The sequence below is a fragment of the Aquibaculum arenosum genome, assembly GCF_029222965.1.
GTDB lineage: Bacteria > Pseudomonadota > Alphaproteobacteria > Kiloniellales > DSM-21159 > Aquibaculum > Aquibaculum arenosum.
In genome coordinates this window covers 1-47089 of record NZ_JARHUD010000014.1, presented here as the reverse complement: position 1 = coordinate 47089, position 47089 = coordinate 1, and the positions used below count along the sequence as shown (strand labels likewise).

Below are 47089 nucleotides of genomic sequence, written 5' to 3'. Positions count from 1 at the left end.
CCTCGGCCGTCGACGTGCCCTCGGACGGCACCTCGAGCGTTTCGCCCCGGTAGGGGGCGGCATCGATGGTCGCGACCACCTCCCCCACCGCGATGCGTTCGATCTGTGCAGCGGCCGAGAAAATCAGGCAGACGGCAAAGCCAAGCGCGCTCAGCCCGACAAGACGAAGCTTCATGACAGGTTATTCCTTGTTTTGTTCTTTTCCTCCACGCGCACGAGGGGTCAGGAGAGCCAGGCGTCGATCGGCCGCCGATTACTCCATGCCGCTCACACGACGAGGCATGAGCTATACACGCTCCACCCCAGCCCGCCCCGTTCGATTAGAGGGGGCGGTGCAAAAGCTGCCAAAAGAAATCAAGTCTGGGCTGGGTCAGGCGCCGGAACAGCATCATCGGCCGGCCGGGGAACGGCAGGAAGCGCCGGGGATCAACGAACGAACATCTACCTGTATTCACAACCATACATGGCGGAAGGGGTGGGATTCGAACCCACGGATGCTCGCGCATCGCCGGTTTTCAAGACCGGTGCAATCGACCACTCTGCCACCCTTCCGTCCGCGGTCGCATGCCGATGGCGCTACCTCCTATCGAGCGGTGCGCTGCCCGTCAACGGGGCGTGGCTTGTCATGGCGGGCGTGGGGAGTTTAGCTGCGCGGCGCGAGCGCCCCTAGCAGGCGCTCCATGGAACAACTGCCAAGGAGTTGAGTATGCAATCGGTTGGCAAAGGCAAGACGCAGGGTTTGAGCAGCCTGAAGGAAGGCTCGACGGATTCCGAAGCCGTGGCGAGCTACTACGATGATTGGGCCGGCAACTACGATGAAACCCTGAACCAGTGGCAGTATCAGGCGCCGGATGATGCCATGGACCTGCTGATGCCCCATCTGCCAGCGAATGCGCGCCTGCTCGACGTCGGCTGCGGCACCGGACTTTTTGGTGAGACGCTGAGCCGCCGAGGAAACTTCCGCGCCGACGGCATCGACATTTCCGCCGAATCCCTCAAACGCGCCGGAACCCGCGGCGTCTATGAGCAACTGCTGCAGCATGACCTGCAACAGGTGCCGCTGCCGGTCGAGGACAAGGCCTATGACGCGGCTGCTTCCATCGGCGTTCTCACCTACATCGAGGACGCCGAGGCCCTGCTGCGCGACCTCTGTCGCTGCGTGCGCAAGGACGGCGTGATCACCTTCACCCAGCGCAGTGATCGCTGGGCCGCGCTCGACTTCGCCGCGACGGTCAAGCGCCTGGAGACTGAAGGCCTCTGGTCGGTCCTCTCGATCAGTGAGCCGCGACCCTACTTGCCGGGCAACGAGGAGTTCGGCTCGGCCATTGCGGTCATCCACACCCTCTGCCGCGTGCGCTAAAGGTCAGCTGGGGAGGAGGTCGCTGGCCTCCTGCCAAACCCGTCTCAGCAGCTTCTCGGCCGGCTCCGCGCGGGCCAGGCCCATGGCCTGCCCGGCCAGAGCATAGAGGCGCTCCGGGTCGCGCTCGGCCACGGCCGCCTTGCGCATGGGCTCGGTGAGGAAGCGCTGGACGGGATAGGCCGCCGGGGCGGGCGCGCCCGGCGCGGACACCGCATCGGTGAAACGGTTACGCAAGGCTCGCGCCGGGCGACCGGAGAAAGCGGCCGTCACCACCGTATCCTCCGGGCGCGCCTGCGCCAGGGCCTCGGCCCAGGGCGCCGCAATATCGGCCTCGGGCGTGCGGAGCAAGGCGGTGCCGAGAATGACCGCCGAAGCACCCAGCACCAGGGTTGCCGCCACACCCCGACCGTCGCCAATGCCGCCGGCAGCGATCACCGGCACTTTGAGAGCATCAGCCAGTACCGGAATCAGGGCGAGGCTGCCCACAGAGGCTCGCCCCGCCGCCTCGGGGGTGAAGGCACCCCGGTGCCCACCGGCCTCGGCCCCCTGGGCGATCACCGCATCGGCGCCGGCCGCTTCGGCCTCCAGCGCCTCGCCCAGACTGGTGGCGGTGGCGATCCACTTGATGCCCGCTTCCTTGAGCCGCGCCACCTGGTCCGGTCGAAAAAGCCCCATGATGCTGGAGGCAGCATGGGGCTGGGCGACCAGCAGAGCCTCGAACTGCGCATCGAAATCCTGCAGCAGCGGCCCTTCAGGAACCTCAGGCCGCGGCCCGAACCCGGCCATAAAGTCGGCCTGGGATGTCTCGACGGCTGCATCGCGCGGTTGGGGCTCGTCGGGGATCCAGAGATTGATCTGAAAGCTGCCGCCGGACATCTGGCGGAAACGCGCCACCCAGTCGGCAATGCCATCGGGATCGAGTGCCAGGGCGCCGCAGGCGCCCATGCCGCCCGTCTGCGCCACGGCCGCGGCCAGGCCCGGAGGTGAGGAGCCGGCCATGGGCGCCATGAGGAGAGGGACCTCCAGGCCGAATGCTGCACAGAAGGCTTGCGTGCGCTGCTTCACGCTCATGCCGCTTCTCCTTTCACGCCGGACAGTCGCAGACGGAAGGAAGCTGAGCACAGCAGGCCCTGAGACGGAAGGGCGCTTCTTGCTAAAGAACCAACCCCTGACCGTCGGCGCGCGGGTCGCCGATGGCCTCCACGCTCCCGTCGGCATCGCGGCTGATGCACTGGACGATGCCCAGCTTGCTGTCGCGACCGGGCAGCAGTTCGAGACTGCAGCCCAGTTCTGCGGCGACTTGCTCCGCCACCTCGGCCAGCTCCGCATCCGCGGTCACCTGCGTGCCCTCGGCGTGCAGCCGCGGCTCGGTCAGTGCCTCTGCGAGCGGCAGGCCACGCACGAAGCGATGGTAGAGCACCTGCATCAGGCTGGTTGGAATGCGCGTGCTGCCCGACCCGCCGATGGCGACCGCCGCCTGACCGGCCGCGTCGAACAGCAGGGTCGGCATCATGCTGCTGACCGGCTTCCTGCCGCCCGAGAGCGAGTTGGGGGTGCCCGGCCAGGGATTGAAGAGCAGGAGCTGGTTGTTGAGTACGATGCCCGTGCCCGGCACCACCACGCCGGAGTGGTTCATGTTGGAATAGGTGATGGTGACCGCATTGCCGGCCGCATCCATCGTGGACAGCGAGGTGGTCTGCGGCGGCTCGCGCAGCCGCAGGCTCTCGTTGTCGATGCCCAGCGAGGAGAGATCCACCGGGGTCTGCGCCGGGTCGCCCAGCGTGGAGGCGCGCAGCGCAAACATCCGCTGCATGGCCGTGCCGAGCGCGAGGTGATGATCTTTGGCCGCGCCGCGCTGCAGGTGGGCCAGGCCGGCAAGCACGAAGGCGCCGCTGGAGGGCGGCGGCATGGTGGCAACCTCGTAGTCGAGATAGCGACCGGTCACCGGCTGGCGCTCGACGGGGCGGAAGGCCGCCAGGTCCTCCGCGGTCATGAAACCGCCGCCGCGCTGGATCTCGGCCAGGATCGCCGCGGCCAAATCCCCTTCGTAGAGATCATCGGGGCCTGCCTCCTGCAGGCGACGCAGCGAGCCGGCGAGATCGGTGAGACGCAGTTTCGCGCCGGCGGGCAGCGGATTGCCCTCGGCGTCAAGGAACAGTCGGGCGGTTTCCGGATAGCGCTCGATGTAGTCCCGGGTGGTGGCGATGCGCTCCGCCAGATAGCGGTCCATGGTAAAGCCCGCCTCGGCCAGGCGCGCCGCCGGCTCCACGACATCGCGGAACGGCAGGCTGCCGAAGCGCTCCACCAGGTGGGCCAGGCCGCGCACCGCGCCCGGCACGGCGACGGAGCGATGGCCGATCTCGTTGGCCCGGTCGCGCACCAGCAGGTGATAGCCGGTCATGAAGCCGGTGAAGGCCGGGGTGAGCTCGAACTGCGCGGCTTTCGGTGCGGTGCCGAGGAAATCCACCGCCACCGTCCGCCCTTCGCTGGCGGAATGCACCAGGGCGAAGCCGCTGGCGCCAATGCCGTTGTCCAGCGGCTCCACCACGCCCATGGCGAAGGCCGCGGCCACGGCCGCATCGATGGCATTGCCGCCAGCCTCCAGCACCTCCAGCCCGGCCCGGGCGCCGTCGGGATTGGCCGTGGCCACGGCCCCGCGGCGCATGGCCCCGCGCATCGCGTTCTCCATCAATGGGCTCCCGCCGCGTCGGCCAGACCCGCCTGGCTGAGCACGGCCTGGAACAGCACATTGGCGCCGTCGGTCACGTCCTCGGGTTTGCAGGCCTCGTTTTCGTTGTGGCTGATGCCGTTGCAACTGGCGACGAAGAGCAGTGCCGTAGGGCAGATGCGGTTGAGGGGCACGGCATCATGGCCGGCAACGGTCAGCAGGTCGCGATGCTTCAGACCGAGGCCGTCGGCACAGTCGCGCAGCACCTGCGTCATCTCGGGGTCGAAGTGGATCGGCCCGAACTCGTAGTACTGCTCCAGTTCGATGGAAACGCCCCGCGCCGCCTCAACTTCCTTGGCCGCCGCCCGCAGCTCGCTCTCCATCACGGCCACCTCTTCGGGGTCGCTGTGCCGCACGTCACAGCTCAGCCGCACCTCCGAGGGAATGACCCCACGCACGTTAGGATAGAGCTCGATGTGCGGTGCATTGGAGCGCCCGTCCTCGCCATGGCTGCGACCGATGCGGTCGATCTCCAGGGTGAGGGCCGCCGCGCCCACCATGGCATCCTTGCGCCGAGCCATGGGCGTCGGGCCCACATGCGCCGCCTCACCCCGGATGGTGGCGAGGAAGTAGCGCGCGTAGAAGGAGCCGGTGACGATGCCAATCGACTCGCCATGGCTTTCCAGCACTGGTCCCTGCTCATTGTGTACCTCGAAGTAGGCCTTGATGGGCCGCTCACCGAGCGGGGCCTCGCCCTTGTAGCCAATGGCTTCCAGCGCTTCGCGGACCGTGACGTTCTCCTCATCGGCGCGGCCGTAAGCAAAGGCCAGGTCGGTCTCGCCGGTGTAGACCGAGGACCCTAGCGTCATGGGCGAAAAGCGGCTGCCCTCCTCGTTGGTCCAGACCGCCACCTCCACCGGAGCCTCGGTGACGATGTCCTGGTCGTGCAGGGTGCGCAGGATCTCCAACCCCGTCATCACACCCAGGATGCCGTCGAACTTGCCGCCGGTGGGCACGGTGTCCAGATGGCTGCCGACCATGACCGGCGGCAGGCCGTCATCGCGCCCCCCTCGGCGAGCGAAGATGTTGCCGATGGGATCGACCCGGATGGTGCAGCCGGCCTCGCGGGCCCAGCGGCAGAAGAGGTCGCGCGCGCGGCGATCCTCATCGGTCAGCGCCAGTCGCCGGCAGCCACCGGCCGGGGTTTCTCCGATCCGCCCGATCTCCATAAGGCTGGACCAAAGACGGTCGCCGTCTATGCGAAGGTTGCGCATGCGTCCCCTCCTCTCCCTGCTTGCCGCCTGCGCGGCCCTATCGTGGGTTGTTGTCTATCGTGACTGCAAACCACACCACTCGGCAATGAACAAGGCGTAGGTCTTGGTCACCTGACGCACCGATTCGAGATCGACCCGCTCGTCGAAGCCGTGCGGCTGTTCGCAGACCGGCCCGTAGACCATGCCCGGCGTGTCCTGGTAGAGCCCGAAGAAGCGGGCATCGGTCGCCGCCGAGGTGACGTGTTCGGTGAGATCCTTGCCGAAGACTGCGCGGTGGCTGTCGGCCAGCACCTTCTCCGGCTCCTCGGCGTTCTCCAGCACATAGCCCTCCGCCATGTGGCCGTGATACTCGACGGTCGGCGGATTGTTGCTGAGGTAGGGATCGCTCATGGCCGCCTGGCGCACGCAGGCCTCGATCTCGGCGCGGGCGTCCTCCAGCTTCCAACCGGGATAGACTCCGACCCGCACCTCGATGGTGCAGGCTGCCGGCACGCTGGAGGTCCATTCGCCGCCGGCGACATTGCCCAGATTGAAGCGGATGGGGTGCGGATGGTCCTTGTAGAGCGGGTGCTCGACCTTGCGCGCGTTCCAGTCCTTCTCCAACTCCTTGAGCTGCTGCCAGATGCCGAAGGCCTTCTCGATGGCGTTGGTGCCCGCGTCCTGATAGCCCGAGGCGTGCTGCGGATCGCCCGAGACATGCACCTGGAACCATATCAGTCCCACCTGGGCGCGCAGCAGGATCGGCTCGATCGGCTCGGGGATCAGGGCACAGTCGGCCTTGTAGCCGCGCTGCAGGCAGGCGAGCGCGCCATTGCCGGTGCACTCCTCCTCCACGACCGACTGGAAGTGGATCGGCGCCGCCGGCGCATAGCCAGCGCGCAGGATGGCGTCGTAGGCATAGAGCATCAGGCCGAGACCTGCCTTCATGTCGCCGGCGCCGCGGCCATACATCCACCCATCCTCGACGTGCGGGTCGAAGGGCGTGCGGGTCCAGCGGTCCCATGAGCCGGTGGGCACCACGTCGATGTGTCCGTTCAGGATCAGCGAACGGCCGCTCACCGCCTTGGGACGGTAGCTGCCCACCACGTTGAAGGCGTTCTCGTAGGAGATCTTCACCGGGGCGAAGCCGGGCAGGTCCTTGATGGCCTCCACGTCGATGCGCCACTGATCCACGTCGAAGCCGCGCTTGCGCATGGCCGCAGCCATGAAGTCCTGCGCGGTGTGCTCCTCCCCGCGCAGCGACGGCAGGCGCACCAGATCCTGGGTGAAAGCCACCTGCTCGTCGAAGCCCTCGTCGACGCTTTTCAGGATGGCGGACGCAATTTCCTTGTCGAGCATGGCTCGCTTTCTCCTTGGATCGGCGCTGCGGCGTCAGTCGGCACGGGCTTCCGCCGGACGGCGCCGGAAGAAGCTGCCGATGGTCGCCAGACCGCGCGGCATGAACATGATGGAAAGGATGATGAGGGCGCCGTAGATCAGCAGGCGGTAGTCATCGAGAACCCGCAGCGACTCGCCCAGGAAGGTCAGGACAAAGGCGCCGATGATCGGCCCGCTGAAGGTCCCGAGGCCGCCCACCAGCACCATGGCGATCACCAGGATGATCAGGTCGGGCCCCACGGCCGCCATGGGTGTGAGAATGCTGACGTAGTGGGCGTAGAAGGCACCGGCGAGGCCCACCAGAAAGGCGCTGACTCCAAAGACCAGCAGCTTGAAGCGGGCCAGATTGATGCCCAGGCTTTCCGCCGCATCCTCGCCGTCGCGCATGGCCACCACCGCCAGACCGACCTTTGAGCGCATCATCAAGGCGATGAGCCCGATGGACAGCAGCAGCAGGCCGAGCGCGAGGTAGTAATACCAGAGCTTGACCGAGGGGTTGAAGACCACCTCCCCGATCAGCGGGAGCATGAAACCTTCGAAGGCCGGAATGCCCCAGAGCCCCAGTTCGCCGCGGGTGATGCCCTGCAGGTTCGAAATCGTGATGCGCACGATCTCGGCAAAGGCGAGGGTGACGATGGCCACGTGCGGCATGGAGCGGATGCGCAGGATCGGCGTGCCGATGAAAACACCCGCCAGCGCCGCAATGACCGCCGCCAGCCAGATGGTGAGCCAGGGGCTGAGCCCCAGGTTGATCCCGAGCAGCGCCGAGGCGTAGGCGCCGATCCCGAAGAAGGCATGATGGCCGAAGGTCTTCAGGCCGGCGAAACCGGTCACCAGGTTCCAGGCCGAAGCGAAGATCGCAAAGATGATCGAGAGGATCATCAGGTGCAGCAGATAGCTGTCGTCGATGACGTGCGGCAGCGCCAGCGCCAGCGCGATGAGCGCGGCGACAAGCAGGTAGGTCCGCAGTGTGAGAGGCTTGAACATGCTTGTGGAACGCTCCTACCGCGGCTTACCGAAGAGGCCCCAGGGGCGCACCCAGATGACCAGGATCATGAGACCGAAGGCGATGACGTCGCGCCATTCTGACGAAGTGACCTGCACACCCACGGCCTCCACGATGCCGAGCAGGATCCCGCCGACGATGGCGCCCGGGAAGCTGCCCAGCCCACCCAGGATCACCACAACGAAGCCCTTGAAGAGCACCGGCATCCCCATCCAGGGATTGACCGCATAGATCGGGGCGAGCATGGCCGCTGCGATGCAACCCAGGGCGGCCGCGATGCCGAAAGTGAGTGTGTAGATGCGCGCCGCGGGTATCCCCACCACGGCCGCCGCATCCTTGTCCTGCGAGGTGGCGCGCAAGGCCCAGCCGAAGCGGGTCTTGGCCAGGACGAAGGTCATGATCGCGATGGTGATGACGGCCACCACCAGCATCAGCAGGCGCTGCTGCGGCAGGCGCAGGCCGGCGATCTCCACCACGCCGGGCAGGTAGTAGGGGATCGACTGGAACTGCTCGCCGAAGAGGATCAGCGCCAGGTTCTGCAGGAAGATCGACAGTCCCAGGGTGGCCGCGATGGTGGCAAAGGCCCACTCCTCGCGCGGCAGCAGGTAGGCGATGGTCAGCCGCTGCACCAGCATTCCAAGGACGAAAATGGCGGCAATGGCAATGGGGATCGCCAGCCACGGCGGCACCGCGTAGGCGACCACAAGGAAGAAGACCAGATAGCCGCCCATCATGTAGAACTCGCCGTGGGCGAGGTTGAGCACCCGCATGGTGCCATAGATCAGGGCGATGCCGCTGCCGATGAGGGCATACATCGACCCGATGATGATGCCGTTGATGATCTGCTCGAGAAAGATTGTCATGTCGGGCCCCGTCAGCCGCCGAGATAGACGCGCCGCACCACGTCGCTTGAAAGCATCTCGTCTCCGGTTCCGCTCAAGACCACCCGGCCGCTCTCCAGGAGGTAACCCCGGTCCGAGAGACCGAAGGAGAGCTGGACGTTCTGCTCGTTGAAGACGACCGAAATGCCCTCGGCGTGGATCTTGCGGATGATGTCGAGGATCTGGTGCACGATGCGCGGGGCCAGGCCCAGGAACGGCTCGTCCATCAGCAGCAGGCGCGGCTTGGACATGAGGCTGCGCGCGATCGCCACCATCTGCTGTTCACCGCCGGACATGCGACCGGCTTCCTGGCCACGCCGCTCGGCGATGATGGGAAAGAGGCTCTCCACCCACTCGAGCCGGCGCGCAATCTCCGCTTTGTCGCGGCAGCTGTATGCGCCCAGCAGGACATTCTCCTGCACGCTCATTGCCCCGAAGAGGCGGCGACGCTCCAGCACCATGGAGATGCCCAGATCCACCTTGCCATGGGTGGGCACCCGCCGCAGGTCATGCCCCTCAAAAGTGATCCGCCCGCGCTTGGCCGCCGTCAGGCCCATGATGGCCTTGAGCACCGTGCTCTTGCCCGAACCATTGGGGCCGAGCACGGCAACCACCTCGGCGGATCCGACGGTCAGGCTGACATCCCAGAGCACCTGGAAGTCGCCGTAGAAAACATCCAGTCCCTCGATCTCAAGCATGCGCGGCCTCGCCGAGGTAGAGTTCCACCACGTCGGGATGCGCGGCAATCTCCGCCGGAGTGCCCTCAGCAATCTTTTCGCCGCGATTCATGAAGATGGCACGGTGGGCCAGTTCGCTGATCACGCGCATGTTGTGTTCGATGATGATCAGGGTCAGCCCCTCCCCGTGCAGGCGCTGCACCAGCGCCACCAGATCGGGAATGCTCTTCTGATCCACGCCGCCGGTCACCTCGTCCATCAGCAGGAGACGCGGCCGGGTGGCCATGGCGCGGGCGAGTTCCAGGCGCTTGCGCTGACCCGTGCTGAGTTGTTTGGCCGGCGCCTCGGCCTTCGCGCCCAGCCCGACCATCTCGACGTAGGTCAGGGCCTCCTTGCGGGTTTCCGCCAGGCTGGTGTGGTGGACCATGGAGCCCACCATCACGTTCTCGACCACGGAGAGCTCGTGGAAGGGCTGGGTGATCTGGAAGGTGCGCGCCACCCCCGCCCGACAGCGCCCGTCGGGTTTCATGCGGGTGATGTCACGTCCCTCGAACAGAATCCGCCCGCTGGTGGGAATGAGTGCGCCGGCGATCATGTTGAAGGTGGTGGTCTTGCCGGCCCCGTTGGGACCCATGAGGGCGAGGATCTCACCCGCGCGCAGGTCCAGGCTAAGGTCCTTCACCGCGACCAGACCTCCGAAGACCATGGAGGCCTGCTCCACCTGCAGAAGCGGTTGCTGACTGGGAGAAGACATACACATTCCTGCCGCTGTCCGGCTCCGGCGGTGCGCCGGAGCCGGATCGATTACAGTTCTCGGCCTCAGTTCTGCGGCTGGAACTCTGAGGTCGCCGTGGTGTGGGGCCAGACGGCGAAGCTGGAACCGTCCTGGATCTGCGCCATCGGCACCGGGAGATACTCGGCCCCGACCTTCGGGGTGTGGATCTCGGTGTCGTAGACGTAGCGGGCGATCACGCAGCTGAAGTCGGTATCGGCAAAGGCAGCCGAGAGGGCCTCCGGCTCAACCGTTCCCGCGCGCTCGATGTTGTCGAGCAGCATGCCCATCTGGCAGTAGCCCTGGGCATGGTCACCGCCGGCCGCCACGCCAATGCTCTCGTTCATGTAGTCCGAGAACTCCTTGTGTTCCTCGTTGTTCACCGGATCGAACATCAGCGGCGTCCAGAGCAGACCTTCCGCCGCCTCACCGGCGCCTTCGAGGAACTCGGAGCGGATCGGGTAGTAGACGGCGAGGTGCAGCGCTTCCAGGCCCTGCTCCTCGATCTGCTTCACCAGGGCTATGCCCGAGTTGACCGAGGTGAAGATGGACACCACCACGTCCGGCTCGTCGTTACGCAGCTTGGAGAGCTGCGGATAGAAGTCGGCATGGCCCAGCGCCACGGTCTCCATCTGGGTCGTCCAACCCTCTTCCTCGAAGAGCGGGGCGGTGTATTCATAATTGGAGATGCCGTAGTCGGTATCCTCGACGATGAAGGCCACCGACTTGTTGCCGGCGTCCAGATCACCCGACTCCATCAGCCAGCTCACAGTGCCGTGCAACGTGTCGGCATAGGCATCGCTGTTGAAGCTGGATTTCCAGAAGTTGGCGAAGCGCTCGGGATCGGTCTTGATCTTGTTGGCGATTTCGATCGAGACCGGCTGGCCGCTCATCATGAACTTGTTGAAGCTGGGCGCCACTTCCATAAGCGCCAGCGTGACGGAGCTGGCGATGGTATCACCCACCAGGAGATCGACCTGGTCGCGGGTCAGGAGCTTCTGGGCCGCACTGACGCCGACTTCCGGACGCGAGGCGCTGTCCTCGAAAATCAGCTCAACCTGCACCTGCTCGCCACCGATGTTCAGGCCGCCTTCCTCGTTTACCTCCTGCGCCACCAACTCATAGGCCTGGCGCATGGAGATGCCGGAGTTGGCAGCCGGACCGGTCAGCGGCCCGATCACGCCGATTTTGATCGTATCGGCAGCGGCCACGCCGCTGGCAAGCATGGCACCGGCGGCCAGAACGCCGGCGCTGCCGCTGAGTAGACGGGTTCGACGAAGCATTTTGTTCTCCCTGTGGTGATTATCCGGATAGTCCTGAAGCCGGCTCGTCCGGAAGCAGGCTCTCCGCCGAGGATGCCCTGCGACAAAAAGCGAATCCATAACCCAAAGCATTGAAGGCTTGGGCAGGGCATGTTTCAAATAGATTATCGCTATCTGGAATATAATTTATTGCTATGACAAAACCGCCTACATCGGACAGCGACCCTCCCGCCCATCCGCCGCGCAAGGGAAACCACCTGCCCTATGCCGACGCCGAGCGCACCCGCTCGCTCATGGATGAGGCGGAGGCCTTTCCGCTCGAGGCCACGGCGCGCAATCTCAACTGGAACTTGCTGCGTACCTTTATCGTCATTGCCCAGGAACGCAGCCTGACCCGCGCCGCCAACCGACTCCTGGTCAGTCAGCCCAGCATCTCGAACAGCCTGCGCCGACTCGAGGAGCAGTTGGGTATGACGCTGCTGAAACGGGGCGGATCCAACTTCGAACTCACCCCGGCCGGGTTGCTGCTGTTCGAGGAGAGTCTGGAGATCTACGGGCACGTCTCGCGCCTCTCATCCAAGATCGCCGACCTCAGCGGGGCGGTGCGGGGCACGGTGCGGCTCACCATGGCCAGCACCATGCCGGACCACCTGCTGAACGACCTGCTTTATCACTTCCATCGTGAGTATCCGGATGTGCGCATACAAACCACCGTGACCAGCAGCGTCAATGCCGAGCGCAGTGTGCTCAATAAAACCAGTTCGCTGGGCCTGGTCTACATGGATCGCTTCCGCCCCGATTTGCACTACGAGCCCGTCTATCGCGTACGCTTCGGGCACTTCTGTGGACGCCGCCACCCGCTGTACGGGCGCCGCGATCTCAGCCCTGACGACCTTCAGGGCTTGGACTGCGTATCCATGCAGACCAACCGCCTGGCGGAAAGCAGCTGGCCGACGCAGTTGTCCCGATTGCGCCAGCGCCTGGAGCTGCGTGTGGTGGCACAGTCCTTCAACGTCTCGGAGGCCAAACGCATGGTCGGCGCCGGCATCGGCATCGCCATGTTCCCGCTGCACTCTGTGGCCGAGGAAGAAGCCGACGGCCGGCTCTGGCGCCTGCCGCCCTACGACGAGTTGCCGGAAGCCCCGATCCACCTGGTGATCAACCCACGCTGCCGTCACACTTCGGCCGAACAGCTCTTCATCGACGCCCTGCGTCAGCGCGTTGCGGGCTTCACTCCAAACGAAAAGATCCTGCCGGTGGAGGATCCGGTGCCCTAAGTAGGGCCCGTCCCAACTGAGCCCTCACAGGGCAAACGCGCTACAGGCCTATGACGATACTGACGTGGGCGACGCAGGCGCCGTCACGTTTGGCCTTCGCGGCCTGGTACTCGGGTGACCGGTAACAGGCGCGGGCGCTTTCCAAGTCGGGGAACTCGATCACCACCTGGCGCTCGTAGGTCGTGCCCTCAAAGGTCTCGCTCTCGCCGCCGCGGGCAAGAAAGCGTGCGCCATGTTTGGCGAAGGCTGCGGGCGCCAGCTCGGTGTAGCCGCGATAGCGCTCCGGGTCGGTCACCTGCACATGGGCAATCCAGTAAGCGGGCATGACCTATCTCTCCTCTTCCGCGTCGCTTTCCGCCTGCAGCAGGCGCCGGGCAATGGCCGCAGCCTCGGTCAAGTGCTCTTCAACCGACTGCGCTGCCGCTTCCGGATCGTTGTCGAGGATCGCCTGACAGATCTGGGCCATGCGTGCATGGCCGGAGACGTGGCGGTCCTTGGTCGCGAGCGTGAGCCCGCGCAGACGGCTGATCCGGCTGTTGAGGCGCTGAACAATCTCCCAGGCGATGTCGTGCCCGGCTGAGCGGAAGATCACTTCGTAGAAACGCGTCGTGGCATCGAAGAGACCCATCGTCTGGCCCACGGCGAAGGCCTTTTCCAGAGCCTTGAGCGCGCGCTCCAGTTCGGCCTTGGTCGCCGCGTCTGCCACCTCCGCGCATGCGGCGGCCGCGTCACGCTCGAGCTGGAGGCGAATCCGATAGATCTGGCGGGCCTGCTCCCAACTGAGCGACGCGACGGTTGGCCCCTTGTTGTGCTGTGACTCCACCAGGCCTTCCGCTTCCAGGTAGCGGATCACCTCGCGCACCACGGATCGGCTGACACCGAGTTGGTCGCAGAGCGAACGCTCGACCAGCCGCTCCCCCGACTTGAAGTAGCCCGCAATGATGGCACTGCGCATACGCTCCAGCGCCATTTCGCGCAGCGTTTGCGGGGGACGGTCGATCCGCAGATTGGAGGCAGCCTGGGTCATGTCGACATCCTAGAGGCGGGCATCACAAGGGGCAATGGTCTATTGACATTCCGTCAGACGGTATACCAACATACCACAAGCACAAGACTGAAAGGGCTCGTCATGCCAGCCGTCATCCGCAAGACCCTGCTGCACGTTGAAACGACTTTCATCGAAGGCGGCAAAGCCGCTCCGCAACCGCTGCGCCTCATCGCAGCCGCGGCGGTGGTTCAGAACCCCTGGGCGGGTCGCGGTTTCGTAGAGGACCTGCGGCCCGAGATTCACGACGTGGCCCCGGGACTTGGTGAACTTCTGACCAAAATGATCATCACCGAAGCCGGCTCGGGCGACGCGGTGGAGGGTTACGGCAAGTCAGGCGTCGTGGGCCTGAACGGCGAGGTCGAGCATGCCTCCGCCCTTATCCACACGCTGCGCTTCGGCAACCATTACCGCGAGGCGGTCGCCGCTAAGTCCTATCTTTCCTTCTGCAACACCCGCGGCGGCGCCAATGCCCCGGTGATGATCCCCTTGATGGACAAGAACGACGCCGGGCGGCGCTCGCACTACCTGACCATCCATTTCGCCGTCCCCGATGCCCCGGCACCCGACGAGATCGTGGTGGCCCTGGGCGCATCCATCGGCGGGCGGCCGCACCATCGCATCGGCGACCGCTATCAGGATCTGAAGGAACTGGGCCATGATGTCTCGAACCCTGCCGCTGTCTGAGGCAGGAGGACAGGCGGCCATCCTGGAGGCCGGTCAGGGCGAACCCTTGGTGCTGGTGCACGGCGTCGGCCTTTGCGCCCATGCCTGGGGTCCCCAGATCGAGATGCTTTCCAGGAACTGGCGCGTTCTGGCCGTCGACATGCCCGGCCATGGTGGCAGCGAGCCGCTGCCCCGGGACGCCCGGCTGCCGGACTTCGTCGCCTGGCTGATCGGCGTGCTGCAAGGCCTGGACGTCGGGCCGGTGAACCTGGCCGGCCATTCCATGGGTGCTTTGATCGCCGCCGGCGTCGCCATCGAGCGTCCGGACCTGGTGAAGCGCCTCGCGGTGCTGAACGCCGTCTACCGCCGCTCGCCCGAGGCGCGGGCCTCGGTGCTGGCCCGCGCAGAGCAGCTTGCCGTGGGCAAGATGGACAACGAAGCGCCGCTTAGCCGCTGGTTCACCGACCGCCCCGCCGAGCAGCAGGCGCGCGCGTCGGTTGCCGGCTGGCTGCAGGATGTGGACCCACAGGGCTACGCCACGGCCTATCGTGCCTTTGCCGAGGGCGATGCCCTCTATGCCGACCGCTGGGCGCAGATCCGCTGCCCCACTCTGGCACTGACCGGCGCAGACGATCCGAATTCAACCCCGGCCATGGCCGAGGCCATGGCAGCGGCCGCCCGTGACGGCGAGGTCCGGGTCATTGCCGGCGAGCGCCACATGGTGAACCTGACGGCACCCGAGGTCGTCAATGAGGCCCTGCGGCGTTGGCTCGCGCGCGTCCCCCAATCGCAGGAGGCTGAGGTATGAGCGGGCAGGATTATCGCCAGCTTCGCGACGCCTTCGGGGCCTTCATGACCGGCGTTACGGTTGTCACGACCCTGGACGACGACGGCGCCCCGATTGGCTTCACGGCCAACTCCTTTTCCTCCGTGTCGCTCGACCCGCCGCTTCTGCTCGTCTCCCTGGCCAAGACCTCTCGGAACTTTCAGCACTTCGCAGCGGCCAAAAGCTTCGCGGTCAACATTCTGGCCGAGCATCAGAAGGCGATATCCAACACCTTTGGCCGACCGGTCGCCGACCGCTTCAGCGGCATCGATTGGCGCACAGAACAGAGCGGCGCCCCCATCCTGCCCGAGGTCTCGGCCTGGTTCGACTGCCGGATGGAGCGCGTCATCGACGCCGGTGATCACGCCATCATGCTGGGGCGCATCGAGGCCTTCGATGCCAACAACGAGCCAGGTCTGGGCTACTACCGTGGCACCTATTTCACCCCGGCCAAGAGCGGCGTTGCCGCGGCAGGCGGTCCGGCGGTTCTGGTCAGCGCCATCCTGGAACAGGACGGGCGGGTGCTGCTGGTCGAGCGGAACGACGGGGCGCTGTCGCTCCCGGAAGCGCGCGCAGCGCGCAGTGGTACCAGCACCGCCCTTGGCGAGTTGATCGCCGCCAGCGGACTCGAAGCCTCACCCGGCTTCATCTACGCCGTCTACGAAGATCCGGACGAGGGCAAGCAGCACATTGCCTTCCTCTGCCCCAGTTCCAACGGGCAGCCCAAGCAAGGGCACTTCCACGCACTCACCCCCGACACCCTGCACCGGGTGGCCGACGAGGCCCTGCGCACCATGTTGACCCGCCTCGCCGACGAAAGCCGGTTGGGCAACTTCGGGGTCTATTTCGGCAACCAGCGATCCGGCCAGGTTCGTCGCGTGGCACAAGAGTAGGTCCACCATGAAGTTTTCGCTTTTCGTTCACATGGAACGCCTGACCCCGGGTCAGAGCCAGCGCCAGCTCTACGAGGAAATGCTCCAGCTTTGCGCGATGGCCGACGAGGGCGGCATGCACGCCATCTGGACCGGCGAGCACCATGGGATGAACTTCACCATCGCGCCCAACCCCTTCATCAACCTGGTCGACATCGCCCGGCGCACGCGCAACGTTCGCCTGGGCACCGGTACGGTCATCGCCCCCTTCTGGCACCCCATCCGCCTGGCAGGCGAGGCAGCGATGACCGACATCGTCACCGACGGCCGGCTTGAATTGGGCATTGCGCGCGGGGCTTATACCTACGAGTACGAGCGTCTCTGCCCGGGCCTGGACGCCTGGACCGCCGGGCAGAGGCTGCGTGAACTCATCCCCGCCATTCAGGGCCTTTGGGCCGGCGACTATGCGCACGCAGGTGAGCACTGGCAGTTCCCGGCCACCACCTCGGCGCCGCTGCCCATGCAGCAGCCGCATCCACCGATCTGGGTCGCTGCCCGCGATCCCAGCAGCCACGCTTTTGCAGTGGCCAACGGCTGCAACGTGCAGGTGACGCCGCTGTTTCAGGGCGATGAGGAGGTGGAGAGCTTGATGCAGCGCTTCAACACCGCCTGCGCCGAGCACCCGGCCGTTCCCCGGCCGAAGATCATGGTGCTGCGCCACACCTACGTCGCCGACAGCGAAGCGGACGCGCAGCAGGGCGCCGATGAGATCAATCGCTTCTACAACTACTTCGGCGCCTGGTTCAAAAACGAGCGCCCGGTGTCCCAGGGGCTGGTCGCCCCACTGAGCGAGGAAGAGATCGCCGCCCATCCCTTCTTGTCCCCCGAGACAATGCGCCGAAACAACATCATCGGCGAAGCGGGAGAGGTGGTGGAGCGTCTCAAGCACTACGAGGCACTGGGCTACGACGAGTTCGCCTTCTGGATCGACAGCGGCATGACCTTCGGGCGCAAGCGCGCATCGCTTGAACGCTTCCTGCACAACGTCATGCCCCACTTCGCTTGAGGCCGGCCATGGAACGCTTCTCCCTCTACATCGACGGCTGTTTCGAAGCGGGGTCGGACGAGTTCTCGTCGCTCGACCCGGCCACGGAACAGCCCTGGGCCATCATGCCCGAAGCCAAGGCCGAGGATGTCGACCGCGCGGTCAAAGCCGCCCAGCGCGCCTTGGGCGATGCAGCCTGGGGCGGCCTGACCGCAAGCCAGCGCGGCAAGCTGCTCTATCGCCTGGCGGAACGGGTGGAGCAGGCGGCGCCGCGCCTGGCGGAGCTCGAGACCCGCGATACCGGCAAGATCATCCGCGAAACCCGCGCACAGATCGCCTATGTGGCCGAGTACTATCGCTACTACGCGGGCTTGGCCGACAAGATCGAGGGCGCGCACCTGCCCATCGACAAGCCCGACATGGAGGTCTGGCTGCGACGCGAGCCCCTGGGTGTCGTGGCGGCCGTCGTGCCCTGGAACAGCCAACTGTTCCTGTCCGCGGTCAAGCTGGGCCCTGCCCTGGCGGCCGGCTGCACGCTGGTGCTCAAGGCCTCCGAGGACGGCCCGGCGCCGCTGCTGGAATTCGCCCGTCTCGTCCACGAAGCTGGGTTTCCGCCCGGCGTGGTCAACGTGATCACCGGCTTCGGGCCGGAGTGCGGCGCGGTGCTGACCAGCCATCCCCTGGTCGACCACGTGGCCTTCACCGGCGGGCCCGAAACGGCACGCGCGGTGGTGCGTGGCTCGGCCGAAAACCTGGCCAGCACCTCACTGGAACTGGGCGGCAAGTCGCCCTTCATCGTCTTCGACGACGCCGACCTGGACAGCGCCGCCAATGCGCAGGTCGCCGGCATCTTTGCCGCCAGCGGCCAGAGCTGCGTCGCCGGTTCGCGCCTGCTGGTTCAGAACAGCGTCAAGGAGGCCCTGCTCGACCGACTGCGGCGCAAGGCCGAGGCCATCCGAATCGACAGGCCCAACGATCCCGCGACCGAGATGGGGCCACTGTGCACCGCGCGCCAGCGCGACACCATCGAGGCCGTCGTGGCGGAGTCGCTTGAGGCCGGAGCGGAGCGCGTCACCGGCGGCGAGCGCCTCGGCGAAACCGGCTACTACTATCGCCCGACAATACTCGATTGCAGCCGCGCGCAGAGCGCCGCCTGCATCGAGCGCGAGCTGTTCGGCCCGGTGCTCTCGGTGCTCGGTTTCGAGGATGAGGCGGAAGCTGTGGCCCTGGCCAACGGCACGCCCTACGGCCTTGCCGCCGGGCTTTTCACCCGCGATCTGACCCGCGCGCACCGGATGATCCGGGCCCTGCGCGCCGGTGTGGTCTGGGTGAATGGTTATCGCGCCGTGTCCCCCATCGCCCCCTTCGGCGGATCGGGCCTCTCGGGCCACGGCCGGGAAGGCGGGCTGGCCGCAGCCCTCGACTACACCCGCATCAAGACGGTATGGCTGCGTACCAGCGATGCGCCCATACCCGACCCCTTCGTCATGGGGTGATTGCCACCAACATCGCACATCAGGGAGAGTGGAAATGAAGTCTCGCATCTTTGCATTGGCCGCCGCCGGGCTGCTGGCCAGCCAGGCCGCCGCCGCCGAGGACATGGTCTTCACCAGCTGGGGCGGCACCACCCAGGACGCACAGGCCGAGGCCTGGGCCGAGCCTTTCACCGCGGAAAGCGGGATCAACATCATACAGGACGGGCCGACCGACTACGGCAAGCTGAAGGCCATGGTGGAGGCCGGAAACGTGGCCTGGGACGTGGTCGACGTGGAGTTCGACTATGCGCTGCAGGCCAGCAACCAGGGCCTGCTCGAGCCGCTTGATTTCGACGTGATCGACCGTGAGTCCCTGGACCCGCGCTTCACCTCCGACTACGCGGTGGGCAGCTTCTACTATTCCTTCGTGCTGGGCTACAATCCGGCCCACTTCTCCGGTGATGCGCCGGAAAGCCTTTCCGACCTCTTCGACCTTGAGGCCTTCCCCGGCAAGCGCACCTTCTACAAGTGGTCGGCGCCCGGCGTGATCGAAGCAGCACTCCTGGCCGACGGCGTTCCGGCCGATGAGCTTTATCCGCTCGACCTGGACCGCGCCTTCGCCAAGCTCGACACGATCAAATCCGAGATCATCTGGTGGGCCGGCGGCGCCCAGTCGCAGCAGCTTCTGGCCTCCGGCGAGGCGCCCATCGGCTTCTTCTGGAACGGCCGGCTGACCGCGCTCCAGGACGACGGCATGGATGTCGGCATCTCCTGGGACCACAACATCACCGCCGCCGACGCCCTGGTGGTGCCCAAGGGTGCGCCCAACAAGGAAGCCGCCATGGCCTACATCGCTCACGCGACCTCCGCCGAGGCCCAGGCCGAGTTTGCCCGTCTCTCCAGCTACGCGCCGATTAACCTGGGCTCGCCGGAGCTGATGGACAGCGAGATTCGCGCCACCCTCCCCGACGCCCAGACCGCCGTGCAGGTGAATGCCGACATGGCCTATTGGGCCGAACACCGCGATGAGATCGGCAATCGCTGGTACGCCTGGCAGGCCGAATAATAGCACCAGCCTCCGGGTCCCGTCCCTCCCGGTTGGGGGCGGGACCCGTCTTGCGAAGGGTCCTCCATGAGTTCGACGTTCGCCCTCGCCCGGCCCCGCATGCGCAAAGGCACCGGCATGATCCTGCCGGCGCTGGTGCTGCTGCTTGCCTTCTTCGTGGTGCCGGTCGCGCTGCTGCTCAGCCGCTCGGTTACCGAGCCGGAGCTGGGGTTGCAGAACTATCGCGAACTTCTGGCCAGTGGCACCTACGCCAAGATCTTCTTCAACACCTTCCTCGTTGCCGGGCTGGTCACGCTGATCACGGCGCTGCTGGCTTTTCCGGTGGCCTGGGCGCTGGTCATCATGCCGCGCCTCTTGGCCGGACTGCTGTTCGCCATCGTACTGCTGTCCATGTGGACCAATCTGCTGGCGCGCACCTACGCCTGGATGGTGTTGCTGCAGCAGACGGGGCTGATCAACCGCACCTTGATGCAGTTCGGCTTGACCAGTGAGCCCATCCCCCTGGTCAACAACCTCACCGGGGTCACCATCGGCATGGTCTACATCATGCTGCCCTTCATGGTGCTGCCCATCTACGGCGTCATCCGAAAGATCGATCCGGCCATCCTGCAGGCCGCCGCGCTCTGCGGCGCGACCCGGCTGCAGGCTCTCGGACGGGTGCTGCTGCCGCTGGCCGTGCCGGGCATCGCGTCGGGCGCGCTCATGGTCTTCGTCATGTCGCTCGGCTACTTCGTGACACCGGCACTGCTGGGCGGCACGTCCAATATGATGCTGGCCGAAATGATCGCCCAGCAGGTGCAATCCCTGGTCAACTGGGGCCTGGGCGGGGCTGCGGCCTTCATCCTTCTTGTGGTCACGCTCAGCCTCTATGCGCTGCAGCTGCGGCTGATCGGCGAGCCGAAGGGAACCGCCTGATGCTCCTTACCTTCGAGAAGATGGGCGCCTGGCGCTGGGGTCTGGGGCTGATCTGCGCATTGGTCGCGCTCTTCCTGCTGCTGCCCATCGTCTTCATCATCGCGCTGTCCTTCGGCGACTCGCGCTGGCTGATCTTCCCGCCGCCGGGCTGGACCCTGCGCTGGTACGAGGAACTCTTTGCCGACCCGCGCTGGATCGAATCCGCTCTTACCTCAGCAAAAATCGGGCTGATCGTGACCGTCTTTTCTGTGGCGCTGGGATTGCTGGCCTCCATCGGCCTGGTGCGCGGACGCTTCAAGGGCAAGGCAGTGCTGCGTACCTTCTTCCTTACACCGATGGTGTTGCCGGTGGTGATTCTGGCGGTCGCGCTTTATGCGCTTTTCCTGCGCATCGGCTTGAGCGGCACGCTGGTCGGCTTCGTCATCGCCCATGTGGTCATCGCCCTGCCCTTCTCGATCATCGCCATTTCCGGCGCACTGGAGACCTTCGATCCGGCGATCGAGGATGCGGCGGTGGTCTGCGGCGCTTCGCCCTGGGAAGCGCGCCTGCGCGTCACCTTGCCTGCCATCAGCCACGGGCTCTTCTCGGCCGCGATCTTCTCTTTCCTCATCTCCTGGGACGAGGTGGTGATCGCGATCTTCATGGCCAGTCCGACCCTACAGACCCTGCCAGTGCGCATCTGGGGCACGCTGCGCCAAGACCTGACCCCAGTGATCGCCGCCGCCTCCACCCTGCTCGTGGCCCTGACGATCTTGCTGATGCTGGCCGCCGCCCTTCTGCGCAAAGGAAAGAAAGCATGACGGCTCCCTACCTGCATTTTCAGGCGGTGCGGAAAACCTACGGCGACGTCGTGGCGGCTGACCGGGTCGACCTGGAGGTGCCGAAAGGCGAGTTCATGACCTTTCTCGGGCCCTCGGGCTCAGGCAAGAGCACGACGCTCTACATCCTAGCCGGTTTCCAGGAGCCCACCTCCGGCGACATCCAGCTGGGTGGCCGCTCGATCCTCCCCGTGCCCTCGCACAAGCGCAACATCGGCATGGTCTTCCAGCGCTATACGCTCTTCCCGCATCTCAGCGTGCGCGAGAACGTCGCCTTTCCGCTGCGCGTGCGCCGCCAGTCGCAGGCCGAGATCACCCAGAAAGTGGGCCGCGCCTTGGAACTGGTGCGTCTGCAGGAGTTCGAGGAGCGCATGCCGGCGCAGCTTTCCGGCGGGCAGCAGCAGCGTGTGGCCCTGGCGCGTGCCCTGGTCTATGACCCGCCCGTGCTGCTCATGGACGAACCACTCTCCGCCCTGGACAAGAAGCTGCGCGAGGAGATCCAGCTCGAGATCCGGCGTATCCATCAGGAAACGGGCGTCACGATCCTCTACGTCACCCACGATCAGGAGGAGGCGCTGCGGCTGTCCGATCGGATCGCTGTCTTCAACGCCGGCCGGATCGAGCAGGTGGGCAGCGGCCAGCACCTTTACGACCAGCCCGCCACCCGCTTCGTCGCCGACTTCATCGGCGACAGCGCCTTCCTCAGCGCTGAGATCGAGTCCGTGCAGGGAGGGCAGGCGGCGATGCGCTTTCCCGACGGCACCCGTCTGGGGGCGGTGCCCCTGCACGGCGCCGGCGCTCCGGGCCAGAAGGCGGAGTTGCTGCTCAGGCCGGAGCGCATTGGTCTCAGCGAAACCGGAAGCGGCGAGACCGCAGCTCTGGAAGTCACGATCACTGACGTCACCTTCCTTGGCAGCAGCACCGACGTCCGCGCCGAGACCGCCTGGGGTGAAGGCCTCTTTGTGCGCCTGCCCTTCTCCGATCCCCTGTCCCAGTCTGTGCGCCGCGGGCAGCGGCTCTGGGTCTCCTGGGAGGCCAACGGAGCGCATCTCTTCGCCGCTTGATTAGGCCGATTCAATCTGACCCGACAATCAAGAGATGCATTCTTCTTGACTTGTCCCCCATGTCGTGAGATAAGCGCGCCATGCTTATGCACCACTTCATTATAGGCAGCAGACGCTAACCACCCTCTTGGGGCCGGTGGCGTGTGTGTTGGCGTACGGAGGTCCGACGTCGACGAGAGCCTTGATGAAGACCTGCCGAGCCGGACGGCTCGAGGCAAACAGTGGTGATCTGTGCATGAGCGAATCCAACCAGACTGAACAATCTCCCGTCCACGCCCGCTTCGCGGCGATCCAACGTATCAAGGCGGACTTGGCGCTCTGGCGCGACGAAGGTGCCGACCTTGCCACCTCCTCCAAGCGGGAAGCGGCCCTTTCCGCATTCCGGCTGCAGTCCCGGCGCCATCTGCCGAGCCATCTCGAGCCCCTGGTCGAGAAGCCCGAATGGACGCCCGAGGAACGCTTGGCCATCCTGATGGAATTGGCCCATGCGCCCTTGGACCTGCGCGGCACCTGGGCCGCACTGCACGCGGAGGAGGATTGCGAGATCATGCCTCTGTGCCTTCAGGCCTGCACTGAAGAGCTGGCCCGAGACAGGGAGCTGGAAGAAAAGGAAGGGGAGGGAGAGGAGTGCTTCCTCTCCCGCTACCGCCCTCAGTCCGCCGTGCAGTACAGCTTTGGCCGGCTCGACGCCGAGGACTCGGAAGCACTTGCCGCCACGCTGACCCACGCGGTGCGAATCGCGCGCCTGGGGCCGGACAAGGCTGCCCGCTTCGAGCCGCAGACGCTGCGCATCCTCCCCACCATCGGCGACGCTGACAGCTCCGAGGGCCGGCGCATCGTCAGGACCTATGCAGGACTGGCCGAGCCCTTGCCACTGTGCGGGTCGCAAGTGGTGGAAAACCACCGTTCCGCCGGGGAGGCCTTGCGGCTCGAGTTTCCCTGGCTGGAGACGGCAGTGTCCCGCGTGGTCGACGAACTGGCACTCATGACTTACACGGGCCAACCCTGGTTCCGCCTCCAGCCGCTGTTGCTGGTTGGCCCGCCCGGTGCCGGCAAGACGCGCTTCGCCCAACGGCTGGCGCAGCTTGCACAGGTGGGCTTCGCCGGCATCTCGGTCGCCGGATCCACGGACAACCGCAGCCTCATGGGCACGGCGCGTGGCTGGGCAGGCGCTCAGCCGGCCCTACCTCTGTTGACCATGCTGCAGAGCAACTGCGCCAACCCGTTGTGTCTCGTGGACGAGGTGGAAAAGGGGACGGTGAACTCGCACAACGGCAGTGTGGTCAATGCCCTTCACACCTTCCTGGAGCCGCAGTCAGCCGCCAGCTTCCACGATGAATGCTTGCTGGCCGCTTGCGACCTCTCTCAGGTGAGCTGGGTTCTCACGGCCAACAGCCTGAAAGGCCTGCCCGATTCGCTGCTGTCTCGCCTGTCTGTCGTTCAAGTCGCGGCACCAGGCCCGGCCGATTTCGACGCGCTCTACCACAGCATCCAGCGCGATCTGGCCAGCGAGTTGCGCTGCAGCCTGGCGGAACTGCCGGACATTCTCCCCGCCGCACGGGAGAGCCTCCGGGCCGGTTTCACCGCCCATGGCGACGTGCGGCGCCTCAAGCGCGCGATGCGGGGTGCGATCTCGACCGTCGCCGACATCGCGCCGCGCGCCCTGCACTGACCGGGATTGGCTTGATTTCTTCGCTCGGGGCACGGAAGTCTGACGGTTCCAGGCGCCAGCGGGGCGCCGCGGGACCGGAGGACAAGGGTCGTGCCGTTGCGGCTGCTCTGGCTGCTGTTCGGACTGGCCGCCACGGCCACGGGGCTGGTGGGCGCGGTGCTGCCGCTGCTGCCCACCACGCCCTTTCTGCTGCTGGCCGTCTTCGCCTTCGCGCGCAGTTCACCGCGGCTCCACAGCTGGCTGCTGGACCACCCGCACTTCGGCCCGCTGATCTATAACTGGCAGCAACACGGCGGCATCGACCGCCGCAGCAAGCGGATTGCGGTTGCTGTGATGATAGGAACCTTCGCGCTTTCCTGGGCGCTGGGGGTCTCCGGCACAGTGCTGATCATCCAGGCGCTGGTCCTGAACTGCGCCGCACTCTTCGTCCTCACCCGACCCGATGGAGGCGCATGAGCATCGCGCCAGGCCTTCGCTTCCCAGAACTTCGCTTCCCGGTCCTTCACTTCAGGGAGCGGTCTCGGCGATCACGGTCAGGGCTTCCGGCCGGCAGAGGATGACGCGGCGGCGCCCGCTCATCACCAATCCGTCCTTTTCCCAGCCGCTGAGCGTGCGGCTGACGGTGTGCAGCGTGGTCCCGGCCATCTCGGCCAGGTCTTGGCGCGAGAGGGGGAAGGCGATCTCGATGCCATGGGCCGTGCGCCGCCCTGCCTGACTGCCCAGGCGCAGGATCGTGCGCGCCAGGCGCCGCTCAACGCTTTCGGTGGAGAGTTCGCGCAGCCGCAGCTGGGTCTCGCGGTAGCGGTTTCCCAGCACCGATAGGGCATTGAGCGCGACCTGCGGGAAGCGCTCCAACAAGCGGCGGATCGCGCCCTTCGAAAGGCCGATCACATGGCTGTCGTCCACCGCCGCAACGGTTCCCGGATAGGTCGCGCTGTCATCCAGCGCCGCGTAGCCCGCGATCTCTCCCGGTCCCAGATAGCGGATGATGACCTGGTTGCCCTCCGCCGTGGTCTGCAGCGCCCGCAGGCGCCCCACGACCACGATGTAGAGTGTGCTCACGGGCTCATCCTGGTGAAACAGGACATCACCCTTGCCGACCCGCTTGCGCGACGAGGAGCGGCGCACCTCGTCAAGCGCCTCGCGCGGGAGCGCCCGGAAAAGCTCCGTCCGGGCCAGGATGTCGAGATCGGTTTCCCGGTCCATGAGCGCGGTCCGGCTCCTGCTCTTCCCGGTGTACCCTGAGCCTGCCTGTGCCACCGGATTGCGCGAAGTGGAATTTTAGGCGCTTACCGGCACGATAGAAAGCCGGGAAAGCGGCTGTCCCCGCCAGGGTCGATCTGCAATAATGCCCCGCACCTCACGAGCTTTCGCGCCGATGCTGGACGTCGACAAGACCGATCTCCACCGCCACCACCTCCCCCAGAGCGTCTCCGATCGTTTCGCCTTGGGTGTGGTGCGCGCGCTTTATGGCGTGGCCGGGCGACTGTTCCCCCGGCGCTATCGCCACCGCACCATCGTGTTGGAGACCGTGGCTGCGGTGCCGGGCATGGTCGCCGCGACCCTGCTGCACCTCAAGTGCCTGCGGCGCATGATCGACGACCGCGGATGGGTCCGCGCGATGATGGACGAGGCGGAAAACCAGCGCACGCACCTCATGGTCTTCGTCGCGATCGACCGGCCCAATCTGGCCGAACGCCTGCTGGTCCTGCTCGCGCAAGGGCTGTTCTACAACACGCACTTCCTGGTCTATCTGCTCTCGCCGCGCACCGCGCACCGGATCGCGGGCTATCTGGCCGAGGAAGCCGCACGGGGCTACGGCCAGTACCTCGCCGAGCTGCGGGCCGGCGAGCACGAGGACCCGCCGGCGCCAGCGCTGGCGATCGCCTACTGGAACCTGCCGCCCGAGGCCCGCCTGAGCGAGGCCGTCCAGGCCATGCAGGAAGACGAGACCATCCACCGCGACATCAACCACGCCTTCGCCACCGCCCTGGCCAAAGGCCGCGATCTACCCGCCCCGCCGCAGCCTCTGTTGTAGAAGGGTTTTCGCGACACGAAGGGCACGAAGAATCGCACGAAGTACACCAGATTCTTCCTGGTGAACTTCGTGAAGTCCTTGGTGCCCTTCGTGTCCAATCACGGTTTCACAGCACCATCCGCTTCATGCCTTGCTTCACCAGCGGGACATTGAAATTGATCAGGAATCCGAGCCGCAGACCCGACAGCCGCAGGTAAGTTAGCAACTGCGCCTCGTGCAGCGCACCCAGCATCTCTACGGCCTTGGTCTCCACGATCACGGCGTCGTTCACCAGCAGATCAAGGCGGTATCCGGCCTCGATTTCGACCTCCTCGTAGCGCAACGGCAGAATGCGCTGCCGTGCCACGGCGCACCCGCGCCGCTCCAGTTCCCAGGCCAGGCAAGCCTCATAGGCCGATTCCAGCAAACCCGGTCCCAGCGCCCGATGCACGGCAAGCGCCGCATCGACAACCGTTCGCCCCGTAGCCTCCGCGCGCTCAGGCACGGGCTCATAGTGCTGATTCATGCGCCCCATCGTCCCTCCCGATGTAGGCCTATATTGCTCGACACGAAGGGCACAAAGACTGCACGAAGTGCACAAAGTTCTTCCTGGTGAACTTCGTGAACCCCTTGGTGACCTTCGTGTTATCACACGGCATATCTACCATATTTTCTATTTTGAATAATTTGAATAGAATATGGTTACTGCGCTACCTCGCATGGGCTGCGGGAGTCCGTCAGATAAATCGAATTGTGGGGAGGGATGCTGGCTGGGGCGCCTGGATTCGAACCAGGGATCGCGAGACCAAAACCCGCTGCCTTACCACTTGGCTACGCCCCAATTCGGCCGCTCTCGGCCGTATGCGGCGCACTTTAGCGTCGGGGACCGGGCTGCGCAACGGCTTGCATGGCCGCCGAACTGCAGCCCCTTTGCGGGCATTTGGCGCGCAAAGGGGCGGACTTTCCGCCCCCGGTTGTCTGGAGCGGCCAAAAGGGCTTTAATCCACGCAAAAGCGGCGGAGCCGGGAAGTAAGGACTGTCCCGGCCGTGGGTCGGGCTTAGGGCGTGCAGACGCTCGGGTGCCACGCGACCGCCCGTGCCAACCAGTCAACAGAGGGAGCGTCTTCGGTTATGTCGCAGTCTTCGATCATCCCCGTTCGTCCGGAAATCGCTGAGAAGGCCTGGCTGGACGAGGCCGGCTACCACAAGCTGTACCAACAATCTGTTGCCGATCCCGAGGGCTTCTGGGCCGAGCAGGGCAAGCGCATCCACTGGTTCAAGCCCTACAGCCAGGTGAAGGATGTCTCCTTCGCACCAGAGGATGTCCACATTCGCTGGTTCCACGACGGCACGACCAACGCCTCTTACAACTGCACCGATCGCCACCTGGCGACCAAGAAGGACGACACGGCCATCATCTGGGAGGGCGACGACCCTTCCGAGCACAAGCACATCTCTTACGGCGAGCTCCACGAGGAGGTCTGCCGCTTGGCCAACGCCATGAAGGCCAACGGCGTCAAGAAGGGCGACCGCGTCACCATCTACCTGCCGATGATCCCGGAAGCGGCCTATGCTATGCTGGCCTGCGCGCGCATCGGCGCCATCCATTCCGTGGTCTTCGGCGGATTTTCCCCGGACGCGCTGGCCGGCCGCATCCAAGACTGTGAGAGTGCCTTCGTCATCACCGCCGACGAGGGCGTGCGCGGCGGCCGCAAGATCCCGCTCAAGGCCAACACCGACAAGGCACTGGCCTCCTGCCCCAACGTGCAGAAGGTACTGGTGGTCCGCCGCACCGGCGGGCGCATCGAATGGAGCGAGGGTCGCGACCTCTGGTACCACGAGGAATGCGCCAAGGTCTCCGACGATTGCCCGGCCGAAGAGATGAATGCGGAGGACCCGCTGTTCATCCTCTACACCTCCGGCTCGACCGGAAAGCCGAAGGGAGTGCTGCACACCACCGGCGGCTATCTGGTCTACGCCGCCATGACGCATCAGTATGTCTTCGACTATCACGATGGCGAGATCTACTGGTGCACCGCGGATGTGGGTTGGGTCACGGGTCACAGCTATATCGTCTACGGGCCTCTGGCCAACGGTGCGACGACGCTGATGTTCGAGGGCGTGCCAAACTATCCCGACGCCTCGCGCTTCTGGCAGGTCTGCGACAAGCACAAGGTCAGTATCTTTTATACTGCCCCAACCGCCATCCGCGCGCTGATGCGCGAAGGCGAAGCGCCGGTGAAGCGCACGAAGCGCGACTCCTTACGCATCCTCGGCACGGTGGGCGAGCCGATCAATCCGGAGGCCTGGCTCTGGTATCATCGGGTCGTGGGCGACGAGCGCTGCCCCATCGTCGATACCTGGTGGCAGACCGAGACCGGCGGTATCCTGATCAGCCCGCTGCCCGGCGCCATTGACACCAAACCCGGCTCCGCCACCCTGCCCTTCTTCGGGGTGAAGCCGGTGATCGTCGACGCCGACGGTAAGCATCTGGAAGGCGCCTGCGAAGGCAACCTCTGCATCGCCGACTCCTGGCCGGGTCAGATGCGCACGGTCTTCGGCGACCACGAGCGCTTCGTGCAGACCTACTTCTCCGCATATCCGGGGCGCTACTTCAGCGGAGACGGCTGCCGCCGGGACGAGGACGGTTATTACTGGATCACCGGGCGTGTGGACGACGTGATCAATGTCTCCGGCCACCGCATGGGCACCGCTGAGGTGGAGTCCGCGCTGGTGGCACATGCGAAAGTGGCTGAAGCTGCAGTGGTGGGTTACCCTCACGACATCAAGGGCCAGGGCATCTATGCCTATGTCACCCTGGTCGCCGGGGAAGAGCCCAGCGAAGAATTGCGCAAGGAACTGGTGCAGTGGGTGCGCAAGGAGATCGGGCCGATCGCTTCACCCGACCTGATCCAGTGGGCACCGGGCCTGCCCAAGACCCGTTCGGGCAAGATCATGCGCCGTATTTTGCGCAAGATCGCCGAGAACGATTACGGTAACCTTGGCGACACTTCGACTCTGGCCGATCCCGGCGTGGTCGACGATCTGGTCGGCAACCGTATGAACCGGAGCTGATCGGGCGGCCGCATTCGGAGAGGCTGGGACATGCTTATGCCCGGCCCTCCATCCCCTGCTTCCCAAATGAGGAGCGGCCATGCCCTACCGCAGTGAACGCATTGAATTTCCCGGAAGCCAGGGTCATAACCTTGCTGCCCGCCTGGATTGGCCCGCCGGCCGGATCCGAGCCTTTGCGCTGTTTGCGCATTGCTTCACCTGCGGCAAGGACCTCAAGGGACCACGGGCCCTGGCCCGCAGTCTGGCCGCCCGTGGCATCGCCGTGCTGCGCTTCGACTTTACCGGCCTGGGCCACAGCGAGGGCGAGTTCGCCAACACGCACTTCACCTCCAATGTGGAGGACATCGTCGCGGCCGCCGACTATCTGCGCCAGGAGCACAGTGCGCCGGGCCTGCTGATCGGCCACAGTTTTGGTGGCACCGCCGTGCTGGCGGCAGCAGGGCAGATCCCGGAAGTGCAAGCAATCGCCACGCTGGGCGCACCGGCCGAGCCGACTGCCATCACGCGGCATTTCACCTCCGCAATCGGAGATATCGAGAGCCAGGGCGAGGCAGAGGTCCAACTGGCGGGCCGGGCGTTTCGAATCCGCGACAGCTTCCTGAATGATGTCAAAGATCACCGCCTGGATGAGGCCATTTCCCGTCTGGGCCGCGCCCTTTTGGTGCTGCACGCGCCAAGAGATGAAATTGTCGACATCGACAATGCCAGCCGGATTTTCCTGGCGGCCAAGCACCCCAAGTCCTTCGTCTCCCTGGACGACGCCGACCACCTTCTGAGTCGTAGCCGGGACGCCACCTATGCCGCAGAGGTGGTCGCAGCCTGGGCCAGCCGCTACCTGCCGGAGAGCGAGCCGACGCAGAAGAACAGTTTCCAGGGCGTCATCGTGCGCGAAAGCGGCCGCGGCGCGTTGGAGCAGGACATTGAGGCCGGCCAGCATCGCCTCATCGCGGACGAGCCGCCTGAGGTGGGCGGAGGCGATGCCGGGCCGGACCCCTACGCCTATCTGCTGGCGGCGTTGGGCGCCTGCACATCCATGACTCTGCGCCTCTATGCCGATCACAAGAAATGGCCGCTCGAGCAGGCCAGTGTCCGCCTGACCCACCGCAAGGTTCACGCCAAGGATTGCGAGGACTGCGAAACGCGCGACGGCAAGGTCGACTGGATCGAGCGGAGCCTTGTTCTCAAAGGCTCACGCCTGAGCGGCGATCAACGCAAACGCCTGGTCGAGATCGCCGAGCGCTGCCCGGTGCACCGCACGTTGCATTCGGAGGTGCGGGTGGACACCAAGCTGATAGAGCATTCCGAGGAGCAAGGGTCATCCTGAGCGCGTCGACGTCAGGTTCTCCTGCTCCTCCTGTTCGGCAAACTCGAGGTCGCGCCCGCGCACCGCTTCACGAACATCGGTGAGCACCGGCGGCGACTCCTCGATCTCGCCGTGGGCATGGCCCAACCCCAAGTCGTTGAAGCGCCGGGCCTGCGGCAACACCGTCCCCTCCAGCGTGCCCACCAGATCATTGTGCCGCCGAACCGTCGTTTCCAGCGCCTTCGTGAGCGAGGAAAGGCGATCCCCCAGACGTACCAGGCGCTTGTAGAGCTCTTCACCCAGCGTCATGACCTGCTGCGCATCCTGGGAGACCCGCTCCTGTCGCCAGCCATAGGCAATGGCCTTGGCCAGGGCCAGGAAGGTGGTGGGGGTCGCAATGATCACATGCTGCGAATAGGCTTCCTCGAAGAGGTTGGGATCACGCTCGATCGCCGCCGCATAGAGGTTGTCGCCGGGCACGAACATGACGACGAAGTCCGGCGTGTCCTCGAGCGCATCCCAGTAGCGCTTGTCCCCCAGTTGGCGGGCGTGGGTGCGCAGTTGCCGGGCATGCTCGCGCAGCAGGCGCTCGCGCTCCGCATCATCGACCGCCTCGAGGGCTTCCAGATAGGCGGACATGGAGGTCTTGGCATCCACCACGATGCGACGGCCACCGGGCAGACGCAGCACCACGTCGGGCCTGAGCGGCCCGTCCGAAGTGGCAACGTGGTGCTCGGTGGTGAAGTCGACGTACTCCATCATGCCGGCCATCTCGAGCACGGTGCGCAGCTGCTGCTCACCCCAGCGCCCTCGGGTCTTCGGCGCGGCCCGCAGCGCGTTCACCAGCGTCCCCGTGGTGTGCTGCAGCTTGGCGTGAGACTCGGCCACCTGGCGCAACTGCTCACCGATGCGCCCCTCGTCACGCTTGCGTGCCTGTTCGGTGGCGGCCAGCTTTTCCTGATAGGCCTTGAGAGCCTCGCCCACCGGCTTGACCAGGGACTCCAGGCCGCTGCGGCTTTCCTTTTGCTGCGCCTCGAAGACCTCACGCGCCCGCTTGAGGAAGGCATCCGAGGTGTCCTTGAGCAGGCTCTGGGACAACAGCTTCAGATCCTTCTCGATCTGTCCCCGGACCGAAGACAGCTCCTGGAGCTTCTGTTCGTGCGCCTGACGTTCCTTCTCCAGCGTCACTCCCAGACGCTCGTTCTCGCGCAAGGCGTTGTTACGCTCTTCGCGCAGCGCGTCGCGCTCTTCCTCCGCCCGGACGAGCCGTGTTGCCGGTTCGCGCAAGGCAAAAGCCTCCTCCCGGTAGGGGGCCAGTTCCTCGATCTGCTGACGCAGCAAGGCCTCCCTGGCCTGCGCGCCCTTGCGCAACAGGAGGTGGGTCAAAAAAGCACCGAGCAAAGCGCCCGCGAGAACGGCCGCAACGACGGCGAACAAAATGGGGTCCATACCAAGCTCCTGACCGCGGCATGAAACCCGGAAGGCGGGCGCCCCTTGCTGCGCTGTTCCGGTGCCGCGCCCCAGCAATAGACGATTCGCCGCGCCGGCGCCATGTAGGTTGCTGGCTTTCACGACCTTAGCGTGAAACCACACACAGCAGGCAAAACCGAAACCCGGAATTGCCGCACCCCGTCGTTGCTGCCGGATTATCACACTTGTTGAACGGCGCGGCGTTGAACCGACGCAACCTTCCAGTATGATGTTACTTGGGGGTAAGTGCAGATCGCGTTGAAACCTTGTGGTTCAGATTTAACGCGATCCGGATTATTGCGGATACACGGAGTTCATGAACGGCTGGCGGGAGCGCGGTGTGCCGGAGGGCGGACCAGAGCAACGACATATCCTGTTTCTGCAGGGGCCAGCTTCGCCGTTTTTCCTTCGGCTGGGCCAGGCATTGAAGAAGCGTGGCCATCGCGTCACCAAGATCAACTTCAACCTGGGCGACGTGCTGTTCTGGCCCCGTGAGGCCAAAGCCTGGCGCGGGCGTTTCAGCCGCTGGCAGGACCATCTGGCAAAGCGGTTGGAGCGCGAGGGCATCACCGACTTGGTGCTCTTCGGCGATTGTCGCAGCTATCATCGGGTCGCCATTGATCTTGCCCGGACACGCGGCATCGCGGTGCACGTTTTCGAGGAAGGCTACCTCCGTCCGAACTGGATCACGTTAGAGCATGGCGGCGTGAACGGCTTCTCAGCGCTGCCGAATACGCCCAACCAGATTCGCCAAGGGGCAGAAGGCCTCGAAGACGCGCAGACGACGCGCCGCAGCGCCTCGGGCCTGCGCAATCGCGTGATCTGGGATGTGGCCTACAACCTGACAACCTCTGCCGGGCGTCTCGTCTATCCTCTCTACCGCCACCATCGCCCCTGGCCGGTGTTGCTCGAGTATGCCTTCTGGCTCAAGCGCCTGGCGCTGATGCCCGTGGAGAAGCGGCGCAGCCGCGCTGCACTGCGCGCCTTGGCCAAAAGCGAGCCCGGCTTCTTCATTTTCCCGCTGCAGCTCGACAGCGATTTTCAGATCCGCGTGCACGCCGACCTCAACAGCATGGAAGACGCGCTGCAGGTCATCTTGCGATCCTTTGCCGACCACGCACCGGCGAACGACCATCTGGTGGTCAAGGCACACCCTCTGGACAACGGCCTGGTCGACCGCCGCCGGCAATGCCGTCGCCTGGCTCGTGCCGCCGGCATCGAGGATCGGGTGCTCTTCATCGAAGGGGGCAACCTCTCCCGGCTGATCGACGACTCCAAAGGCGTGGTCACGGTCAATTCCACTTCGGGCATGGTGGCCTTGCAGCAGAAACGCCCTGTGGCCGTGCTGGGCCGTGCGATCTATCACATCCCCGGACTGACCCATCAGGGCTCCCTCGACAGTTTCTGGAGCGACCCGCGGCGTCCGAAGCCGGACTTGTTGCGCGACTTCGTACGTCTGCTGCAGGCCCGCGCGCTCATCCACGGCAGCTTTTTCACCGAGGAGGGGCTGGAGGCAGCGATCAAGGGAGCGATCGAGCGCATCGAATCGACCCCACCGGGGTGGCGACCCATCCCGGTGGGCGACAGCGGACGCGCGCCGGCCCCCGCCACTGTCACGCCGCGCGCGGTGGCGGCAGAGTGAGCGACGCCCGACAACCCGGCACACTGGTCCTGACCGGCGCCAGCGGCGGGATCGGCGCCGCCCTGGCCCTTGCCTACGCTGAACCCGGACGCAGCATGGCGCTTATCGGTCGGAATGCCGAACGTTTGGCCGCCAGTGCCGCAGCCTGCGAAGCCCGCGGCGCGCAAGTGACCACGGCGCAGATCGACGTCACCGATGCCGAGGCACTGTGCACCTGGCTGCGGGAGTTCGACCGCCAGACACCGGTCGAGATCCTGATCGCCAACGCGGGCATTTCCGGCGGCCGCGGCCCCGACGGGCGCCTGGAAGACCAGGCCACGGCCACGCGGCAGCTGCGCGTCAACCTGGAAGGCGCGGTAAACACCGTGCACGCACTGCTGGAGCCCATGCACCGGCGCAAGCATGGCCGCATCGTGCTGATGAGTTCCCTTTCCGCCCTGCGCGCCCTGCCCGACGCCCCCGCCTACAGCGCCAGCAAGGCGGGACTGCTGGCCTATGGCGATGCCCTGCGCGGCACCCTGCGCCGCAAGGGCATCAGCGTCACCGTCATCTGCCCGGGCTTCGTCACCAGTCCCATGAGCGCACGCTATCTCGGTCCGCGCCCAGGCGAACTGCCTGCAGATCGGGCGGCCGCACTGATGCGCCGCGGCATCGACCGCGGACGGGCCCATGTGGTCTTTCCGGCCCATCTCGGGCTGGCGATGCGCGCCAGCCACTTTCTGCCTGCCACGCTCTCCGACGCCATCATGCGCCGCTTCGGCTTTCGCATCGCGCCGGAGGAGTGACCCCTCGGCCTACAGGTGTTTCTCGTAGACCCTGAAGGTCTTGTAGTGGCTGGCCGGTAGGCTGTCGCAGAGATTGAGGACATGGCGGTTGTGGGCCAGCATCCAGGAGATCTCCATGCGCTCGATCCCGGCCTGTTGCGCGTTCTCGACGGCGCGGGCCATCAGGGCGGCAACAGCCATGCCGCCGACCCGCGTGCCGCGGAAGCGCCGACGCAGGCCGATCATCGGGATGCGGCTTGAGCACAGGCCCTGGACTTTGAGGCGCCAGAGAAGGCGCGACCAGCCCATCGGCCAGAGCTTGCCGTCGAGACCTGCCAGGGCTTCGTTGGTATTGGGGACCTGGGAGACCACTGCGATGGCCTCGCCCTGCCAGTAGGCGAGCGTGATCCAGTCCAGCTTCAGAAGCGGCCGGACCACCCGGGCGATCAAACGGGCCTCGCCCTCACTCACCGGCACGGCCTTCCAGTTGTCGGCCCAGGCGTCGTTGTAGACCTCGTTGACCAGAACCATGTCGCGCAGGAATGAGCGGCGGGACATGGTGCGGATGGTCAGGGACTCCCTTTCCTTCCAGCGCTGCAGGCTCGCCTCCACCCGTTCCGGGTAGCGGCTCTCCGCCGGCCGGCAGAGATAGGCATAGAGGTCCATGATCCCGTGCAGGCCGGCAGCCTCCAGATGGCGCGCGTACCAGGGCTGGGCATGATTGGTGCGCATCATCGGCGGCGTGTCGAAGCCCTCGACCAGCAGCCCGGCCTCATGGTTGATCGACGCGCTGAAGGGGCCATTCATCTTGGTCAGACCATGGCCTTTCAGCCAGGTTCCGGCCTGGTTGATCAGCGCGGCGAAGATGGCAGGATCGTCGATGGCTTCCAGGAAGCCGAACTGCCCGGCGCCGTCCTTATGCCGGGCCAGGTGGGCCTCGTTGCGCACGGCAATGATCCGCCCAACCGGCCGACCGTCGCGCAGCGCCACCCAGGGCTGGACGTCATTCTCTTGCAGGAAGACGTTGCGCCGGGGATCGAGGATCAGATGCATTTCGTGGTCGAGGGGACAGACCCAGTTCGGATCATGCCCCTGGGCCACACGCGCGGCATCGGCGAAGGCGGCAATGTCCCGACGATCACGAACCGGGCGCAGTTCGAGCCCGGCGGCCGCCGTCATGAGTCCTGATGCTCGGGCATTGCCATCCGCAGCGCATACTCGCGCAGATTCCGCCCCTTGGCCCGCAACGCGCCAAGCTCCTCGGCGGTCACAGCCACGGTCTCGCGGATCTGCTCTTCCTCATGCTCGCAGGTGAGGAAGAAGCGCAGGCGGGCGGATTTCTCGGGAACCGCCGGATAGACGATTGGCAGTGCGTTGATGCCCCGTTCCAGCAGACGGTGGCCCAGGCGGGCCGCCAGCACCGAGTTGCCCACAATCACCGGAACGACGGAGTAGCCGGCGCTCGGGCCGACATCGAGGCCGGCCGCCCGGGCGGTTTCCAGGAAGTAATGGCCGCGCGCCTGCAGCCGTGCCACCCGCTCCGGCTCGCGCAGCATGACCTGGATCGAGGCATGGGCTGCAGCCGCGATGGGCGGCGGCATGCCCACACTGTAGACGAAGCCCGGCGCCGTGTACTTGAGATACTCGACGAAATCGGAGCGGCTGGCGATATAGCCGCCGCAGCCCGAAAGTGTCTTGCTCAGCGTCCCCATCCAGAGATCGACGTCATGTGGGTCGATGCCGCAGTGCTCGGCAATGCCGCGCCCGGTCTTACCCAGCACCCCCAGGGAGTGCGCCTCATCGACCAGCAGGATGGCGTCGTAGCGGTTCTTGATATCGATGAAGGCCGCCAGGTCCGGCAGGTCGCCGTCCATGGAGTAGACGCCCTCGAGCAGGATCAGCACCCGGTCATAGCGCTTGCGCTGTTCTGCCAGCAGACGCTCGACCGCTTGGGGATCGTTGTGCGGGAAAGCGATGCGCCGCGCCCCGGCCAAAACCGCTCCCTGCACTCCGGAGTTATGCATCCAGGAATCGTAGAGGATCAGGTCGCGCTGGCCCATGATGTGGCCGATGGTGGTCACGTTGGTGGCGTGGCCGCTGACCATGACCACCGCGTCCTCGACGCCGTGCAGGTCGGCAATCGCCCGTTCAAGCTGCGCATGGACCGGCCGTTCACCGGCGACCAGACGGCTGGCCGAGGCCGAGGTGCCATAGCGTTCCATGGCCTCGATCGCTGCCGCATTGACCTCCGGGTGACCGTTCAGGCCGAGGTAGTTGTAGGAGGCAAAGTTGAGCACCTCCTGCCCGCCGATAGAGCTTGTCGCACCGGCCCGCCCATCATGCACCTGGAAGAAGGGGTTATCGAGATCGAGCACCCCGGCAGCATTCTTTTGCATATGGAACTGCTTGAATCCCGGGATGGAGTCCAGGCCGTTCGACGTCGCCTTCGCCTTGCGCGCAGGCGCCGCAGAAGCCTCCTGGCCGCGCCCTTCGCGTCGGCGGCGGGCCGCCAGGAACTCCTCGACCAGGCGCTGCTTGGCCCGGTTGGTAAAGTCGCTCACCTGCGTTCAACTCCTTTGGACCGTGCGACACGTGCAGTGCCGGACAGCATGGGAACGGGGCCGACCGCGCCTCCGGGCTCGCGAATGCCCGGACCCCGGCGCACCTTCGTCATCCACTGTCAGCAGATAGAATCGTGCCTCGGGAAGAGCAGCGCAAGGGGCAGGTGGCCACGAGCGGTGACGCGAGCGATCAGCCGACTCGTGCCACGCCGCTGTCACCCTCACCCGCGCCATCGGTCAGTCCCAGTTCTTCCAGGTCCTGCTCGTCCAGATGCTGGCGAGCCAAAGCCAAGGCCTCGTCGCGCTCGTCGACCTTGTCCTCGCCGCTGATCAGACGACCGGCCAGGCGTGCAGCCACCCCATCCAGTGTCGCGCCGTCCGAGAGCGACATGAGGGGAACCTCGATGCTCAGCCGCTGTTCGGCCGCCATGCGCAACTCGAGCGCCATCAGCGAGTCCATGCCCAGTTCCGCCAGCGGACGGTGGCGGTCGACCTCCTCAGCCGGCAGACGCAGGATGCGCGCCACCTCGTCGGCCAACAATCCGGAAATGAGCTCGCGGGCGGCACCGGCGTCCATGCCCTCGACCATCTTGCGCAGGTCGATCTTGTCTTCCACCTCGCCGCCGCCGCTGTCGGCCTCCGCCGCCATTTCACGGAAGCCCGGTTGCGAGAGGATGGGCAACTCACCCTTGGCCGAACGCCAATCGATCCGGGCATAGACCGGGCTGGCATTGGCTGGTTCGGTAGCGCCTTGCACCAGAATGCGCTCCAGCCCGTCCAGCGCCTCGCGCGCACCCAGCGACTGGCGCCCCAGACGGCGGGAGAGCGATTCGCTCACCTCGGCGTGGCGGGCCAGATAACCGGCGTCACCGATGGCGCCCCAGGCCACCGCCACCGCCGGCAGACCCTCGGCGCGCCGCTGGCGGGCAAGAGACTCCAGATAGGCATTGGCGGCGACATAGTTCGCCTGCCCGGGGTTGCCCACCGTGGTGGTGGCCGAGGAGTAGAGAACAAAGAGGTCGAGCGGCAGGTCGAGCGTCGCGCGATGCAGGTTCCAGGCACCGTCCACCTTGGGCTGCAGCACCTTATCGAAGCGCTCCCGATCCAGGTTGGCGATGAGGCCATCCTCCAGGACCATCGCGGTGTGCAACACGCCGCGCAGCGGCGGCATCTCCGCCTTGGCCCGCGCGATCACGGCCTCCACCGCGGCCTGATCAGCCAGGTCGCAGGCTTCCACCACCACCGTGGCACCGGCCGCCTGCAGCGCCTCCACGCCGGCGCGTGCTGCATCGCTTGATGCGCCGCTTCGACCGAGGAGCAGCAGGTGCCGTGCGCCGTGGCGGACCAGCCACTGTGCCGTTTCCAGCCCGAATCCCCCCAGGCCGCCGGCAACCAGATAAGTGGCGTCGGCCGCCAGCTCGAGCGCCTTGGTGCGCTCCGGAAGGCGACGAGCCTCCACCGGAGGGGCGGCCACGACGATCTTGCCGATGTGCCCGGACTGCTGCATCAGCCGGAAGGCCTGCACGGCCTCTTCATGGTCGAAGCGCCGATACGGCAAGGGACGCAGATGCCCCTCGCGGAAGAGTTCAACCATCTCCCGGAACAAGCGCCCGGCGAGCTGCGGCCGGCGGGTCAGCAGCTGATCCGCATCGATGCCGAAGTAGGAGATATTCTGGCGGAAAGGCCGCAGTCCCAAACGACTGCCGCCGTAGAAGTCGCGTTTGCCGAGCTCAAGGAAGCGTCCAAAGGGGCGCAGGATCTGCAGGCTGCGCTCCATGGCTTCGCCAGCCAGGGAGTTCAGCACCACATCCACCCCCTCGCCGTCGGTCAGCTCCATAACGCCGTCAGCAAACTCCAGGCTGCGGGAGTCGAGAACATGATCGGCGCCCAGCAGGCGCAGCAGCGCACGCTTCTCGGGCGAACCGGCCGTGGCAAAGACCTCGGCGCCGCGCCACTTGGCAAGCTGCAGCGCCGCCAGACCGACGCCACCGGCGCCGCCATGCACCAGCACCCGCTCGCCCTCTTCCAGCTGCGCCAAATGCGTGAGCGCGTAGTAGGCGGTGAAGAAGGCGCTGGGCACCGTTGCCGCCTGCTCGAAGCTGAGATCGCCGGGGATCGGGGCAACCGCCCGCGTCGAGACCGTCACATGACTGGCAAAGCAGGCCGGCGCGAAGGACAACACCCGCATGCCTGTCTGCATGCCGGTAACGCCCTCGCCCACCGCGGTGATGACGCCGGCACACTCCATGCCCAGGGTCGGCCCGGCAAAGCCTTCCTCCAGCGCCTCGTCGGGCAACAGTCCCATTGCCCACATGACATCCCGGAAATTGAGCCCCGTGGCCGCAACCTCGATCTCCACCTCGCCCGGTCCGGGCAGGCGGCGACGCATGGGCGTCCAGGTCAGCTGGTCGAGAGATCCAGCCCGGCGCATTTCCAGGCGCAGGCCCGCTTCGCGCCTCCGGCGCCCGCCGGTTTCCGGCCGGCGCGGCAGGCCGCGACGCAGGCGCAGGGCATGGCGACCATGGTCGTTGATCACCAGCTCATGTTCATTCGTCGGCCGCAGCACCTCCACGGCCACCAGAGACGCCATCCGGGCAGGCTCGTAATCCGGAGCCGGATCGATCATACGAATCCGCACATCGGCATACTCGTTGGCGGCGACACGGCCAAAGCCCCAAAGCGCCGCCTGCACCGGCCGCTCCGCCTCGCCGCCGGCGACATGCTGCATGGCCCCCGGCGTCACCAGCCAGAGGCCTGCATCCTTCACCGACAAGGCCTTCAGGGCCGCCATTGCCACGGTGCAGCGTTCGGCCGCGGCAGCGCTGGGATGCGACTCCTCGGCCAGAGCACCGTAGAGGTGGATCACATCCAGGCTCTCGCCGTCGCCGACCTGCAGCTCCTTGATCAGGCTTTCCAGCCAGGCCTGGTCACTGCAATCGCCGCTGCGAACATCGATTGCGGCATCGGCCTCGTCGGAAGCCGCAGCGCCTTCGGCACCCGCAATAACCACCTGGCGACCAGCTTCGCTCAACTGCTGTGCCAGGTCGCTGGCCAGAGTCCGGCTCTCGGCATCCGCCAGGATCAAGGCCGATCCGGCGGTTGCCGGCGGCACCGAGCGCACCGCCCGCACCGCGTTGCGTGCGATCAGCAGTGACTGCTCAGGGCCCGGCCCTGCCAAGGGCAAGCACTCGATGGCCGGAAAATCACCCGCTTCCAGCGCCGTGCGCCAGGCCGAAGCTTCCTTGAGCGGTCCGCTGGCATGGGTGGGGCCACCCTCGCCCCACCATTCCGCACGCACACCAAAGAGCAGGTCGTAGAAGGGGCTGGGCTCAGGCTCGGCTGCCACCAGCAGGCCGCCACCGGCCATACAGGAACGAAGGTTGGCAAGCTGCTCCGCGGTGCCGGCCGCACGGTAAAGACCGCCGGCGCACACCACGAGATCAAAGGGCCCCAGATCCGCCTTGGGCTCTTTGGTGAAGTCGAGGGTTTCCACCTCGAGATTGGGTTGCGGCCCCAGACTCACCCGCAGACGCTCGACCGCGCGCTTGTCAGGATCGCTGGCCAGGTAGGAGAAACGCTCCGTCGGCAGGATGCGCAACAGTCGGCGGCTCAGAGAGCCGGTGCCGCTGGCCAACTCGAGGATGCGCACCGGGCGTTCCGCCGGCCAGTCGGCCACGATCGCCTCGACCGCGGCAACCACGGCCGCATAGGTGGTGCGGCGCGCCGGCGAGGCGTCGGTCAACTGATCGAGCAACGCCGCGGCATAGGGCAGTTCTGCCGGGGGCGGCGTGCGGCCGTCCAGCAAACCGGGCAGCAGCTCCATGAGGCGCGCCGTCAGCGCCACTTCGGCTAGCCGGTCCGGATGCTCCGACGCCACAAGATTCAGGACATCGGCGGCCGGCGGAAACTGGCCGCTGTCGATCAGGCGCCAACCGGTGTCCTCGTCATACTGGGTTGCGCCATCCTCTTCGAGCAGACGCAGGATACGGCCAAAGAGGGGAGCGACCTCGGGCGACAGCCGACCGGCAACCATCAGGTCGTCGAGCGTGAAAGGTGCATCGCTGTGGCCGAGCGCCTCGGAGAGTGCATCGAAGGCGAGCGATCGGATGGCTCCGTCCAGCAGCAGCCAGCTTTCCTCCGGCGCAGCTTCCTCGCTGCGCGCAAAGCCAGCTTCCGTCAGCGTGCCGCGCAGATTCGTCGGGGTCGGCGTTGCCGAGCTGTCGATCTCGCTCGCACCCAGTTCCGGTCGGGCAACGAAGCGGAACTCCAACTGTCCCTCGTCCTGCGCATGCGACAAGGCCACGGCACGGAAACGGCAGTCGTCCAGCGCGACCACGCAGGTCCCGCTCTCATCGAACAGCCGGAAGCCGACCGCAACAGATCGCGGTGACACGGAGGCGATTTCGATCAGCGCTTCGCGCGGCTCTCCTCCCTCGGCCAGCCGCCGCACGCGCCCAAGGCGCGCCGGCAGGAACGCGGTGTTGGCGGGGATTTCCGCCGTTTCCTCAAGCAGCGCGAAAAGCCCATGGAAAACCGCATCGAGGGTGGTCGGATGCAGCAGATAGCGCGAAGGTTCAATCAGCTCTTGCGGCAGTTCGTCGGAAAGTCGCACCCGTGCCTGGCGCTCGCCTAGGATGTCGACCTTCTGGACCCGCGCGAAGGCCGGGCCGTAGTTCAGCCCGAAGCGGCGGGCAGTGGCATAGATGTCGGGGCCGGAAACCGAGCGCCCCTGGAACCCTCTGGCATCAGGGAGCGTGGCAGACAGGCTCGGCGAAGGCAGGCGCGCCAAGCGGCCGCGCAGATGCTGATTCCAGCCGGACTCTTCCTCACGGCTGCGACTGAAGACCTCGAAGACCAGACCGTCGTCGGAAAGGCGCAGTTGCACCTCGCGCATACGCTCGCCGTCAAAAACCAACGGCCTGACGATCTCCATGTCTTGGATCTCAAGATCGCCGGTGCCGAGCCACTGCTCGCCCGCCGCCAGGGCCATTTCGACGAATCCGGCTGCTGGGAAGACGACGGCGTCCTCAACGCAGTGATCGGCCAGATAGGGCAGGAGCTCGTGATCCAGGTGCACCGTCCACACCGGCAGTTCCGGGCGCGGATGGTAGCCGAGCAGAGGATGGTCTCCTTCCCCACCCGACAGGTTCCAGGCTTCCTGCGTCGGATCGACGCGGTAGGTCTTGCGCTGCCACGGATAGCTCGGAAGCGGTACGAAGGACCCGCGCTCCGGCAGTGCCAGCGCCTCGTCGATCGGCGCACCGGCCGCAAACGCCCGCGCCAGGACGCCGCGCACCGGATCCACGCCGGCGGCATCGTTGCGATCGAGCGCCGGCAAGACGCGTCCATTTGCTCCGGCGTGGCGCAGGCTGTCGTTGATATAGCCCTGCAGCACCGGCCGCGGGCCGATCTCCAAAAAGAGCCCGTGGCCCTGTTCGCCCAGGCGCGTTATCGCATCGCGGAAACGCACCGGCTCACGCACGTTGCGCCACCAGTAGTCAGCCGTCAGCTCTTTGCCGTCCAGCAACTCACCGGTGACGGTTGAGACGAAGGGGATGACAGTGGACTGCGGTGTCAGCTCGGCCAGGTCCTGCAGCAGCGGCTCGCGCACCGGCTCCATCAGGGGACCGTGGAAGGGGTAGTCCAACTCCAGGCGGCGCAGCGGCCAACGCCGCTTGCGCGCTTCTGCCGCGAAAGACTTCAGCAGTTCACCCTGGCCGGAAATCGTGATCGACCGCGGTCCGTTAATCGCCGCGATCTGTAGCCCCTCCCACCGAGGATCGGCAAGCACTTCGGCCGCATCCTCAGCCGAAAGCAGCAGGGCGGCCATGCTGCCCGCGCCGTGGGTGCTCTCCTGGTGCAGGCTGCGGGCGTGGACGACATGCACCGCCTGCTCGAGCGTCAAGGCGCCGGACACGTATGCGGCGGCCACCTCACCGACGCTGTGGCCTGCCACGGCACCGGGCTTCAGCCCCCAGGCAGCCAGAGCGTCGACCAGTCCCACCTGCAGCGCGAAAAGCAGCGGCTGGGCGACTTCGGCGCGGCGCAGCTTTTCGCCCAGATCATCGGCCTGAAAGGCCTCGATCAGCGACCAACCGGCCCGCGCAATGAACAGCGCATCGACGCTCTCCACGCTTGCACGATAGGCGGCGTTTCGCTCGAAAGCCTCGCGCCCCATGCCGGCCCACTGTGATCCGTTTCCGGCAAAGAGGAATGCCGGCGCCTCGCTTCCCGCAATGGTGCGTCCAAACGCCGCCCGGCTCTTCTCGCCGGCTTCAGCGGCTGCAAGCTGCTCGAACAGCGCTTCCGGGCTGTCCTCCCACAGCACCATGCGATGCTCGAGCCGGTCACGCTGACTGGCCGCTGCTGCAACCAACGCGCGCTTTTCATCGCGGTCGGCCTGCTCCAGGCGCTCGCGGTAGGCACTGACCATGGCGCGCAAAGCCGGTTCGCAGCGCGCAGACAGGATCAGGGGGGCGATTTCTTCCGCTGCGCTCGCACGGCGCTGCGGACGCTCGGCATCGCGGATCACTGCATGAACGTTGGTACCGCCAAAGCCGAAGGAGTTGATGCCGGCGTAGCGCAGCGCACCATTGCGGGGCAGCGGCAGAGCCCGGGCCGCCACGCTGAGGTTCAACTCGTCGAAGGGAATGTTGGGGTTTGGCGTTTCGAAATGCAGTGAGGCAGGCAGCAGATCCCGCTCTAGGGCGAGCAGCGCCTTGAGCACGCCGACCAAACCCGAGGCCGGCTCGAGATGGCCGACGTTGGTCTTGGCGGACCCAATGGGCAGGCTCTGGCCGCGGCGCTGACCCAGGACGCGCCCGATCGACAGCGCCTCCGAGGGATCGCCAACCTGCGTGCCGGTCCCGTGGGCCTCGATGAAGGCGAGGTTCTCAGGGTCGATGTCCGCCGATTGGTAGACATCCTGCAGCAGCGCAGCCTGGGACTCACTTGACGGCAGGGACAAGCCCACCGTGCGGCCGTCGGCATTGGTGCCGGTTGCAGCCAACACCGCGCGCACCCGATGCCCTGCATCGCGCGCCCGATCCACCGACTGCAGAATGACCGCGACACAGCCTTCGGCTCGCACATAACCATCCGCGCTCGCATCGAAAGCGTGGCAGAGTCCGCTGGGGGACAGCATGGAGGCGCGCGAAAAACCCATGAATGGAAAGGGGCTGAGCAGCAGGTTCACACCCGCAACAACCGCCGTATCCACATGACCCGCGCGAATAGCTGTGGCCGCCTGGTGCAAAGCCAGCAGCGAAGAGGAGCAAGCCGTATCGAGGGTGAAGCTGGGACCGCGCAGATCAAAGAAATAGGAGATGCGATTGGAGATGATGCTCAGCGTGTTGCCGGTCATGAAATGCATGTCACCGGACTTGGGGTCGTTCTGACGCACGCTGGCGTAGTCGGTGCCGGACGCACCGACATAAACGCCGGCGCCCGAACCACTCAGGGAACTCGGCCGCAGGCCGGCGTCCTCCATCGCCTCCCAGGTCACTTCCAGCAGAAGGCGCTGCTGCGGATCCATCTGCGCGGCTTCGCGGGGGGAAATGCCGAAAAAGGCGGCATCGAAGTCATAGACGTTGTCGAGAAGGCCCGCGGACAAGGCATAAGTCTTGCCGGGCTCGGAGCGTCGCGGATGCCAGAAGCGCCGCGCCGACCAGCGATCGCCGCCGATCGTGCCGATGGCGTGACGCCCCTCGCTCAGCAGGCTCCAGAAGGAGTCTACATTCGGCGCGCCCGGCAAGCGGCAAGCCGCACCCAGTATCGCAATGTCTTTAAAAGCAGATGTCATGGAGCGCTCAACAAACCAGCCTTGTCGTACGTCTATCGGATGGCGCTAGAGATGCCACAGTCGGCCGCCCCGCACGACGCCGCAGTCTGTGTTAATAATTCGCACCACGACCCCTATTGGATACAGCAACCGCAAGCTCCCCCCTTGCCGCTTTGAAGCCCGGCTCCGCCAAAATTGAGACGGTCGGGCGCTCCCTCTACAACCTGCATCGCAGCAAGTCACGCAACATCAGTCAACCGTAACGCTATTTGAACGTCTGCGGGAGGCTCAGTTTCGCGGTAATCTGAGGAATTTCAGGCCGCCGCGCGCCCCCCAAATGGGGCGGACGCCGAGCCCGCCCGCCTCGGATTCGAAAGCGGCGCGGACCGGCACACGCGCTGAGGCCAATGTGACCACTGCCCCCGAACGGCCGTGACAAATCACAGCTAAGTCGAGCCCGAAAAGGTCTCGGCCCGGCGCCCGTAACCCCGATGATCGACAAATGTCGCCGTCGCGCTATGCTCCGCCGCCGGGCGCAACCCAGCCTGCGATGGCATGCACAGAAGCGGATATGATCAAGCAGATCACCTCAGCGGCCAATCCGCTGATCAAACAGATACGCGCGCTCGAGCGCAAGCGCACCCGCTCGGAGACCGGTCTTTTCGTGGCGGAGGGGGCGCGTTTGGTGCTGGAGGCCGAGGCAGCGGCGGTGCAGCCGGAGACGCTGCTCTTCACGGCCGAGGCGCGTCAGCGTCAAGCCGTGACCGCACTGGTAGAGCGCTTCGACCGGTCCGGCGTGCAGTGCATCGAAACCAGCGAACGGCTGCTCTCCCAGATCACGCGGCGGGAGAACACTCAGAATGTGGTCGCCGTCTACCGGCAGCGCCGGCAGAGCCTGCGCGCACTCGACGCCACGAGCCACCGTCTCTGGGTGGCACTTGAAGAAGTTCGTGACCCCGGCAACCTGGGCACCATCCTGCGCACGGCCGATTCCGTTGGCGCGGGCGGCGTGATCCTGCTCGGACGCTGCTGCGACCCCTTCTCCTTCGAGTGCGTGCGCGCCTCCATGGGCTCGATCTTCGCCGTGGCGCTCGCCGAAGCGGAGCTGTCCGAGCTCCAGACCTGGAGCCAGGCAGCAGGCGGAGCGATCATCGGGACTTCGCTGCGCGCCCGCGGACGCCACGATGCATTGCCGTCCCAGAGCGGCCCGCGCATCGTCATGATGGGCAACGAGCAGGCCGGACTCTCCGCAGAGGCGGAGGCCGCCTGCGATCATCTCGTGCGCATTCCCATGCGCGGCCAGGCCGATTCCCTCAATCTGGCCGTGGCGACTGCCGTCATGCTCTATTCTCTATGGGGAGCCGAAGGCTACCCCGGAGCCCGCCCATGACCGAGGATCTTCGTCTTTCTCCGCGCGTCCTGCTCGCCGACGACTGGCGCGACTATGAGTTGGTGGACAGCGGTAACGGCCACAAGCTGGAGCGCTACGGCCGCTTTCGCTTCGTGCGACCGGAACCGCAGGCGCTCTGGTCACCCAGCCTGCCGGAAGAGGCTTGGAGCGCGGATGGTGTCTTCGATGCGGACGAGACCGACAGCGGGCGCTGGCGCTTCGACAAGGAGGTACCGGAAAGCTGGACCCTGGGCTGGGGACCATTGCGCTTTGCAGCCCGCTGCACCCCGTTCCGCCATCTCGGCTTCTTTCCGGAGCAGGCGCCACACTGGTCTTGGTGCAACGAGCAGCTGAGCGGGCGCGAGACCCCACCCAAGGTTCTGAACCTCTTTGCCTACACAGGACTGGCCTCCTTGGCGGCGGCCAGCGCAGGCGCGGCGGTCACCCATGTGGATGCCTCAAAGAAGTCCATCGGCTACGCCGTGGAGAACCAGAAGCTTTCTGGCATGGAAGAAGCGCCCATCCGCTGGATCGTCGACGACACCATGAAGTTCGTCCGCCGGGAGGTGCGCCGCGGGCGGCGCTACGACGGCATCATTCTCGATCCGCCCAAGTACGGCCGCGGCGCCAAGGGCGAGGTTTGGCGCCTGGAGGACGATCTGCCGGAGTTGCTGGAGCTGGGCCGGCAGCTGCTTTCCGAGCGCCCGGCTTTCCTCTTGCTCACGGTCTATGCGGTGCGCCTGTCCTATCTCGCCATCCAGCAGGCCCTGACCGAGGCGCTGGCGCCGCTGGGCGGCCGGGTGGAAGCCGGGGAGATGGCGCTGCCCGAGACCAGCGGCGGCAGGCTGCTGCCCACCGCGATCTTCGCACGCTGGCGCCCGGATTGAGGCCTGTAGAGCGGATTAACCGCTCAAGTCGCGTCGCTTCGCGAACCCGATTTCGGCGCTCTGCTTGTCTTATGAAGATGGCGGTTCATCGGTAGAAGATGAACCATCGCCGGTGCCTGACCCGCACCGGCGATGGCGGGGGACGGATCGTCGATCTGCCGAGCGACACTGAGCCGAGCTAG

37 protein-coding genes and 2 tRNA genes are annotated in these 47089 nt (G+C 66.0%); 20 read left to right on the top strand and 19 right to left on the bottom strand.

Annotated features, from left to right (window positions below; genetic code table 11):
• Positions 1 to 464 precede the first annotated feature (464 nt).
• Positions 465 to 552: transfer RNA gene (locus tag P2G67_RS15890), tRNA-Ser, on the bottom strand.
• A 154-nt stretch (positions 553 to 706) separates the two neighbouring features.
• Between P2G67_RS15890 and P2G67_RS15885 the strand changes: the two genes are divergently transcribed.
• The gene (locus tag P2G67_RS15885; RefSeq protein WP_275824286.1) at positions 707 to 1360 is read left to right on the top strand and encodes a class I SAM-dependent DNA methyltransferase; all 654 of its coding nucleotides are present in this window, start codon (positions 707 to 709) and stop codon (positions 1358 to 1360) included.
• A gap of 3 nt (positions 1361 to 1363) precedes the next feature.
• On the opposite strand, the gene P2G67_RS15880 is transcribed toward P2G67_RS15885, so the two are convergent.
• From P2G67_RS15880 to P2G67_RS15840, 9 genes are all read right to left on the bottom strand, one after another.
• Positions 1364 to 2431 carry an NAD(P)H-dependent flavin oxidoreductase gene (locus P2G67_RS15880; RefSeq protein ID WP_275824285.1) on the bottom strand — a complete coding sequence of 356 codons (1068 nt, stop codon included), beginning with the start codon at positions 2429 to 2431 and terminating at the stop codon, positions 1364 to 1366.
• An 82-nt stretch (positions 2432 to 2513) separates the two neighbouring features.
• Positions 2514 to 4049 (bottom strand): gamma-glutamyltransferase family protein, encoded by a 1536-nt coding sequence (locus P2G67_RS15875; RefSeq protein ID WP_275824284.1) that lies wholly within the window; start codon positions 4047 to 4049, stop codon positions 2514 to 2516.
• Positions 4049 to 5302: a Zn-dependent hydrolase gene (locus P2G67_RS15870; RefSeq protein ID WP_275824283.1), complete on the bottom strand. Its 1254-nt coding sequence runs from the start codon at positions 5300 to 5302 to the stop codon at positions 4049 to 4051. Before P2G67_RS15870 ends, P2G67_RS15875 begins: the two co-directional genes overlap by 1 nt.
• Positions 5303 to 5356: 54 nt before the next feature.
• Entirely contained in the window at positions 5357 to 6640 is a 1284-nt protein-coding gene (locus tag P2G67_RS15865; RefSeq protein ID WP_275824282.1) for an ArgE/DapE family deacylase, read from the bottom strand.
• 33 nt (positions 6641 to 6673) lie between these two features.
• Entirely contained in the window at positions 6674 to 7666 is a 993-nt protein-coding gene (locus P2G67_RS15860; RefSeq protein WP_275824281.1) for a branched-chain amino acid ABC transporter permease, read from the bottom strand.
• 15 nt (positions 7667 to 7681) lie between these two features.
• The gene (locus P2G67_RS15855; protein WP_275824280.1) at positions 7682 to 8548 is read right to left on the bottom strand and encodes a branched-chain amino acid ABC transporter permease; all 867 of its coding nucleotides are present in this window, start codon (positions 8546 to 8548) and stop codon (positions 7682 to 7684) included.
• An 11-nt stretch (positions 8549 to 8559) separates the two neighbouring features.
• On the bottom strand, positions 8560 to 9264 hold the full coding sequence (locus P2G67_RS15850) for an ABC transporter ATP-binding protein (protein WP_275824279.1): 705 nt from the start codon (positions 9262 to 9264) through the stop codon (positions 8560 to 8562).
• Complete coding sequence (locus P2G67_RS15845; protein WP_275824278.1) at positions 9257 to 9997, bottom strand: ABC transporter ATP-binding protein; 741 nt, start codon at positions 9995 to 9997, stop codon at positions 9257 to 9259. Before P2G67_RS15845 ends, P2G67_RS15850 begins: the two co-directional genes overlap by 8 nt.
• A 65-nt stretch (positions 9998 to 10062) precedes the next feature.
• Positions 10063 to 11298 carry an ABC transporter substrate-binding protein gene (locus tag P2G67_RS15840; protein WP_275824277.1) on the bottom strand — a complete coding sequence of 412 codons (1236 nt, stop codon included), beginning with the start codon at positions 11296 to 11298 and terminating at the stop codon, positions 10063 to 10065.
• A gap of 173 nt (positions 11299 to 11471) precedes the next feature.
• On the opposite strand from P2G67_RS15840, the gene P2G67_RS15835 reads away from it, so the two are divergent.
• The gene (locus P2G67_RS15835; protein WP_275824276.1) at positions 11472 to 12554 is read left to right on the top strand and encodes a LysR family transcriptional regulator; all 1083 of its coding nucleotides are present in this window, start codon (positions 11472 to 11474) and stop codon (positions 12552 to 12554) included.
• A gap of 40 nt (positions 12555 to 12594) precedes the next feature.
• Here the strand turns inward: P2G67_RS15835 and P2G67_RS15830 are convergent, their stop codons facing one another.
• Together P2G67_RS15830 and P2G67_RS15825 are read right to left on the bottom strand one after the other, a co-directional pair.
• Positions 12595 to 12879: a DUF1330 domain-containing protein gene (locus P2G67_RS15830; RefSeq protein ID WP_275824275.1), complete on the bottom strand. Its 285-nt coding sequence runs from the start codon at positions 12877 to 12879 to the stop codon at positions 12595 to 12597.
• A 3-nt stretch (positions 12880 to 12882) separates the two neighbouring features.
• Complete coding sequence (locus tag P2G67_RS15825) at positions 12883 to 13581, bottom strand: GntR family transcriptional regulator (RefSeq protein ID WP_275824274.1); 699 nt, start codon at positions 13579 to 13581, stop codon at positions 12883 to 12885.
• A gap of 102 nt (positions 13582 to 13683) precedes the next feature.
• Between P2G67_RS15825 and P2G67_RS15820 the strand changes: the two genes are divergently transcribed.
• The 11 genes from P2G67_RS15820 (at position 13684) to P2G67_RS15770 (ending at position 24474) form a co-directional block, all read left to right on the top strand.
• The gene (locus P2G67_RS15820) at positions 13684 to 14286 is read left to right on the top strand and encodes an amino acid synthesis family protein (RefSeq protein ID WP_275824273.1); all 603 of its coding nucleotides are present in this window, start codon (positions 13684 to 13686) and stop codon (positions 14284 to 14286) included.
• Positions 14258 to 15073, top strand: a complete 816-nt coding sequence (locus tag P2G67_RS15815) for an alpha/beta fold hydrolase (protein ID WP_275824272.1) — start codon at positions 14258 to 14260, stop codon at positions 15071 to 15073. The genes P2G67_RS15820 and P2G67_RS15815 overlap by 29 nt, the downstream gene beginning before the upstream one ends.
• Positions 15070 to 15984 (top strand): flavin reductase, encoded by a 915-nt coding sequence (locus P2G67_RS15810; protein WP_275824271.1) that lies wholly within the window; start codon positions 15070 to 15072, stop codon positions 15982 to 15984. Before P2G67_RS15815 ends, P2G67_RS15810 begins: the two co-directional genes overlap by 4 nt.
• 7 nt (positions 15985 to 15991) lie before the next feature.
• Entirely contained in the window at positions 15992 to 17029 is a 1038-nt protein-coding gene (locus tag P2G67_RS15805) for an LLM class flavin-dependent oxidoreductase (protein WP_275824270.1), read from the top strand.
• An 8-nt stretch (positions 17030 to 17037) separates the two neighbouring features.
• Positions 17038 to 18504, top strand: a complete 1467-nt coding sequence (locus P2G67_RS15800; RefSeq protein WP_275824269.1) for an aldehyde dehydrogenase — start codon at positions 17038 to 17040, stop codon at positions 18502 to 18504.
• 34 nt (positions 18505 to 18538) lie between these two features.
• Positions 18539 to 19549, top strand: coding sequence for an ABC transporter substrate-binding protein (locus P2G67_RS15795; RefSeq protein WP_275824267.1), 1011 nt, complete (start codon positions 18539 to 18541; stop codon positions 19547 to 19549).
• A 66-nt stretch (positions 19550 to 19615) separates the two neighbouring features.
• Positions 19616 to 20464: an ABC transporter permease gene (locus tag P2G67_RS15790; RefSeq protein WP_275824265.1), complete on the top strand. Its 849-nt coding sequence runs from the start codon at positions 19616 to 19618 to the stop codon at positions 20462 to 20464.
• The gene (locus tag P2G67_RS15785; protein WP_275824263.1) at positions 20464 to 21264 is read left to right on the top strand and encodes an ABC transporter permease; all 801 of its coding nucleotides are present in this window, start codon (positions 20464 to 20466) and stop codon (positions 21262 to 21264) included. The genes P2G67_RS15790 and P2G67_RS15785 overlap by 1 nt, the downstream gene beginning before the upstream one ends.
• Positions 21261 to 22346: an ABC transporter ATP-binding protein gene (locus P2G67_RS15780; protein WP_275824261.1), complete on the top strand. Its 1086-nt coding sequence runs from the start codon at positions 21261 to 21263 to the stop codon at positions 22344 to 22346. The genes P2G67_RS15785 and P2G67_RS15780 overlap by 4 nt, the downstream gene beginning before the upstream one ends.
• A gap of 235 nt (positions 22347 to 22581) precedes the next feature.
• A complete protein-coding gene (locus P2G67_RS15775; RefSeq protein WP_275824259.1) occupies positions 22582 to 24018 on the top strand; it encodes an AAA family ATPase in 1437 nt (478 codons plus the stop codon).
• 90 nt (positions 24019 to 24108) lie between these two features.
• A complete protein-coding gene (locus P2G67_RS15770; protein WP_275824257.1) occupies positions 24109 to 24474 on the top strand; it encodes a YbaN family protein in 366 nt (121 codons plus the stop codon).
• 51 nt (positions 24475 to 24525) lie between these two features.
• On the opposite strand, the gene P2G67_RS15765 is transcribed toward P2G67_RS15770, so the two are convergent.
• Positions 24526 to 25224 (bottom strand): Crp/Fnr family transcriptional regulator, encoded by a 699-nt coding sequence (locus P2G67_RS15765; RefSeq protein ID WP_275824255.1) that lies wholly within the window; start codon positions 25222 to 25224, stop codon positions 24526 to 24528.
• A gap of 172 nt (positions 25225 to 25396) precedes the next feature.
• Here P2G67_RS15765 and P2G67_RS15760 point away from each other — a divergent pair, with 172 nt between their 5' ends.
• Entirely contained in the window at positions 25397 to 26056 is a 660-nt protein-coding gene (locus P2G67_RS15760; protein WP_275824253.1) for an alternative oxidase, read from the top strand.
• 106 nt (positions 26057 to 26162) lie between these two features.
• Here the strand turns inward: P2G67_RS15760 and P2G67_RS15755 are convergent, their stop codons facing one another.
• On the bottom strand, positions 26163 to 26561 hold the full coding sequence (locus P2G67_RS15755; RefSeq protein ID WP_275824251.1) for a GxxExxY protein: 399 nt from the start codon (positions 26559 to 26561) through the stop codon (positions 26163 to 26165).
• A gap of 241 nt (positions 26562 to 26802) precedes the next feature.
• Positions 26803 to 26876: transfer RNA gene (locus P2G67_RS15750), tRNA-Gln, on the bottom strand.
• Positions 26877 to 27166: 290 nt separating this feature from the next.
• Here P2G67_RS15750 and acs point away from each other — a divergent pair.
• Complete coding sequence (gene acs, locus P2G67_RS15745) at positions 27167 to 29110, top strand: acetate--CoA ligase (protein ID WP_275824249.1); 1944 nt, start codon at positions 27167 to 27169, stop codon at positions 29108 to 29110.
• A gap of 79 nt (positions 29111 to 29189) precedes the next feature.
• On the top strand, positions 29190 to 30434 hold the full coding sequence (locus tag P2G67_RS15740; protein WP_275824247.1) for a bifunctional alpha/beta hydrolase/OsmC family protein: 1245 nt from the start codon (positions 29190 to 29192) through the stop codon (positions 30432 to 30434).
• Here P2G67_RS15740 and P2G67_RS15735 read toward each other — a convergent pair.
• The gene (locus tag P2G67_RS15735; protein ID WP_275824245.1) at positions 30426 to 31862 is read right to left on the bottom strand and encodes a DNA recombination protein RmuC; all 1437 of its coding nucleotides are present in this window, start codon (positions 31860 to 31862) and stop codon (positions 30426 to 30428) included. The two genes, P2G67_RS15740 and P2G67_RS15735, sit on opposite strands and share 9 nt — an antisense overlap.
• 337 nt (positions 31863 to 32199) lie before the next feature.
• On the opposite strand from P2G67_RS15735, the gene P2G67_RS15730 reads away from it, so the two are divergent.
• Positions 32200 to 33525, top strand: a complete 1326-nt coding sequence (locus P2G67_RS15730) for a capsule polysaccharide biogenesis protein (RefSeq protein ID WP_275824244.1) — start codon at positions 32200 to 32202, stop codon at positions 33523 to 33525.
• Positions 33522 to 34310, top strand: a complete 789-nt coding sequence (locus tag P2G67_RS15725; protein WP_275824243.1) for an SDR family NAD(P)-dependent oxidoreductase — start codon at positions 33522 to 33524, stop codon at positions 34308 to 34310. Before P2G67_RS15730 ends, P2G67_RS15725 begins: the two co-directional genes overlap by 4 nt.
• Positions 34311 to 34319: 9 nt before the next feature.
• Here P2G67_RS15725 and P2G67_RS15720 read toward each other — a convergent pair whose 3' ends face one another.
• The 3 genes from P2G67_RS15720 to P2G67_RS15710 all read right to left on the bottom strand — a co-directional run bounded on the left by P2G67_RS15720 (position 34320) and on the right by P2G67_RS15710 (position 44651).
• Entirely contained in the window at positions 34320 to 35468 is a 1149-nt protein-coding gene (locus P2G67_RS15720) for a hypothetical protein (RefSeq protein WP_275824242.1), read from the bottom strand.
• Positions 35465 to 36850: an aminotransferase class I/II-fold pyridoxal phosphate-dependent enzyme gene (locus tag P2G67_RS15715; protein WP_275824240.1), complete on the bottom strand. Its 1386-nt coding sequence runs from the start codon at positions 36848 to 36850 to the stop codon at positions 35465 to 35467. The genes P2G67_RS15720 and P2G67_RS15715 overlap by 4 nt, the downstream gene beginning before the upstream one ends.
• Positions 36851 to 37040: 190 nt before the next feature.
• A complete protein-coding gene (locus tag P2G67_RS15710) occupies positions 37041 to 44651 on the bottom strand; it encodes a type I polyketide synthase (RefSeq protein WP_275824239.1) in 7611 nt (2536 codons plus the stop codon).
• A gap of 550 nt (positions 44652 to 45201) precedes the next feature.
• Between P2G67_RS15710 and P2G67_RS15705 the strand changes: the two genes are divergently transcribed.
• Both P2G67_RS15705 and P2G67_RS15700 read left to right on the top strand, forming a co-directional pair.
• On the top strand, positions 45202 to 46020 hold the full coding sequence (locus P2G67_RS15705; RefSeq protein ID WP_275824238.1) for a TrmH family RNA methyltransferase: 819 nt from the start codon (positions 45202 to 45204) through the stop codon (positions 46018 to 46020).
• Complete coding sequence (locus tag P2G67_RS15700) at positions 46017 to 46907, top strand: class I SAM-dependent methyltransferase (protein WP_275824237.1); 891 nt, start codon at positions 46017 to 46019, stop codon at positions 46905 to 46907. The genes P2G67_RS15705 and P2G67_RS15700 overlap by 4 nt, the downstream gene beginning before the upstream one ends.
• Positions 46908 to 47089: the final 182 nt, after the last annotated feature.

Excerpts from the sequence above, each read along its gene's own strand:
- P2G67_RS15795 (WP_275824267.1), top strand. The coding sequence starts at position 18,539 with ATGAAGTCTCGCATCTTTGCATTGGCCGCCGCCGGGCTGCTGGCCAGC.
- P2G67_RS15835 (WP_275824276.1), top strand. The coding sequence starts at position 11,472 with ATGACAAAACCGCCTACATCGGACAGCGACCCTCCCGCCCATCCGCCG.
- P2G67_RS15845 (WP_275824278.1), bottom strand. The coding sequence starts at position 9,997 with ATGTCTTCTCCCAGTCAGCAACCGCTTCTGCAGGTGGAGCAGGCCTCC.
- P2G67_RS15730 (WP_275824244.1), top strand. The coding sequence starts at position 32,200 with ATGAACGGCTGGCGGGAGCGCGGTGTGCCGGAGGGCGGACCAGAGCAA.
- P2G67_RS15815 (WP_275824272.1), top strand. The coding sequence starts at position 14,258 with ATGATGTCTCGAACCCTGCCGCTGTCTGAGGCAGGAGGACAGGCGGCC.
- P2G67_RS15780 (WP_275824261.1), top strand. The coding sequence starts at position 21,261 with ATGACGGCTCCCTACCTGCATTTTCAGGCGGTGCGGAAAACCTACGGC.
- P2G67_RS15805 (WP_275824270.1), top strand. The coding sequence starts at position 15,992 with ATGAAGTTTTCGCTTTTCGTTCACATGGAACGCCTGACCCCGGGTCAG.
- P2G67_RS15800 (WP_275824269.1), top strand. The coding sequence starts at position 17,038 with ATGGAACGCTTCTCCCTCTACATCGACGGCTGTTTCGAAGCGGGGTCG.
- P2G67_RS15810 (WP_275824271.1), top strand. The coding sequence starts at position 15,070 with ATGAGCGGGCAGGATTATCGCCAGCTTCGCGACGCCTTCGGGGCCTTC.
- P2G67_RS15785 (WP_275824263.1), top strand. The coding sequence starts at position 20,464 with ATGCTCCTTACCTTCGAGAAGATGGGCGCCTGGCGCTGGGGTCTGGGG.
- P2G67_RS15790 (WP_275824265.1), top strand. The coding sequence starts at position 19,616 with ATGAGTTCGACGTTCGCCCTCGCCCGGCCCCGCATGCGCAAAGGCACC.
- P2G67_RS15775 (WP_275824259.1), top strand. The coding sequence starts at position 22,582 with ATGAGCGAATCCAACCAGACTGAACAATCTCCCGTCCACGCCCGCTTC.
- acs (WP_275824249.1), top strand. The coding sequence starts at position 27,167 with ATGTCGCAGTCTTCGATCATCCCCGTTCGTCCGGAAATCGCTGAGAAG.
- P2G67_RS15885 (WP_275824286.1), top strand. The coding sequence starts at position 707 with ATGCAATCGGTTGGCAAAGGCAAGACGCAGGGTTTGAGCAGCCTGAAG.
- P2G67_RS15700 (WP_275824237.1), top strand. The coding sequence starts at position 46,017 with ATGACCGAGGATCTTCGTCTTTCTCCGCGCGTCCTGCTCGCCGACGAC.
- P2G67_RS15720 (WP_275824242.1), bottom strand. The coding sequence starts at position 35,468 with ATGACGGCGGCCGCCGGGCTCGAACTGCGCCCGGTTCGTGATCGTCGG.
- P2G67_RS15850 (WP_275824279.1), bottom strand. The coding sequence starts at position 9,264 with ATGCTTGAGATCGAGGGACTGGATGTTTTCTACGGCGACTTCCAGGTG.
- P2G67_RS15740 (WP_275824247.1), top strand. The coding sequence starts at position 29,190 with ATGCCCTACCGCAGTGAACGCATTGAATTTCCCGGAAGCCAGGGTCAT.
- P2G67_RS15855 (WP_275824280.1), bottom strand. The coding sequence starts at position 8,548 with ATGACAATCTTTCTCGAGCAGATCATCAACGGCATCATCATCGGGTCG.
- P2G67_RS15755 (WP_275824251.1), bottom strand. The coding sequence starts at position 26,561 with ATGAATCAGCACTATGAGCCCGTGCCTGAGCGCGCGGAGGCTACGGGG.
- P2G67_RS15825 (WP_275824274.1), bottom strand. The coding sequence starts at position 13,581 with ATGACCCAGGCTGCCTCCAATCTGCGGATCGACCGTCCCCCGCAAACG.
- P2G67_RS15705 (WP_275824238.1), top strand. The coding sequence starts at position 45,202 with ATGATCAAGCAGATCACCTCAGCGGCCAATCCGCTGATCAAACAGATA.
- P2G67_RS15830 (WP_275824275.1), bottom strand. The coding sequence starts at position 12,879 with ATGCCCGCTTACTGGATTGCCCATGTGCAGGTGACCGACCCGGAGCGC.
- P2G67_RS15840 (WP_275824277.1), bottom strand. The coding sequence starts at position 11,298 with ATGCTTCGTCGAACCCGTCTACTCAGCGGCAGCGCCGGCGTTCTGGCC.
- P2G67_RS15865 (WP_275824282.1), bottom strand. The coding sequence starts at position 6,640 with ATGCTCGACAAGGAAATTGCGTCCGCCATCCTGAAAAGCGTCGACGAG.
- P2G67_RS15880 (WP_275824285.1), bottom strand. The coding sequence starts at position 2,431 with ATGAGCGTGAAGCAGCGCACGCAAGCCTTCTGTGCAGCATTCGGCCTG.
- P2G67_RS15760 (WP_275824253.1), top strand. The coding sequence starts at position 25,397 with ATGCTGGACGTCGACAAGACCGATCTCCACCGCCACCACCTCCCCCAG.
- P2G67_RS15735 (WP_275824245.1), bottom strand. The coding sequence starts at position 31,862 with ATGGACCCCATTTTGTTCGCCGTCGTTGCGGCCGTTCTCGCGGGCGCT.
- P2G67_RS15875 (WP_275824284.1), bottom strand. The coding sequence starts at position 4,049 with ATGGAGAACGCGATGCGCGGGGCCATGCGCCGCGGGGCCGTGGCCACG.
- P2G67_RS15765 (WP_275824255.1), bottom strand. The coding sequence starts at position 25,224 with ATGGACCGGGAAACCGATCTCGACATCCTGGCCCGGACGGAGCTTTTC.
- P2G67_RS15870 (WP_275824283.1), bottom strand. The coding sequence starts at position 5,302 with ATGCGCAACCTTCGCATAGACGGCGACCGTCTTTGGTCCAGCCTTATG.
- P2G67_RS15710 (WP_275824239.1), bottom strand. The coding sequence starts at position 44,651 with ATGACATCTGCTTTTAAAGACATTGCGATACTGGGTGCGGCTTGCCGC.
- P2G67_RS15860 (WP_275824281.1), bottom strand. The coding sequence starts at position 7,666 with ATGTTCAAGCCTCTCACACTGCGGACCTACCTGCTTGTCGCCGCGCTC.
- P2G67_RS15820 (WP_275824273.1), top strand. The coding sequence starts at position 13,684 with ATGCCAGCCGTCATCCGCAAGACCCTGCTGCACGTTGAAACGACTTTC.